Origin of the sequence: Streptococcus sp. oral taxon 071 str. 73H25AP (assembly GCF_000146755.1) — a bacterium.
Lineage (GTDB): Bacteria > Bacillota > Bacilli > Lactobacillales > Streptococcaceae > Streptococcus > Streptococcus oralis_T.
In genome coordinates this window covers 1-57,671 of sequence record NZ_GL397254.1, presented here as the reverse complement: position 1 = coordinate 57,671, position 57,671 = coordinate 1, and the positions used below count along the sequence as shown (strand labels likewise).

Sequence of the window (57,671 nt, the reverse complement as noted above, 5' to 3'; positions counted from 1 at the left end):
AAGTCAAGGCTGTCAAGTCTTGTCCACGATAGTCAATACTTCCTTTGGCAATGCGTCCATTGTCTTCTAACATCCCTGTAAAGGTTTTTGTTAATACAGATTTACCAGAACCAGACTCACCTACCAAGGCAAGAACTTCTCCTTCAATCAGGTCCAGAGAAACTCCTCGGATAGCCGTCAGAACTTTGTCACGAACGTCAAATTCCACGACAATATCGCGAGCAGTCAAAATTACATTACTTTCTTTTGTCATGTCTACTCCTATCTATGTGTACGTGGATCACTAGCATCCGCTAGGTTTTGACCAACAACGAAGAGAGATAGGGATACCAAGATCAAGGTTGTCAACGGAATCCAGAACAAGTAAGCGTTGGTCGTAACGTTTTGTGAGTAATCTGAGATCAAACGTCCCAAACTTGGCACTGTTACAGGCAACCCCAATCCAAAGAAGGAGAGGAAAGCCTCATAAGAGATAAAGCTTGGCAACATCAAGGTCATTGTAGAAACAATAACAGATACCAATTGTGGCATGATATTTTTCACGATGATTTTAAAGGTTGGTGTTCCAAGTGTTTGAGAAGCAAGGTTGTATTCCAAGTCACGGTAACGCATGATTTGAATACGAATTGAATAAGCAATACCAATCCAAGTCGTCACACTCATAGCGAAGATCAAATTCCAGAAACCAGCACCAATTGAGTAAGTCAAGACGATAACAATCAAGAGAGATGGAATGTTTGAAATAATGTTATAAACTTCCATCATGACGCGGTCAACAGATTTTGAAATTCCCCAAATTCCACCAACAATAACCCCAATCACAAGGTTGATAAAAGTAGCAATTACAGAAATGAGGATAGAATTACGCGCACCAAACCAAACTCCATCAAACAAGGATTTACCATTGCTATCAGTACCAAACCAGTGTTCGGCATTGGGCTTAATAAAACGAGCGCTAAAGTCATTAACCTTACTTACATCGTTAAAGTCAAAGTCTGAAAACATCGGATAGATAAAACTCATCAAAATAATAGCTACCAATATTCCCAACATAATGACTGTTGATTTTTTCTTTAAAAACTGTCTAAATACAGAGCCCCAGTATGAATAGGCAGGAGCATCAATCGTTTCAGAGGCAAAATCATCACGTTTTACGAACTGAAATTTTTCTTTATCAATTGTTGACATTATTTGCCTCCTTTCTCTGTCAATTTAATACGTGGGTCAAGCATGGTCATCCAGATATCTCCTACAAAGAGTGAGAAGATAGAAATACATGTAAAGATGAAGACGAGACCAACTACCATTGAGTTATTTGATGCCTTAACAGAGTCAATCAACATTTTACCCATACCTGGGAAGGCGAAGACTGTTTCTGTCAATGTTGCACCACCAATAACCCCGATTACGGCACCTGGAATACCTGAAACCAAAGGAACCATGGCATTTTTAAAGACGTGTTTATTTGAGATTTCTTTTTCAGATAAACCTTTTGCACGAGCAAAACGGACAAAGTCTTGAGATTGCAAGTCAATCATGTAACGACGAATCCAGATTGCTGTACTTGGTGCTCCCAACAAACCTAGAATGACTGCTGGCAAGACATAGGAACGCCAATCTCCAGCCCCCAAGATAGGGAATGAGTCAGGCAGACCAATAGATGATCCAATCAAGCGAACGATATAAACCAAGGCAATCGTTGGAAGTGCAAGCAAGAAGGTTAGAGCACCTGTTGAGAAGCTGTCAATCCAAGTATTCTTGTGGCGAGCCATAGCAGATCCAAGAGGAATCGCAATAGCATAAGAAATAATCAAACCAATCAAACCAGCAACAGCTGAACTTGCAATCATAGATGGATATTGGTAGTTACTTTCTGTAGCTGTATATGGATCGTCCTTACCATAGTTAGCTATTTCACGCGCATCTGCTTGACTTGGAGATTTGTAGGTACGAGAGTAAATATCTACAGACGAAGTCTTTTTACCCGTAGGGAATTGAACTTCTGATGTCTTAGTTTGTCCTTGGCCTTGTGTGATAACTTGAAGCACTGGCGTGTTCGCATAAGTTGGGTAAGAGTCACCCAAGTTAATGTTCACAAAGTTTTGGTGTACAAATGGGAATTGATTGTTGAAATACAAAAGGTATTTATGTTTGGTACCTGAACCAACCAATGACCAACCGATAGCAGGGTCATTTTCAAAACGAAGATAACGTTCCAAGTTCGGATTTTCAGGATCTTGAATCTTGTTTGTATGATCAATATCCAGTAAGTTCGCATAGAATTTGAAAACACGTTCAAAAATCGGAATTTCACGCGTAGCATAGAACTGACCACTCTCTGAAAAGACACCTAACGTCCAACCATTACCGAGTTGGTTGATGTATTTTTCGTAGATTGCCTTATTGGTATCATTGGCATCTACTGTCACAGATGAGTCCATTGTGCTAGCTTTTTCTTGCAACTCCTTGGTATCGTAATACTCAATATAGCCCATACGTTCATAAACGGTATTCTCATAATTATCCCGCTTATCTGGAGTCGTTGCAATCTTGTTGTAGTTGGTATCCTGCTTGAAAATCAGTTTCCGAGGAACCATCGTATAGATAATCGTGTAGGTCAAGGTTGTCACCAAGAAAATAGACAACAATGAACGCAATACACGCATAAAAATATATTTCTTCATATCGTTTCCTTTTAAAATCCCAAAAGAACCTTCTCCTCATGGAGAGAAAGTTCTCTTGAGAGTTATTTATTTAACGTGATTAGCCAATTCTTTTTGAACTTTTTCGTTTGATTCTTTTTTCTCTTTGAGCCATTTCTCACGAGCTTGTTCGTAATCAGCTTTTGTTACAACCTTGTCTTGTAACTGAATATACTTGAAGTATACATCTGAGCCTTTATCTCCAGATTGACTATATGATGCTGAGAATGGTACCACACGAGAAATGAATGGTGCAGCACCAGTTGATGACATAGCTGGCAAGAAGAGTGAGCTATCTGTCAACCAAGCTTGAGCAGCCGCGTATTTTTCATAACGAACATTCAAATCGCTTGTTTCTTTAGCAGCTTCATCAACTAGCTTATCGTATTCTTTCAAACCAACTTGAGCCGCTGCAGCGTTATCTGCGCCTTCGTAACCCATGTATGTTTTTGTTTGTTCAGCATTCGTTGTTTTTAAGATATCAAGGTAAGTTGATGGATCTTCGTAGTCTGGACTCCATGCAACTGCTCCTGAGAGATCCCAATCTTCTGCCGCAGCGCTTGCTGCATAGTAGGTGATATTGTTCAACTCATCTTTAGAAACTTGTTGGATATCAATCACTACATTATCTTCACCAAGTACTTTTTCAACTGATTGTTTAAAGGATTGAATACGAGCGATATAGCTCTTAGCAGTTTGGTCTACTGGAATATCCAAGTGGATAGGGAATTTCGCACCTTCTGCTTCCAATGCAGTTTTGGCTTTCGCAAATTCAGCTTTGGCTTTGTCGGAGTTGAAGAGTCCATCTTGACCATCAGCAAAGTTTACGTTCTTCCACTCATCACCATAAGCAGCCATCTTATCAGTTACCAAGTCACCGAAAGTTTTTTCACCTGCAGAGACAAACCCTGGTTTCACAAAGAGATTGCGAACTGCAAGGGGGCCCCCTTCCTTACCATTGATTTGTGCTGAGTAAGAAGTACGGTCAAAGGCAAAGTTCAAGGCCTGACGGAAGTCTTTGTTAAGAAGGGCTTTCTTAGTAGAAGTCTTCTCTTCATCAGTTGTCTTAGAAGTATATTTGTAACCTTGACGGTCAATATTCACACCCAAACCAGCAATACCTGGCCCTGATGGAGTGTAGAAGATGTTATCCTTATAGCTTTCTGCTACTTTAGAATAGTTTGAACTTGTTGGGTAAAGGCGAGCATAGCTATAGGCTCCACTTGTAAAGTTACGTTCAATGGACTCTTGGTCTGAGCCATCATAGAAAGCAAGGGTAACTTTATCAAGATGAACATTATCTTTGTCCCAGTAGTTTTCATTCTTAGCGAATTCGATAGAAGATTTAGTAGTCAAACCTTTTAGCAAGAACGGTCCATTATAAAGCAATGACGTAGGATCTGTTGCTTTGGCAAAATCTGATCCTTTTGATTTTTCAAAATCTTCGTTCAATGGCCAGAAGATTGAGTAAGCCATCTTAGAGTTCCAGTATGGTTCTGGCTGATTCAAAGTATACTCAAGAGTATAATCATCAACTGCCTTCACACCTACTGAAGAAAAGTCTTTTGTATTACCTGCCAAATAATCAGACAAACCTTTAACAGAAGTTTCTGCTAGGTAAAGTGCTTCTGATTTTTTATCAGCTGCGTGTTTCAAACCATTTACGAAATCTTTAGCCGTAACTTCAGCATATTCTTCTCCATCAGATGTCATCCATTTGACACCTTTACGAATCTTGTAGGTATAAGTCAAACCATCTTTTGAAACTGACCAGTCTTCTGCAACTGCAGGAGTCAGATTCCCATATTTGTCATTTGTGAAGAGACCATCGATACCATTTGAAGTGGCAACCTTAGTACTTTGTTTCCCTGAAATGAGGTAATCCAATGTTTCTGGGTCAGCTGAATAGACATAACCATAATTTTTTGGCGCTGTTGAATCAGATGATTTTGAAGAACCGCAAGCAGCTAGTACACCAGTCGCTAATAAGGCAACCCCTGCTGTAACAAATACTCTACTTTTTTTCATGTATGTAACTCCTCTTAAAAAATTTAGGCTTATTGCCAATTATACCATAGATTTCTCAAAAAGTAAACGAATTTTCAGAATATTTAGGCGTGTAACCACAAAAAACTTTCATTTATCAAATTTCTTTATTCTTTGTTTGCTATCTATCAAGTCATAAGGCAAACTTAATGCCCATAAAGCCTGATTTTCAGGTTTTCTCTCCCCATTTTTCTATCCAATCAGAAAGGGCAATCTTCTAAATTGGATTTTCGATTAAGAAACTATTGACGGGAAATGATTTTCAAGGTATAATAATAAACGTTGAGGCGGTATAGCCAAGTGGTAAGGCACGGCTCTGCAAAAGCTTGATCGTCGGTTCAAATCCGTCTACCGCCTTTCAGTACCTGAATTAACAGGAATAACAAAAAAGCCCGTAAAATCGGGCTTTTTTGTTATTCCAAATAGATAGGGATAACTGTATCTACCATATAGATTTACAAAAAGCAGCGACTCAAGTCACTGCTTTATTCTGTTTCTTCTTCAGTCTCTATTTCAGTGATTTGGACTTTTACCTTGGTAACACGTCCGTTTTTCACCTTGTCATTGGTTAGGATGATTTGTTTGTTTTGGCTGACCAATTCATAACTGAGTTTTTCAGTCGTTGGAATCATTCCCACACCCGTCAAATAATAACCGGCGATGGTATCAACATCATCACTTTCCAGTTCTACATCAAAGTAGTCATTAAAATCATTAAGATTCATGGTACCTTGAACGATATAGGTATCTTCTCCTATTTGATGGACTTCAATTTCAGCCTTGTCAGTCTCATCATCAATCTCACCAACAATTTCTTCTAAGAGGTCCTCCAGAGTTACCAAACCAGCCATTCCACCATATTCATCTAGTAAGATGGCCATTTGATTTTGGGTATTTCGAAGTTCTTTAAGAAGATCGTCCACAAAGATAGTCTCAGGAACAAACAGTGGCGTTTGGAGAATTCGTTTCCAGACAATATTGTCAAAGCCATCCACAAAAGCAGCATTCAACAAGCGCTTGGTGTGAATCAAACCAATCACATTATCCTTATCCCCATCATAAACAGGGATACGTGAGAAATTTTGCTTTAAAATACTCTCGATAATCGTTTGACTGTCATCCTGAATATCCACCATAAAGGCATCTGTCCGAGGAACCATGACTTCTCTCGCCATCAGCTCATCTAGAGAGAAAATCCCTTGTAACATCTCGATTTCGTCTGCATCCAAAGTTTCCTCACTTTTGGTCAACATGTACTCAATTTCATCTCGAGTCATTTTTTCATCCGCATCATCAAAGGTCATTGGCGTTAAACGACTCAAGAGATTAGTTGAAGCAGATAACAACCAGACAAAGGGACTGACAATCTTTCCAAGACCAATAATAATTGGTGCTGTTCGAATTGCCAAAGCATCTTTTAGATTAAGGGCAATCCGTTTAGGATAGAGTTCACCAAAAACAATAGAGATGTAGGTCAAGATTGCCAAAGAGAGAAAACTTGCAATGGCGTAAGCCGTCTCTCCGCTTCCCATCCAAGATGCGATCACTTGTCCAAGGGTATCCGCCAATTTGGCCCCTGACAAGATGGTAATCAAGGTGATACCAACTTGAATCGTTGATAAAAAGTGGTTAGGATTTTCAAGTACCTTTAACAAACGGATGTAACGTTTGTCTCCCTCTTCTGCCTTTTGTTCTACTCGGGAACGGTTTAGTGACACCATTGCCATCTCAGTGGCTGAGAAAAAAGCATTTAACAAGGTCAAGATAAATAATAATACAAACTGTAGCAACAAATGCTGACTGCTCGGGTCTTCCATAGTCCTTCTCCTAAAATAGTATCTTGTGTTTCATTATATCATAAAATTCTTCAGGATTCACATTATTTTTCATTTAAACTACAACTCCCCTGCCTCTAGAAGACAAAGGAACTGTTTTATTGTATCTATTGTTTCTGATCTGTCACCGTTACTTGACCTGTTCGGTAATCAAGCTGGATTCCCTTTTGAACATTGGGGATTAGCACGTTGAACTCCAATTCACCATCCGAAGATTTGGCTTCAATTTGTGAAGCGGATGGAACTAGATCTTCATTTGTCGCATAGTGGAGTGTCACGCGGTAACGGACCCTCTTATTTTGGTCCAAGGCTTTTCTGACCAAACTCTCATAGTAGTTCTGACCTGTCGAATCCTCAGCCTGCGCTTGGTTAGCCCAAGCTGTCTGGACTGCAATGTTCTTGGGATTGCTAGTAGAGGCATCAAAACCATCCAAACCACCTATCAAGGCATAGCCCAGCAGGTGTCCTCTATCAACTGCATGTGTGTAAGCCCCCTTTAGATTCTTGACCTGATGCCATCCTGGTGGCGTCCAAGAGGTGGAGCCGTTGCCTGTTTCTTCACGATTCTTATACTGCCGAGTCGCTTTGGATAAGATGACATTGGCAACAGTCGGGACTGTTTCTTTTCCAACTATCTTTGTTTTATTATCCGCATAGGGTTTGCTAGAAACTTTGGCATCTAGATTGGTTTTATTGCCATTGACAATGAAGGCTCCTGCTCCATTCCACTCGAGATCCCCCTTGATTTGGTTCTTAATTGACTCAGTTAAGACACTTTCAGCCAGCTCCTGACTGGGAGCTTCTGAAGCTTGCTTTTTCTGACTAACCTTAGTTCGAGGGCTATTTGATGCCGACTGCATCTGCTTGATATAATAGCTTCCAGCAGCCAAGAGTAAGAATAGAAGTAACCCTATCAAAGTCTGTCTTGTTTTTTTGTCCATTTTTCTCCTTATTTCTTTAGAAAAAGACTGGTCTCCCAGTCTAATTTCCTGTAAATTTGCTAATCAATTCCTGCCACTTTGCCGGAGACAATATTGCCCATGGATCCTGTCCCTTTCCTAGGATGCCATAGCCAACCATCAAGCCGATTCCTAAAGCAAGGAAACCTAGCAAGAGTACGATAAAAATCAACAGTAGGCGACGGAGTACATAGCGTAAGTTTTTATTCTTCATCATTTGCCTCAATTCGCTGAATCTTCGCTCCTAACTGAGCTAACTTCTCATGGAAGCGGTAATAACCTCTATCAAGGTGGACTAGTTTACCGACAACTGTTTCTCCTTGCGCCACCAAACCTGTCAAAATCAAAGCAGCACTAGCGCGAAGGTCCGTTGATAGAACTTCTGCCCCTTGTAAAGCCTGCCCCCCTACAATACGAGCTGTGTCACGGATAATCTCTGAATGCAAGCCCATACGGCGCATTTCTTCCAAGTGTTGGAAGCGATTCTCAAACACCGTTTCCACCATGGTGGATTCCCCTTTTGCGACTGTCATCAGAGCTGTAAATTGTGCCTGCATATCTGTTGGAAATCCTGGATGTGGCAAGGTTTTTACATGAACAGCCTTGAGATTTTCAAGTCGAGAACGAACACGAATACCTTCAGATTCCTCTGTCACTTCAACACCCATCTCAAGTAGTTTTGAAATCAAGGGACGATTATGCTCCCATACTGCATCACGAACGAGAACATCCCCACCTGTCATAGCTGCAGCCACCATAAAGGTTCCGGCTTCGATACGGTCCTGTACCACATTGTGGGTCGTACCATGGAGTTCCTCAACACCAATCACGGTGATTGTTTCTGTGCCAGCTCCCTTGACCTTGGCTCCCATTTCATTAAGGAAGATAGCGAGATCAACAATTTCTGGCTCACGCGCAGCATTTTCAATCACTGTCACACCATCAGCTAGAGTTGCTGCCATCATGAGGTTTTGTGTTGCGCCGACACTAGGGAAATCCATGTAGATATGAGCGCCATGCAAGTGGTCTGCCTTGGCTTCGATGTAACCAGCTGCCTGAGTGATTTTAGCCCCCATAGCTTCCAAACCTTTGAGGTGGAGGTCGATCGGACGACTCCCGATGGTGCACCCCCCTGGCATAGAAACTTTGGCATGGCCTACACGAGCAAGGATTGGTCCCAAGACAACGATGGATGCTCGCATCTTGCTGACATATTTATAAGGAGCTTCCTCCGTGATATCACCAGTCGCATCGACCTCGACAATATGAGCTTCCTCATCAAAGTCCACCTTGGCATTCAGACCACGAACTACTTGATTCATGGTGAACACATCTGACAAGATAGGAACGTTCTGCAAGACTGTCTTACCCTTGCTTGCTAGAATAGTCGCTGCCAACAAGGGCAAGACTGCATTCTTTGCTCCCTCGATCGTCACACTCCCGACCAGACGATTATCCCCGCCTTGAACCACAATTTTTTCCATAGTTGTTTCCTTTACTTTTGATTTTATAATAGTCCTCTAAGCGCTTCTTGCCACAGTTGGTATAAACTGATAAAGAATGAACTCAAGATGTAGCCCATTACAATACTACAGAAACCTACCAACAAACGAACTTTTTTTGTGTTAGTAGAGGTCACTTTTAAAACCTTTTCCCATCTCACAAGATCTTTCAAAAGGTAAAAACTCAAATAAATAAAGAGTATATGACTACTTAGAGTGAATAATAATTGAACCATTTGACTATTATACCATCTTATCCGCTTGCGCGCTAGTTTTCTATTTTTCTACAAATTAGGGATTGTTTTTAAGGTAATCAATCGCATCCTGCAGGGTCTTAACAGGAACGATTTTCATCTCTGTTTTGATCATTTTAGCAGCTTCTAAAGCTGTTTCATAGTTGCTTTTCGCATTGGGGTCTGCTTTTTTTGCTTCTTCGGTGACTGGATTGTCAGGAGCAAAAAAGACGTTGGCTCCCTGACGAGAGGCTGCAACCACTTTTTTGTCAATTCCACCGATGTCGCCAACATTTCCATCGCGATCAATGGTTCCCGTTCCCGCAACGATGCGACCATTACGAAGTCCTGGATCTGCTATCTGGGTGTAGATAGCTAGACTAAACATGAGACCTGCACTGGGGCCACCGATACCAGCTGTTGAAAAGCGAATGGGAACGTCACTGGTCACTTCCGTACGGTCAATCAAGCCAATCCCAATCCCGTTTTTTCCGTTTTCGAGAGTGATAATTTTACCTTCAGCAGTCTTAACTCTTCCGTCTTCTTCATAGGTTACCTTGACCGTGTCCCCTAATTGTTGAGAGTTGACATAGTCGACCAAGTCTTTTGAACTGTCAAATGTTTTGTCATTAACAGCCGTCACGGTATCTGCGATGTTCAGAATGCCCTTAAAAGTTGAATTGTCCGTCACGGTCAAGACATAAACTCCCAGGTACTTGAGTTCGATATCCTTACCAGCCGTCTTCAATCCTTGATACTTGGCCATGTTTTGAGAAGTTTGCATGTAGAACTGATTGATCCGCATAAACTCCGCATCCGTAGAGCCACCCGTAGTCTCCTTGGCACTTCTAATATCCGTGAAAGGCGTTAACCAAGCATAGACAAGATGCGACAGGGTTGCGTGTCGAATCCCAACTGTCACAAACTGGTAAGCTCCTGCTTCCGTATCCTCTGTTTCATTGACTTTCAAAACTCGACGAATATCTTCCGCTCCACCTGGAACTTCTATGTAGTAAGGTAAAGGTACTACAAAGGCTAAAAAAGTCAATACTAGTGCTAGGATGACATATAAGGGCCATCTAGTTTTTTTCTTCATGTTCTAATTCCTCCACAACACTGTTTGGGACATATTGCTGAATCTCCTGACCAAACTTCAGAAGTTCTCTCATGGCTGACGAGCTGATATAGAGATGCTCTGGACGACTATGTAGGTAGACAGTCTCGATCTCTGGAGCCAGTTGATGATTGTAGTAGTCAAAACTAGCTTCATATTGCAAGTCGGTGCCATTTCGCAAGCCACGGACAAGCGTCTTAGCACCCAATCTTCTTGCAACATCGACGACTAGTTGGTCATGAGAAGCCAGCACCTCTACATTATCTAAATGCGCCACCGCTTTTTCGACTGCCCGTTTGCGGTTTTCAACAGGGAGAAAGCCTTGTTTGTGGGGATTGTAGAAAACCCCGACATAGAGCTTATCAAAAAGTTTGCTGGCACGTTCAATGATATCCAGATGTCCATTTGTCATCGGATCAAATGAACCTGTAAATAATCCAATTTTATCTGACATAGACTGTCACCTTACTAATTCCATAAATTTTTTCCTTCCAGATGCCTAAGCAGGTGATTTCTTCTGGAAGTTCTACAGACTTATCGGTTTCACAGACAACCATGATCTCTTCGGAGAAAAGGTTTCTTTCTGCCATTTTTTCGATATCTGCAACGATTTGTTCCTTGGCATAGGGAGGGTCTAAAAAGACCAGGTCAAAGGGACCTTTCACTTGCTCCAAGGCCCGTTCAGCCTCCATCTTTAAGAGCTGAAATTTGGAAACTTCCTTGGTCATTTGGATATTTTCAGCGATGATAGCTTGTGCCTTTCGATCCCGTTCCACTAAGACAGCATGGGACATCCCACGCGAGACTGCCTCAATAGATAAGCCGCCACTGCCAGCATAGAGATCCAATACACGACCACCATCAAAATAGGGACCTATCATGTTAAAGATAGCTCCACGCACCTTATCCGATGTCGGCCTCGTCGTCTTTCCTTCTAGCGTCTTGAGAGGACGCCCTCCGTAGATTCCTGATACGATTTTCATACCGTTTATTATACCAAATTATAGGCAAAAAAAGAAAGAAAACCGAACCTTGCGGTTCGATTCTCTACAAGATATTTTCGTAAGTATCGCGGACTTCTTGAGGCCAAACACTAGTCTGAACTTCTCCAATGTGTTTCTTGCGAAGTAAGAACATGGCCATCCGAGACTGTCCGATGCCCCCACCGATTGTCAGTGGGAAAAGACCGTTAAGCAGGGCTTTATGCCATTCCAGCTCAAGCCGATCTTCGTCTCCTGTAAGAGCCACCTGGCGACGAAGTGTATCCTCATCTACCCGAATCCCCATTGAGGAAAGTTCAAAGGCACAACCAAGAGATTCGTTCCAAACTAGAATATCGCCATTCAACCCTTTGTAGCCATTTTCAGACTCTGTTGTCCAGTCATCGTAGTCAGGCGCACGTCCGTCATGCGGTTTCCCGTCAGGCAATTCGCCACCAATACCAATCAAGAAGACCGCACCAAACTCTTTACAGATTGCATTTTCACGCTCTTTCGGTGTCAAATCTGGATAGCGTTCCACCAACTCTTCTGTATGGATAAAGGTAATTTGTTTTGGCAAGATGGATTCAATATCGTAGCGCGCTTCTACGGCTAGCTCTGTCAGACGAATAGCCTTGTAAATCTTCTCAACGGTTTCTTTGAGATAAGCGATATTGCGTTGACCATTTGGAATCACTTTTTCCCAGTCCCACTGGTCCACATAAACTGAGTGAGTCGCATCAAGCGAATCTTCATCTGGACGAAGGGCCTTCATATGAACAAATAGACCTTCACCTTCTCCAAAACCAAAGCGAGCCAAGGTGTGGCGCTTCCATTTGGCTAGTGAGTGAACGACTTCATAAGTTTCATCTGGAATCTGCAAGACCTTTACGGATACTGGATGTTCGACACCGGACAGGTTATCCTGCATCCCATCACCAACCTTGCTCAAGATAGGGCCTTGAACTTCAACAACTTCTAACTTATCTTTCAAATACTGGGTAAAGGTGTTTTTGACAAAGGAAATCTCTTCTTGCTGATGGATAAAACTTTTCTTCATAAACGGCTCCTCAAAAATTAGTTAAAAGCATTATACACCTATTTCCAAGAAAAGAAAAGAGTAAATAAGAAAAAGTCAGAGCTCTTTCGAACACTGACTCTGTCATTCATTAATCGTTTCGACCAAAGATTCGTAAGATGCTAAGGAAGAGGTTGATAAAGTCTAGGTAGATGCTGAGTGCCATTGAGATGATCCAACCTGTCGCTACTTGTCCTCGTGACTGCTCATAAACATAGCGAATCTTTTGGTTGTCCCAAGCAATCAAACCTGAGAAAACCAAGACCATGGCAATACTAATCATGTAGTCAAAGAAACTATTGGCTAAAAATAGATTGACAACCATAGCAATGATGAGACCAACAAGCGCCGCCATCAAAGCTCGACCCATGCCACTCAAATCTTTCTTGCTGAAAATTCCGATCACCGCCATGACAAAAAAGAGAAGGGCACTGGATATAAAGGCTGATAAGACGGTCCCAGGTGTATAAAAGGCTACGACAAAACTGAGCGTAAATCCATTTAAAACAGAATAAACTAAAAATACTGGGAGAGCTGCTGGGCTGTTCTTCGTAGCCATGCTACTTGCAACAAAGACTAGAGCAAGTTCTGCAAAAGTTGCAATCATCAACCAAAGACGACCATGCATTAAAAAGTAAATCAACTGGGACTGAAAAACTGTCAACATCAAAGCTGACACGAGAGCTGAAAGACCAATCCCAAGTCCTACAAAGGCATAAACCTTAGCGTAAAATTGATTGAGACCTGAACGTTCTTGAATAATCGTTTGATTCATTCTGATTCTCCTTTTTCTATAAATATGTCTTGATTATAACAAAGATTTTATAAATTAGCTAAAATAAAACATCAATATACCTGCTGCAACTGCCACGTTGAGACTTTCTGCTCGACCTTTCATGCCAATATGAACCAGCTGATCAGCACTCTCAGCCATGACAGAACTAATCCCCTGTCCTTCATTTCCCATGACTAAAGCAAAGTTTTCTATGGGAGAAAGCTCATGATAATCCTTGGAATCTTTAGATAAGGTCGTTGCCAGAATGGGCAAGTTGCTCTTCTTTGCCTCTTCTACAAAGGAAGCAAGAGACATCCGATAGATGGGCAAGTGAAAATGACTTCCTTGCATGGAACGCAGGGTCTTGAGACTGTAGATATCTGCTGACTTATCAGAAACAATAACCCCTGTAAAACCTGCCGCATCCGCAGTTCGAATCATGGTGCCAACATTACCAGGATCTTGGACATCTTCTAAAAACAGAAACTTACCCTGACGGAAATCAGGCAGTCCTACTTCCTCTTTTTGAATCACCGCAACAATCCCTTGAGGGGTTTGCGTATCTGCTAAATCTAGCAAAACTTCTTCAGACACCCAAACCGTTTGCGGAAAAGCGGCTAGCTGATCTCGGTAACTTTCTAAGGCAAAAATCTTCTCAATCGTCACTCCTGCTTGAACAGCTTCTTCAAACAAGTGCCAGCCTTCAATCAAATAGGTAGACTTTCGATATTTTTTTTGATGCAATTTCTTGGCATTTTTTACCACAGAATTGGCTTTTGAGGTTATAATAGTCATAGAAGTATTATAACACAATCAAAGGGGTTTGGTATGCAAAAGGTTAGAATGATTGTCCAAGGTAGGGTGCAGGGTGTTGGTTTTCGCTGGGGCGTTTATACTTTAGCGCTTGAAATTGGTGGCATCACCGGTCGTGTCTGGAATAATGACGATGGCACAGTGGAAATTCTCGCTCAGGCAGACTCTTCTGCCACCATGGCAAAATTTATACAAGAAATCCGAAAAGGTCCGACACCCTTTTCAAAAGTTACCTATCTAGATGTACAAATGAGCAACTTTTCATCCTATCCAGACTTCAAAGTCGCAAATTAGGTCTCTAGAACTATTGTATATTTTACAAAAAAACAGTAGAATAGAAAGGTATAATTTTTAAAGAAGGAATGAAAACATTGAAATCTATTAAACGTTTTGCCCTCTCTGCTATTGGAGTGGCTATGCTACTCGTCTTGACAGGCTGTGTCCAAGTAGACAAAGCAACAGGACAACCTACTGGTTTTATCTGGAACACTATCGGATCGCCTATGGCAGAGGCTATCAAATACTTCGCTACTGATAAAGGTCTAGGCTTTGGTGTGGCTATCATTATCGTAACCATTATCGTACGTTTGATTATTTTGCCACTTGGTATCTACCAATCATGGAAGGCAACGCTTCACTCTGAAAAGATGAATGCTCTCAAACATGTGCTCGAACCACATCAAACACGCCTTAAAGAGGCAACAACTCAGGAAGAAAAACTAGAAGCACAACAGGCTCTCTTTGCTGCACAAAAAGAAAACGGCATCAGCATGTTCGGTGGTGTAGGATGCTTCCCTATCCTCATTCAGATGCCTTTCTTCTCTGCTATCTACTTTGCAGCCCAGTATACTGATGGAGTATCTAGCTCTACCTTCTTGGGTATCAGTCTCGGTTCTCCAAGTATGATCCTTGTCGCCTTCGCTGGTATCCTCTACTATCTCCAATCACTCCTTTCACTTCACGGAGTAGAAGACGAGATGCAAAGAGATCAACTCAAGAAAATGATTTACATGAGCCCACTCATGATTGTCGTCTTCTCCCTCTTCGCACCAGCCAGTGTGACACTTTACTGGGTTGTCGGTGGTTTCATGATGATTCTCCAACAGTTCATCGTTAACTATGTTGTTCGTCCAAAACTTCGTCAAAAAGTACGTGAAGAATTTGCCAAAAATCCACCAAAAGCAAGTTCAGCATCAACTACAGGCGGGCGAAAAGATATCACTCTTAACCAAGTAACTGCAATTACGACTACTAAGAAACATAAAAAACGTAATGCTGGTAAACAACATTCTAGAAAATAAAGTAACGGCTTAGCTGAAAGGCTAGGCCTTTTTTGCATCACAAAAGCCTGATGTTTCCATCAGGCTTCTTTTTTATCCATGTACACGTTTCATATAGTCTTGATAGCTTTCTGTATCCATGAGTTTTTTGGCATTCTTGACACGGTCTGCTGTTGGTGGTTTTACCCCTTCAAGTGAGTATGGAATTCCAAGTTCACGCCACTTGAATTCTCCCATAGTGTGATAAGGTAGAATTTCAAACTTATCAACGTTTTTGAGGGTTTTGACGAATTTACCAAGTTCGATCAAGTCCTCATCTCTATCTGTCAAGCCTGGAACCAGCACATGGCGAATCCACACAGGCTTCCCAATATCTGATAGATATTTTGCACAAGCCAAGATGTTTTTATTGGTTTGGCTGGTAACAATTCTGTGTTGTTCATCGTTGATTTCCTTGATATCCAAGAGAACCAAATCTGTCACCGCCATGAGTTTATTAAACTTTTCGAGATAACGTGGTTTATTACGGAACGGAAGAGCACAGGTATCCAAGGTACAGTGGATCCCTTTTTCCTTGGCCTTGGTAAAGAGGGCAATTAGGAAATCAATCTGCAAGAGGGCTTCTCCACCACTGACAGTGATTCCTCCCTTGTCTCCCCAGAAACCACGGTAGCGAAGGGCTTCTGTCAAGACATCGTCTACTGTCCGTTCGCGTGATTTATTGGTCTCCATAGCCCATGTATCAGGGTTATGGCAGTACTGGCAACGCATGTGACAACCCTGCAAAAAGACAATAAACCGAATCCCAGGGCCATCTACCGCCCCAAAACTCTCTGTCGAATGCACCATTCCTGTCACTTGTCCATAGTCAATTGTTTCTTCAGACATATCGTCACCTTCCTTGAAACCGTTTTATAGTTTTATTATATCATGAGTAAGATGAAAAACAAGGTTTTTTGTCTATTTTTTAGAAAGCAATCTGTTTTTCACTTTCATTTTCATACCCTTTTAGTGATCCGGTTCAAAATCAAAACCATACAAGGTTGCGAAATAGTCCTCAGGGCGCTCTGCACGGCGGATTTGGCGGGCTTTTCCTTCTTCGGTATAGAGGATTTCTGCCGAGCGTAGTTTGGCATTGTACTGATAACCCATGGAGAATCCATGTGCACCTGTATCATGAATTACCAGCAAATCACCGATTTCTGTATGAGGTAGTTCGCGATTCACTGCAAATTTATCATTGTTTTCACAGAGTGAACCGACCACATCTACCACCTCAATAGGTCCATCTGGATGGGTCAGATTGGTGATATGGTGGTAGGCTCCATACATGGCGGGACGCATGAGGTTGACTGCTGATGCATCCACGCCTAGATAGGCACGGTAAGTTTTTTTCTTATGAGTGACTCTTGTGACCAAAGCTCCGTGAGGGGCTAACATAAAGCGGCCCAATTCAGTAAAAATCTTGACCTGACCGAGATCTGCTGGCGTGAGGACCTCTTCATACACCTTACGCACACCTTCACCAATCATCGCAATATCATTTGGCTCCTGGTCTGGACGGTAATTGACACCAATACCACCAGAAAGATTGATAAAGTCTAGCGAAATGCCCAACTTTTCCTTGATTTCAACAGCCAATTCAAAGAGCTGACGTGCCAACTCTGGATAATAGAGATGGGTGACAGTATTGGATGCTAGGAAAGAGTGAATCCCAAAAGTCTTAGCTCCTTTTTCCTTTAAGATGGCAAAAGCTTCAAAGAGTTGATTCTTGGTCATGCCAAACTTGGCTTCCCCGGGATTGTCCATGATATCTGTTCCTAGCTCAAAAACGCCTCCAGGATTGTAACGACAAGAGATAATTTCTGGGATACCTGCTGCACGCTCTAAATGTTCAATATCTTCAAAGGCATCCAAGTTAATGGTCGCACCCAATTCACGCGCATAGGCATATTCCTTGTCAGGCGTGTTGTTAGAAGAGAACATGATTTCAGAGCCGGGGAAATCCAGCTTATAGCTCATCAAGAGCTCCACATAACTAGAACAGTCCACACCACAACCTTCCTCTTTGAGAATTTTCAAGATGGCTGGGGTTGGAGTAGCCTTAACTGCAAAATATTCTTTGAATCCCTTATTCCAAGAAAAGGCCTGGTTGACGGCTCTTGCTTTCTCACGAATCCCCTTCTCATCATACAAGTGAAAGGGAGTCGGGAACTCTGCAACAATCGTTTCTAAATCTTCTCGGCTGATAAATGGTGTTTTCATAAGCATCCTTCTATTCTGTTTGCAAAGAAAGGCTGGGACAATCGTTCCAACCTTTAGTTCTATCTCTTATTTGTCTTCGTCAAAGATATTTCCAATCTCAACATCGATGGATTGGTTCTTAACATCAATATTGGTTACTTTCAAGAGTGACTTGTAATCAAACTGCTTTTCACGTTCTTCTTGGGCATTGTCTGCAAAAACTGCGACACCAGCTAGTTCCGAATCAAACTCACGCAAGAGACTGATCATCCCATTGACAGTTCCCCCACCTTTCAAGAAGTCATCCACGATCAAGACACGACTGCCTGCCTTGAGGCTACGTTTTGAAAGGAACATTTTCTCAATGCGGTCACCGCTTGAACCTGAAACATAGTTGACGCTGACCGTTGAACCTTCGGTAATTTTCAAGTCACGACGCACAATGACAAATGGAACATTGAGGACATTGGCAACTGCATTTGCGAGTGGCACACCTTTTGTTGCTACTGTCATAACGGCATCGATTTTTTGGTCCATAAAGCTCTTGGCAATGATACGACCAATATTTTTCAAAATGGCAGGCGTACTAAGCAGATCAGACAGATAGATATAGCCGCCCGGCAAGATACGGTCACTTTCTGAAAGTTTGTCACGCAAGTCTGCGATCATTTCTTTGGCTTCATGACTAGAGATTGATGGTGTAAAGATAACGCCACCACCTGCTCCAGTCACAGTCTGAATATGGCCGATTTCGATTTCCTCAAAGGCACGCTTGATAATCACGATATCCTCTGAAATCGATGATTTAGCAGATTCGTACTTTTCTGCAAAGGTGTTGAGACTTGTTAGTTTGTATGGATTATTAATCAAATAGTTGGAAATGACAACCATCCGATCACTTCTTCTTAATTTCATTTTTATTTACCATTCCATTTAATTTTGATATTTTATCCATTATACCATATTCACATAAAAAAACGAACATTATTGCGTAAAAAATGCTCGTTTTTCTTAAATTATTAATCTAAATCTGGTTTATAGAAAGAACGATTGTCCATGGCGAAGATTTTATTGGTCATCTCTCCTTTGTCCACCAAAGCTAGAGCTGTTGACATCATCATCATGCTGGCATCTAGATTGTCAATCATATGAATAATCTCTGCCTCCATAATGCGTGGACGGACTGGACTTCCATACTCCAGCAAGCCATGATGACTGAGAATCACATGGCGCAGTAGCACCACTTCTTCTCTGGTATCATCGATGCCGAGTTCCATGACTGTCTTGGTAATTTCGCTATCAATGAGGGAGATATGGCCGATGAGATTGCCTCGCACTGTGTACTCCGTCTGATCAGGACCACTGAGTTCTAAAACCTTGGCCAAGTCGTGCAACATAATCCCAGCATAAAGCAGGCTCTTATTGAGCTGAGGATAGATGTCGCTAATGGCATCTGCCAAACGCACCATGGTTGCTGTATGATAGGCCAAACCCGTTTCAAAGGCATGGTGGTTAGTCTTAGCAGCTGGATAGGAGTAGAATTCCTTATCATACTTGGTGTAGAGACTGCGAACGATACGCTGCCAGACAGGATTTTCAATCTTGAAAATCATTTGCGACATATAGTCACGGATTTCCTTGACATCAACTGGAGATTTGACCTTGAAATCAGCTGGATCATTGGGTTCCCCAGGCTGAGGCAAGCGGAGAGTAATTTGATTGACTTGAGGAGTGTTGTTATAAACTTCTCGGCGCCCTTTCATGTGAACAACCTTACCTGCTGTAAAGGCCTCAACGTTATGAGGTTGGGCATCCCAGAGTTTTCCTTCAATCTCGCCACTATCATCTTGGAAGGTAAAGGCTAGGTAGTTTTTCCCAGCTCGAGTTTGCCTCAGGTCAGCTGATTTGATTAGGTAAAAGCCTTCAAATAGCTCATCTTTTTTCATGTGACTAATCTTCATATTCTTCCTCATCTTCTTGGAAATGGAGTAAATCAAGCGCAGGCTCACCTTCTGACAACTCAATGTGACGGAGCGTCCGCTCGATAGCTGTGGTACGACGGTTTAATAATTCATCAATATTGCCAGAGGCATGTTGAAGATGTTTTTGTGCCTTGACCAAAATTCCCCCGAACTTGCCAAACTCGGTCTTGACGCTGGCAAGGGTCTTGCTGATATGGTCGGCACTCTTTTGGATATTGAGGGTTTTGAAGCCAACTGATAGGGAATTAAGCAAGGCTGATAGGGTACTTGGACCCGCGACAATAATCTGCTCCTCCCGTCTCAAATCATCAAAGAAGATAGGATTGCGAACAATCTCTGAATAAAGACCTTCTGTCGGAACAAACAAGACTCCAAAATTAGTTGTCCGAGGTGGCGCTATATACTTGCTCTTGATATCCTTGGCGAAACGCTTAACACTGGCTAGGAGTGACTTACGGCAACGTTCGATTTCATCCTTATCACCTGCTTCATAGGCTTCTTCTAAGCGGTAATAATCTGCCAGTGGAAACTTGGAGTCAATTGGCAGGTAGACGGTTTCCTGGTCGCCTTGCCCGGGTAACTTGATGGCATACTCTACTCGCTCGCTAGAGTTTTCAACCGTTGCGTATTCTCGTTCGTACTGGGCAGGTGTCATGATGTCTTCAATGATTTGCCCCAGTTGCAATTCTCCCAGAATCCCTCGCGTCTTGGTACCAGAGAGAACCTTGTTGAGGGCACCAACATCGCGGGCAACAGTTTGCATTTCTCCAAGGCCGCGATTGACAGATTCCAGTTGTTTGGAGACTGTTTCGAAGGATGCTTGCAAGCGCGTCTGCAAGGTCTTTTCTAGTTTTTCCTCGACTGTTTGGCGCATTTGTTCCAAGCGTTGCTCATTGGACTCCTGCAGTGCTTGGAGACGTTGGTCGGTCTTATCTCTGGTTTGAAGGAGATTCTCATTCATCTCCTGTCTAACTTGAGTCAGGCCTTGGTGCAACTCCATTCGCACTTCTTGCAAACGATCGCTGACAGCTACTTCCAGATCTTTTTGGTCTAACAGGCTGGCTTGTCTGGCTTGTTCAAAGCGATAATCCAGTTGATCTGAAAGATTGTCTGCTTGATCCTCCAAGCTCTTGGCTAGGTACTTGTCTTGCTTATCCTGCCTTTGCCAAATCAGAAAGAGTCCAGCTAGGTTGGCAATTAATAATAGTAATAATACAGTCTCCATCCTACCTCCTATCCTTGCTATGCAGCACGACGACATAGCCATCTGGGCAAGTTATTGAAACTTCCCTATCTATATATTCGTTAGAAGCGTACACTTTTTTAAAGAAAAAATTCTCCTCTGTCAATTCGTACTTGGCTCCGATAATGGTCAGCTGGCTATCCCGAACTGGCATAAAAGCAAGATAGTCGTAGTCCGAGCGGGGTTGAAGCTGACTGGTCCCTTCTGGACAATAGCTAATCACATTTTGCCCGTCCTCAATCGCTATCTGGCGCATATAGGGGGCCAACTTGGGATTGCTAGGCAGAAAGACATTAGCCAGCATATGGTCAATCCGACCACCCAAAGCACCAAAAATAGTGACCTGAGCCTGGGGATTTTGCTCAAAGATGGTTAAGAGAGCTAATTCCAGATCCGTATCGTCCTTTTCTGGCTGGGCTTGAACAAAATGTTGGGCACGTTTTTGAATCAACTGACGTTCGTCTGCAGTGACAGAATCAAAATCCCCAACTGCTAGAGTGAGAGGAAGGTCTTCTTCCAAGACCCAGAGCGAACCGCGATCCACACCGACAAAGCAATCAAAATCCGTCCGATAATGACCGCGGTCTCCGCCAGCAAAAACGGCGACCCTAGTCCAGTTGTTTTCTGAGAGTTTGTACTCGCTCATTGACATCTCCCTTAAAGACATAGGATCCTGCTACAAAAACTGTAGCACCAGCTTCTTTGGCTTGGGCAATAGTTTGATCATCAATACCACCATCCACTTCGATTTCAAAGTTCAAACCTTTTTCCTGACGAATGGCAACCAACTCACGGACCTTATCCATGGTTTCAGGCAGAAAGGCTTGCCCGCCGAAGCCAGGGTTAACCGTCATGACCAAAACTTGGTCAACTAGGTGAAGTACGTGTTTGACAGCTTCAACCGGCGTACCAGGATTGATAACCACCGAAGGTTTAACACCGAGCGAACGAATCTTTTGAAGAGCACCATGGATATGAGGCGTTGCTTCGACATGAATGCTGATAATATCTGCACCTGCACGCGCAAAGTCTTCTAAATGGTGCTCAGGATTTGCTACCATCAAGTGGCAGTCAAAGACCATCTTGCTATGGGGGCGAAGAGCTTCAACCACACCTGCACCAAAACTGATTTGTGGTACAAAGTGACCATCCATGATATCGATATGGGCGTACTCTGCTCCAGTTGCTTCTAGGCGTTTGATTTCACGTTCAAAGTTGGCATAATCTGCTGCCAGAATTGACGGAGCAATCTTGTATTGAGACATAGGTTTCTCCTTATTTTGGAATTTTTTTGCTGACTTTTTTATAGGTTTCTCTGCGATTTTCAATTTCGCTGAGGAATTGTAGGTAGTTGTCAAAACGGAAGCTGGCAATGATGCCCTCTTCTACTGCTGGATTGACTGCACAAGACGGCTCATGGGTATGGGTACAAGTACGGAACTTACAGTCTCGACTGACAGTGGCAATCTCTGGAAAAGCCTGATTGAGGTCTTCTGCTGTTGACACTTCATAATCCAGTGATGAAAAGCCTGGCGTGTCTGCGATTTTACCTCCATTGAGATTATAAAAACTAACAGCTCGAGTGGTATGGCGCCCGCGACCTAGACTATCAGAGATTTCTCCCGTCTCTAGATTGAGGTCCGGTGCGATTTTATTGAGAAGGGTTGATTTTCCAACACCTGTCTGCCCCATAAAGACTGTAGTCTTGCCTGTTAACAAGGGCAGGAGTTCTTCCTTACTGGTCACAAAGTCATAGCCAATGGCACCGTAAGTCTGCTGGTAAAAATCCAGTTTTCCTCTATCTTCCAGCAAGTCCATTTTAGAAATATAGACGATAGGATGGATACCCTTGTGCTCCAAAAGAACCAAGAAACGATCCAGCAAATTGCTGTTGAAGTCCGGTTCCTTGACGGACATGATCACCACAGCTTGGTCAATATTGACAATAGGTGGACGGACCAGACTATTTTTCCGTTCGTGAATCTTGAGAATATAACCTTCAGAATTTTCCTCCGCAGAAAAATCTACCCAGTCTCCGACGTATGGCGTGTGGCCTTTTTTACGGAAATTCCCACGCGCGCGTGTTTGATAGACCTGACCCTCACTCTCCACGTAGTAGAATCCTGCCAAGGCTTTAATGATTTGTCCCTGCATCTTAGAATCCTTGTCCTTTAAGCGCATCTGAAAGGCTAGCAAATTCTTCCAAGCTTAGTGCTTCCCCACGCACACTTGGTGACAAGCCTGCTTGGTCCAAAGCCTTGGTCAGCTTATCCTTGACTTCTTCGGTCTTGCCAAAGTAGCCTGTTAAGTTGTTCCACAAGGTCTTGCGACGATGGGTGAAACTAGCCTTGGAAATCTTAAAGAAGAACTGTTCATCTTTCACTGCTACAGCTGGCTCTGGACGGCGCACCATTTTTAAAATGGCTGAGTCCACATTTGGCGCTGGCACAAAGACCGTACGAGGCACGATGAAGGCAACCTTGGCTGTCATATAATACTGCACAGCAATCGACAAACTACCATAAGCCTTGGTATTTGGCTGTGCTGAGATGCGATCCGCCACTTCTTTTTGCATCATGACGACAAACTCACTAAAAGGAATGCCACTCTCGATCAAGTGCATGAGAATAGGCGTCGTAATGTAGTATGGCAAGTTGGCTACTACCTTGATTGGTAGTTCAGGATTTTTGAAATTCTGGATATACTGCGCCAAGTCAACCTTAAGAATGTCCTCGTTTACTACAGTAACATTGTCAAAATCACGTAAAGTATCTGCTAAAATTGGCACCAAACGGTGGTCAATCTCAAAAGCCATAACTTCTGCCGCACGCTCAGCCAAAAACTCCGTCAAGGCACCAATTCCTGGGCCAATTTCGATGACATTGACCTGGTCATCAATCTCAGCCGTATCCACGATTTTTTGAAGGATATTGGTATCCGTCAGGAAATTTTGCCCGAAGGATTTTTTAAAGGTAAATCCGTGACGCTCCAGCACTGCCTTGGTCACGCTATAATCTGCAATTCTCATCTATTCTCTTTTCTAATTATTAGCTAAAAATAATATATAGAAGCCACACAATTCCTAGTACCAACAAAATCCAAAATACAAAAAGAACACGATGTTTGTTCCCTTTTGAATCAGCTCCAGTCATATCAAGTGCTTTTTTATTTTCTTGGGGGTCCATTTTCTTCAACTCATCATGATAGGCAACCGAATCTAGAATATTATCTTCTGGCAATAATTCTGAAGCATAATAATCAGGAAAACCCATAGCAAGACCAATTAAGTTCTTTTCTGTCAAAGAAAAATCTAAATCTTTAGGTTGATTTCCCCGAATAGCTCGTATGTTTTTTAACAGTTTATCAGAAACAACAGACACTTGGTCCATAAAAACAACATCTAAAAGATCAAATCCAAGCACATCACCGTCTTTTACGTTTGCAAGAATATAACGAACAAAGGCATCATATAGTTGCAAGGCTTGCGGGGCATTTTCTTCTAAAAAAGACCGATTTTGGAGGGCATTTTGCTGGAATTTTTCAATAGAAAGTAAGATATCTACATTCTGCTCTTGGTAAAACTTTTCTGCTTCCTCTTCATCTTCTTCGAGTTTTTCTGCTGTTTCCCAGAGAGCAATAGGAGCTTTTAAATCTTCTTCATCCCAAAACAATTGCCAAAAATAAGGTATTGTGTAAATTCCCTCTGTTAGAATACGGGCTTCATCTCCGTTTTTTAAGTAAATATAACTTCTATTTGCCATGTTGTTTCCTTTCAATTTTTTAAAAGTAAGATATGGAATTCTACTCATCCCTCTTCCGTAGATAAATCTATATAGACTTTCAACATATCTTCAGAAATTTCAAGTTCTATCTTATGAGGTAGGACACCAGTTCCCATACAGCCAGCATCTCAATCTATTCACTTCTATTGTAACACATTCTCTTTGTATTTTTGGGCTATCTAACTATTATCATAACTTTCCATAGTCTCTTCCACTTCTGCCAAGGTAAACCCAAACAACTCTAAGCGCTTAAGGAGTTGCTTGCCGTTAGAATAGCCGATTCGGAGCTGTTCGCCTAGATACTCTCGGCGTCTACGGCTGTCTGCTCCCGCTAGAAAACCTAGGCGAATCAAGTCACCACGACTGATGTCAAACTCGTTCTCGTTTTCAAATTGCTCTGTCACCTGAGCCAGCGCTGTTTTTAGATCTTCATAGCTGGCGTGTTCAATTCCCAGAGAACGTCCCTTGGACTTGGATTTGGGAACAGCCTCATCTCGCTTGAGAAAGGCATGCTGCACAGTTGGAATGGCCGTCATAATCATGCGCCGAATCCGCTCCCCATTAAAATCTGGATCTGTAAAAACAATGACTCCATGCAGTTCATGCAAACGACGAATGCGCTCTATATCTTGGTCATTTATTGCGGAACCTCTTGTTTCGTAGGTCTCTACATCAAAGTAGCGTTTGAGATTGACCGTATCATCGCGACCTTCGACCACGATGACTTGGGAAATTTTTTCTTTCATCACTTGCTGTCCAACCCGAAGATACGCTCTGCATTTGCAGTTGTTACTGCGGCTAACTCCTCAGTCGTCATCCCACGCAAATCGGCGATAAAATCTACCACATAGCGAGTATAGGCTGTTTTGTTTTCACGACCACGTTTAGGAACAGGAGCCAGGTAAGGTGCATCCGTTTCTACCAAAATCTTATCCAAAGGAAGTTCCCTAGCAACCTCTTGAATATCCGTCGCTTTTTTAAAGGTCACCACTCCTGAGAAAGAAATGGTCATGCCAAGTTCGACAAACTTCTCAGCCCACTCCAAAGAGCCTGAAAATGAATGCATAATCCCACCTCGTGGACCAACGCTCTCGCTCTTGATAATCTCATAAGTATCTTCTAGCGCATCACGGGTATGGACCACAAAAGGTAAATTCAAGTCCTTGGATAACTGAATCTGACGACGAAAAACCCGTTCCTGTACTTCCTTAGATGCTGTCATCCAGTGATAGTCCAATCCAATCTCACCTAAGGCAACAACCTTGGGATGTTTTAACTTTTCAAGCAAGTAAGCTTCTACCTCGTCTGTGTATGTCCCCGCTTCAGTCGGATGCCAGCCAATAGTTGCGTAGAGTTGCTCATACTCATCTGCCAACTCTAGGGCTCGTTCAATGGTTGGTTTGTCAAAACCAACAATATTCATCTGTGTCACACCCATCTCAGCCGCCAAGGCAAGCTCTTCCTCCTCACGTCCTGCAAATTCCTCTACATTTAAATGTGTGTGCGTATCAAAAATCATCTCTTCTAACCTCATTTTCTTCCATCTATTATACCAAAAATAGCATTCCTCGGCTCGTAAAAATATTTTAATACCAATCGTTCTCCCTTGACTACCTTTTTTCAAAGCAGTATAATAACACTTATTGAAATTTTCAGCAAAGGAAAAGAAAATGTTTAGAAAATTAAAATATACCTTTATCGGTCGACCACTCAAGTCTCTCACAGACGGCGAAGGGGGATTGTTGGGAAAATTGCAGGCACTTGCAATGTTATCCAGTGATGCCCTGTCTTCTATTGCCTATGGGCCCGAACAAGTCATTCTCGTATTAGTCAGTCTGTCTCCTCTCGCTATTTGGTGGAGCCTCCCTATTGGTATTTTTGTCCTCTTACTGCTCGCTAGTTTGACCATTTCTTATCGTCAGATCATTCATGCCTATCCTCAAGGTGGAGGGGCTTATATGGTCACTCGGGAAAACCTCTCCCCTGAACTGGGCTTGATTGCAGGAGGCAGTCTCCTTGTTGACTATATGCTGACAGTAGCCGTATCCGTCGCTTCTGGAGCTGATGCTATTACAGCAGCCATACCTGCCCTCCATCCCTACAATCTTCATATCTCTATTTTCCTAGTCTGCCTGCTCATGCTCTTGAATTTAAGAGGATTGAAAGAATCTGCCAGCTCTCTGATGATTCCCGTCTACCTCTTTATCTTCAGTACCGTCTTTCTCTTGCTTTATGGGGTCTTTCAACTGTTTACAGGTTCCCTAAACTATCAGGCAACTTCAACCATTGGACAAACTGTTCCGAGCCTTTCCATCGTTCTCCTACTAAGAGCCTTTACCAGTGGCTCTGCCTCTCTGACAGGGGTTGAAGCTATTTCAAATGCGGTACCATTTTTTAAAACTCCGAAAGAAAAGAATGCTGCTCAGACTTTGACCATCATGTCGCTGATTTTAGGATTTCTTTTTGCAGGCATTACCTTCCTAAACTACTGGATGGGTATCACGCCTCAACACGGAGAAACCATCCTCTCGCAAATGGCCAAGGGCATTCTTGGTGATTCATTCTTTGGTCATGCTAGCTACTATCTCTTCCAGTTCTCGACAGCCTTGATTCTAGCCGTAGCTGCAAATACTGGCTTTTCAGCCTTCCCTATGCTGTCCTACAATATGGCCAAAAACAAGTACATGCCCCATCTCTTTATGGAAAAAGGGGATCGCCTTGGCTACTCCAACGGTATCTTAACTCTGGCTTTTGGAGCTATGATCCTTCTTCTCATTTTTAATGGGAATACTGAGCGCTTGATTCCTCTTTATACTATCGGAGTCTTCGTTCCCTTTGCCCTTTCTCAGACTGGGATGATTCGCCATTGGAAAAAGGAAAAAGGAGCAAACTTCTTAAAATCTGCCTTCGCTAATATCCTTGGGGCCATCATTTGTTATGCCATTGTCCTCATTTTACTCCTCTTCAGACTGGGTGATATCTGGCCATTCTTCCCAATTATCCTAGTTTTAACCTTCCTCTTTTTGTCCATTCACAACCATTACCAAAAAGTGGCAAAACAACTACGACTCTACGAAGGAATTGAAAAACGCACTTATGACGGTAACCTTGTCCTTGTCCTAGTAGGAAATGTCACTCGAGTAAGTATCGGAGCCATCAACTACGCTCAAAGTATCGGTGACGAAGTGTTGGCCATGCACATTTCTACTAAAGAAACGGCAGAAAAAGACCAAGAAATTCTTCAGGAATTTGCCGATTACTTCCCAAATATCACTCTGAAGAATATCAACACTAGCTACCGCGACATCATCACCCCTAGCGTCAAGTATGTCAAACGAATCGCCCAAGAAGCTAAGCAAAAAAACTACACCGTTACAGTCCTTGTCCCACAGTTCATCCCTAACAAGCCTTGGCAAAATATCCTGCACAATCAAATGAGCCTCAAACTAAAATACGCTCTCAGATGGCATGAAGACGTCGTTGTCGCTAGCTACTCTTATCACTTAAAAGAATAAACAAAAGCTCAAAATCATTTGTTTTTGATTTTGAGCTTTTTTATCTGAACTTCTCAAATTTTCTCATAGATCAGAGACTTATTCCATGATACAAAACTCATACGGAAATGTATGAATCCTTCACTATCTATACTTGTTGAGCAAAACAAAAGCCAGTAGACTCGAGTTCCTACTGGCTTCTTTGCTGAATTTGTTTGGATTATGCAGCCAAAACTTTGCGTCCTTTACGACGACGAGCTGCCAATACGCGACGACCGTTTTTAGTTGACATACGGTTACGGAATCCGTGTTTGCGCGCACGACGAATTTTACTTGGTTGATAAGTACGTTTCACGATGAATACCTCCTCATAGATTTTGTATTCGTTTAGCCGGCTATAAAGTGATCAGTTACTAAACATACTTTACTATTCTATCTGATTCTGATACTTTTGTCAATAGCTCTAGGCAAATGTTTCCAGCTTTTTCTAATGAAAGCCCTATCTACGATATTGTTTCAAGAAACGAGTCATCTTTTCTTGGATTTGTGCTAATTCGTCCACACGAGGAAGGTAAACGATACGGAAATGGTCTGGTTCTTGCCAGTTGAAACCTCGACCATGAACCAAAAGAACCTTCTCTTGCTTCAAGAAATTGAGGACAAACTGTTCATCATCATCGATGCGATACATATTGCGATCAATTTTAGGGAAAATATAAAGTCCGGCTTTGGGTTTAACAGCAGATAAACCAGGAATATCTTGAATTGCATTGTAAATAAAGTTTCTTTGCTCGTAGATCCGTCCACCAGGAAGGAGCAATTCGTCCACCGACTGGTGCCCACCTAGCGAGGTTTGTACGACTTGCTGGGCCAAAACGTTAGAGCAAAGGCGCATGTTAGACAGCATATTAAGACCTTCAATATAGCCCTTGACATGTGTCTTAGGTCCTGATAAGACCATCCATCCTATACGGAAACCAGCGATACGGTGAGATTTTGAAAGACCGTTCATGCTGACACAAAAGACATCTGGAGCCAGACTAGCTACCGAGACATGCTCATGACCGTCCATGACCATACGGTCGTAAATTTCATCCGCAAAGATAATTAAGTCGTTTTGACGTGCAATCTCAATAATCTCCAACAAGAGTTCCTTGGGATAAAGGGCTCCTGTCGGATTATTTGGATTGATGAGAATAATAGCCTTGGTATTTGAAGTGATTTTTGACTTGATATCGTCAATATCAGGGTACCATTCTGCAGCCTCATCACAGATATAGTGAACGGCATTTCCTCCAGCTAGGCTGACAGCCGCTGTCCAGAGAGGATAGTCTGGCATAGGCACCAAGACCTCATCTCCATTGTCCAAAAGCCCTTGCATGGACATGACAATCAGCTCACTGACACCATTTCCAAGGTAAATATCATCAATATCCACATTTGGAAATTTCTTCAGTTGGCAATACTGCATGATAGCCTTACGAGCTGAGAAAATCCCTTTAGAATCAGAGTAACCTTCACTATCACGCGCATTCATAATCAAGTCATGAATGACCTCATCTGGCGCTGTAAAACCAAATTCGGCTGGATTCCCTGTGTTCAGGCGCAAAATCTTTTCTCCGTTTGCTCGCATACGCATGGCTTCTTCCAAAACAGGACCACGGATATCATAAGCAACATGCTCTAGCTTGCTAGACTTGTTAAATTCTTTCATCTTTTTTCCTCAATTCATCGAGATAGTAACATTATACCACTAGAAAGTCGCTGCGACAAGCTTCCATAAACAAGGAAACAAAAGAAAAAACATTGACAAAGAGAATCCTCACTAAGTCTATGACCAACAATATGGTTTAAAATATGATTTTTACTTTACTTCTTTAGTGAAAAGGGTTACAATAAAAGTAAGAAAATTTCAGGAGGTTTCATTATGGCACAACGTTACCAAAATGTTATGGTCGCAATTGATGGTTCTAAAGAAGCGGACTTGGCTTTCGTCAAAGGTGTTTACACTGCTCTACGCAATGAATCCAAGCTCACCATTGTCCATGTTATTGACACACGCGCTCTTCAAAGCGTATCTACCTTTGATGCTGAAGTTTACGAAGAACTCCAAGCCGATGCTGAAAGTATGATGAAAGAGTACGAAAAGCGTGCAAAAGATGCCGGTTTAACTGATATCCACATCGTCATCGAGATGGGAAATCCCAAAACTCTCCTCGCTCGGACGATTCCAGACGCAGAAAATGTTGACTTGATTTTAGTTGGTGCCACAGGTCTCAATGCCTTTGAACGCCTCTTAGTCGGGTCTTCATCTGAATACATTCTCCGCCATGCAAAAGTCGATTTGCTGGTCGTGAGAGAAAGTGAAAAAACATTGTAAATAGTAAGAAAAGGAGCCTAGAGCTCCTTTTTATTACTTATTATTTCTGTTTCTTTCTTTATGTCGCTCATAAGCCTTAAGCTGACGTTGTAGCTCCTGTTTAATGGCAGGTTCTGGAGCATATTTTTCTTCCCAGTCATCTGGTTTTAAAATCTTGTGTGTAACTGGGTCAAAATGAGCTTTTCCATCAGGGAAGACCTTCCCCATATTCGCTTCATGGACAATATCAAAAATACGTTCTGGATCTACTCCCATCAAAACAAAACTACCGTATGTGAAATACAGTGTGTCGATCAAAGCATCCACTTGACCGACCAAGTTTTGCTTAGCAGGTGTCTTTTTCGCCACTTTCTCTGCTGCCTTATCAAGTGCTTCATGCATGCTTGCAAGGGACTCTTGGAATTCTTCCTCCGAAGAACTTGCCGCGCGAACAAACTCTACTAATTCTTCAATTTTAAAGTCTGCGCGGTGGGTTGCACCTTCAACATCCCATGCTTGTGGTTCTTCTTGAGTTCGTTCATCCATCATGTGGTGGAAGGTCTTGACTTTATTAAAGTGGTAGTCCCGACTGACAAACACTTTTTCTGAAGCCAAAACACCAAAGTGCTCAAGCGCCTTGTGGATGCCATCTTGTTGATTACTTGCCGTAATATGTTTAGCAACCTCTTTGGCACTGCTACTGCCATTTCCCATAGCGACTGACATACCGACACCTGCTAACATTTCCAGGTCATTATCTGAATCACCGAAGGCCATGACTTGGTTGAGAGCAAAGCCATATTCTTTCCCGACCCGACAAATGCCTTCTAGTTTGGAATTACCTTGGTTAATGATATCTGCGGCAAAAGGATTGCTTCGAGTCAGTTTCAAGTCTTCAAAATCGGCTGCTGCCTTCTCAGATTCCTCTGGCGTCATCAGCATCAAAACTTGATAAATGGGTTGATTAATCAAGTTAAGCAAGTCGTCTTCTTTTTGAGGAACGGCCTTGCTGACCATTCGATTAAAGGAACGACTAACAGTTCTTGTCAGAACAGTTGGGATAAAACGACTAACCAGTTGCGAAAAGGATCCGAGACCAAATGACATAATTTTCGAACCAACAACGGCATGCTCGGTTCCAAGAGCGATTTCTTTACGCTCCTTTTTAGCATAAGCAATCAGTTGACGCAGGCTTGACTTAGCAATCGGACTTGCAAAGAGTACCTTTTCTTTATTAAAAATGTATTGACCATTGTAGGTCACCGCAAAGTCTAGGTCCAAGTCTTCCATCAATTCCTTGACAAAAAACGGCCCTCGTCCTGTCGCTACTCCGACAAGTACTCCTTGCTCTTTGACAATCTTAATCGCGTCCTTAGTGGATTTCAAAACACTCTTGCGATCGTTGACTAGCGTTCCATCGATATCAAAAAAAACAGCCTTGACTTCCATCCTATCCCATTCTCCCCTTTTGTGTTACAATGATTATACCACATTTCAGAAAGAGTGACTAAATCATGCCTAAGAAAATCCTTGTTTTACATACAGGTGGGACTATTTCCATGCAAGCAGACGCCACTGGTGCCGTTGTAACTAGTCAGGACAATCCCATGAACCATGTTTCCAATCCACTTGAAGGGATTGAGGTTCATGCCCTAGACTTTTTTAATCTGCCAAGTCCCCATATCAAACCCAAGCATATGCTTGCGCTCTATCATAAAATCAAAGAGGAAGCAGACAACTACGATGGTGTTGTCATCACACATGGTACAGATACCTTAGAAGAAACAGCTTACTTCCTTGATACCATGAAAATCCCACCCATCCCCATCGTTCTAACAGGAGCTATGCGTAGTTCCAACGAACTCGGTAGCGACGGTGTTTACAACTATCTGAGCGCTTTACGAGTCGCCAGCGATGACAAGTCAGCTGATAAGGGGGTTCTGGTCGTCATGAACGATGAAATCCACGCGGCCAAGTACGTTACCAAAACTCATACGACCAACGTCAGCACCTTTCAAACCCCAACACATGGACCACTTGGCCTCATCATGAAGCAAGAAATCCTCTACTTCAAAACAGCTGAGCCTCGTGTCCGTTTTGATCTCGAACATATTCAGGGTCTAGTTCCCATCATCTCTGCCTATGCCGGTATGACAGACGAGCTGATCAATATGTTAGACCTGGAACAGCTGGATGGCTTAGTCATTCAGGCCTTCGGAGCAGGTAATATCCCCAAAGAAACAGCTCAAAAGTTGGAAAATCTCCTCCAAAAAGGAATCCCAGTTGCCTTGGTCTCACGTTGTTTTAATGGCATTGCTGAACCTGTTTACGCCTACCAAGGTGGGGGGGTTCAGTTGCAAGAGTCTGGTGTTCTCTTTGTCAAAGAACTCAACGCTCAAAAAGCTCGCCTCAAATTATTAATTGCCCTTAATGCTGGACTAAAAGGACAAGCCTTAAAAGACTATATGGAAGGCTAATCCTCTTCGAAAATCTCTTCAAACCACGTCAGCATCGCCTTACCGTATATATGTTACTGACTTCGTCAGTTCTATCTACAACCTCAAAACCATGTTTTGAGCTGACTTCGTCAGTTTCATCTACAACCTCAAAGCAGTGCTTTGAGCAACCTGCGGCTAGCTTCCTAGTTTGCTCTTTGATTTTCATTGAGTATAACTCCTTCTCTAGAAAGCAAATCAGGAAATCTCACGATTCCCTGATTTTTTCTATTTACGTTTTCGTGTAGAGCGGCGTTCTGTCAAACCATGAGGTAAGAGGACTTCACGTTCTTCTAACTCTTCCTTATGCATAATCTTAGTCAACATACGCATGCTGATAGCACCTAAGTCATAAAGAGGTTGGGCAATAGTCGTCAAGTTTGGACGAGTGAATCGTGTAATCTGAGAGTCATCTGTCGTAATGATTTCAAACTCTTCTGGTACAGACACACCGTGGTCAGCCAAACCATTTAGGACACCTGCTGCCAATTCATCGCCTGTTACAACTGCGGCTGTAGCTTGTGATGAAATCAAGCGTTCTGCCAAGGCATAACCATCGTCATAGCTATATTTTGATTCAAAGACCAATCCCTCGCTATAAGAATGTCCAGCTTTTTTCAACGCTTCCTTGTAACCGATCAAACGAACCTTGCCATTGATATCATCGACGAGTGGTCCACTTACAAAAGCAATTTTCTCGTTTTCTTTGAGAAGGTAGCTCACAGCATCAATCGTTGCTTGTTTGTAGTCGATATTCACACTTGGAAGTTGGTGTTCTACATCCACAGTACCGGCAAGAACAACTGGTGTCCGAGAACGAGAAAATTCTGAACGAATCTTTTCAGTCAAGTGATAGCCCATAAAAATGATCCCGTCAACCTGTTTTGAAAAGAGAGTGTTAACCACTGAAACTTCTTTTTCATCGTCTTCATCGCTATTAGCTAGGACGATATTGTACTTATACATCTCTGCGATATCATCAATTCCTTTGGCAAGTGTTGAGAAGTATCCATTGGTAATGTTGGGAATCACAACACCAACTGTCGTGGTTTTCTTGCTGGCCAAGCCACGCGCTACCGCATTTGGACGGTAGTCAAGACGATCGATCACCTCTAGAACTTTTTTACGAGTATTCTCTTTGACGTTCTTATTGCCATTCACTACACGGCTAACAGTTGCCATTGAGACCCCAGCTTCACGGGCAACATCATAAATCGTTACTGTATCATCTGTGTTCATTCTGTTTCCTTTCTATATTGAAAATTTCGCTTTCATGCATCTGCTTACTCCATTTTATCACTTATTGTAAACACTTTCAAGTATTTTTTAGAGAAACTTTGAAAAAATTTCACAACCTATTCCCATTTTGAAAAAGCGAGTACGATTTCTTGATTTTTTGGATGTTTTGCTGTATGATAAGGAAAAATAAAAGGGGGATGAAAACATGGCTTTTACAAATACTCAGAGACGTTCTGCTAGTTTTGGTGTTGTGACCAGCCTGCCTGATGATGTCATTGACTCTTTATGGTATATTATTGATCATTTCCTGAAAAACGTCTTTGAATTAGAAGAAGAACTTGAGTTTCAACTGCTCAACAATAAGGGGACCATCACCTTCCATTTTTCTAGTCAGCACCTTCCGACTAGTATTGATTTTGATTTCAATCATCCTTTCGACCCGCTTTATCCTCCTAGGGTCCTTGTTTTAGACCTAGACGGCAGAGAAACCATCCTCCTTCCAGAAGAAAATGACCTATTTTAAAAACTCTAGCTTCTCGGCGCAAACTGCTGAGGAACTAGAGTTTTCTTTTTCTAATAAATGGATCGACTAACTACTAGACCATTGGGTTTTGTATACTCTAAATCAAGGTAATCCTGATAAGTCCCTGGCACAATGAAACCTTGGGGACTCAATATATCAGTCCCAGCTTTTCCCACGATAGAGTCTGCCAGCAAGACACAATTGGTACTGAGAACAAAGTAGGTCTTAAACTCGGATGAGCTGAATTTATAAAGCATCGCATCCGCTTCCTGTTTCAGTTGGTAGGAGTAGGTATGCTTGACCTCGCCCTCTCTTCTTTTCATCAACTGCGAGCTTGGCTCCCAAGGAATTAACAAATCTTCTATCTCTGCCAAACGAGCTTGGATAGCAGCTTTCTGTTGGTCCGTCAAACTCAGACCATAAGCAAACAAGGTCTTCTGACTCTCCCTCTTACAAAGTTCGATGTATTTTTCCCGATTGGCTTTAAATAAAACACCGTCTCCAACCATACCGAATAAACGCTCCGATTGGGGATCATACGAACCATAGGAAATAACCCTCCCCTGATAACAAATATCCACATGCCCCATGGCGAGGAAAAAAGAGGTTTCAGAAGTATGGACAAAAATTTCTAAATCAACCGTCTGGTCGTTTTTTCTTTCTGAATGAACTTCCCCTTCTTGGATTTCATGATTTGATAACCACTCATTCAGTTTACGCAAGGTGCTGATAGGGATCAGAGCCGTCACAAAGATTGGCAAGGTCATTCGCATTCGCCGTTTCAGCTTGGGATTGCTTTCTATCCTCTCAAAAAAGAAACCGTCCCGAAGACTGCTGGCTCCTAGCATGAGCAAGTAAAATCCAAGCAAGAGCAATTCAAAATTCGCCGCATCGTGAAAAGGAGAGATGCTATAAAGGCCAAATCCTATCATCCATACAGCATCAAAGAGATGATGAAGCCGAGGATGAATGGCATTTTTTCGATAGAGAGACCAGGTCACAAGACTAATGATGCCCGTAAACAGCTGGTAGCTCGCAATGATAAAAACCAGGAGATAGAGGGCAAGGTCTTGCAAGATGATAGAGTCAAACACCAGAGCCGCAACCACCAGCTTAGCCAAGGTTACAAAGATGTTTTCCCGACGTTTTTTATCTTGAAACCAGCGAGTCAACAAGTGCCAAACTGCTGACAAGGAAAAGTAGCCCATCAGCAACTGGTACCCCATTCGCGGAATAACTTGTCCAAAACGAATCAAGAGAAGCCCTAAAACAATAGCAAGTAGTCCCTCCCCGATACTCTTCCATTTGCTATAGGTCTCAGAAAGCTTAGGCATTTCCTTGCTCCAACTGGTCAACCAAGTAACGAATTGGTTGTTTTAGGATTGGATGAATAAAATGGGGAGCTATTTCCGCTAACGGCTCAAGGACAAAGAGGCGTTCTGCTATATAAGGATGAGGTAAGATGAGGTCGTCTGTGTAAATGATCTGGTCCTCCACAAAGAGTAAGTCCAAATCAATCAAGCGAGGCCCCCAATGCACCTCTCGAACCCGTCCCATTTCTGACTCAATGGCTAACAAGGTCTCTAATAAGACTGATGCTGGAAGCCAGGTTTCTACTTCAATCACCTGATTGGCAAAGCTATCTTGTTCCACACCACCCCAAGGCTCCGTCGCTAATACACTGGACTCTTTGAGAATATGGATACCTCGAGTCCGCAGTTTATCAATAGCTTGTTCCAAGTTCGCTTTCTTGTCTCCCATATTACTTCCTAGAGCGATAAAGGCCCGTTGCTTACGACGGTGAATGGTCACCGAGCAGGTATCCAACGGTAAATGAACTGGCGCCCAAGGTTTTTTTAGTTCCAACTCAATCTCTTGGACAAGAGGATAGGTCTCAAAGGTACGTTCAACTAGTTTGTAGGCTACCGTTTCAATCAAGTCCTCAGTGCTTTCCTGAAACCAAGTCGTCCACTGCTGACACAGTTCTCCGTAATGGACAGAGGCTGTTAAATCCAATTCTGTAGCCGCCCTGGTCATATCATAGGATAATCTTGCGGAAATAACAAACTTCTGCCCCAATTCTTTCTCACTTGGAAAGAGACCATGATAAGCAAAAATTTCCAAATCTTTAATCTGCAGTTGATCCATAACTAGTCCTTTCTAGAAAAATCCGCATGAAGCGGATTCTTTTATAGTCCCATTAGACGATAAGCCTGGTCTCGGAGGTCTTTATCCGTCTCAAATACGCCACGGGCTACAGTAGTCAAAGTCGCAGTACCTGGCTTTCTGACACCACGCATGCTCATACACATATGTTCCGCCTCAATGACAACAAAAGCTCCTTTAGCACCCAGATAGTCCATCAAGGCATCGGCCACTTCAATATTCAACCGTTCTTGAATCTGTGGTTTTTTAGAATAAACTTCAACCGTACGGGCTAGCTTGGACAAACCTGCCACTCGTCCATCTGGAATATAGGCAATGTGCGCTCTCCCGTAAAAGGGCAAGAAGTGGTGTTCACACATGGTGTGGAAAAAGATATCTTTTTCCACTACCATATTATCATCAATAATCTCAAAGGATTTTGACAAATGTTCCTCAGCAGTTTGACCAAGGCCTGAAAAAATCTCTTGGTACATACGGGCAACACGAGCAGGTGTTTCCTGTAAGCCCTCGCGGTTAGCATCCTCACCAACGGCCTCGATAATCATTTTTACAGCCGTTTCAATCTTTTGTGTATCCATTCTCGTTCTTCCTCTCCATCAGATAGGCTCTCACTTGGCTCAAGAAATACAAGGAACCCGTGACAATCCTAACTGTTTGTTTCTCTTCTTTTTTATCTGTCAATTTCTGCTCTAGAAAATCCTGCCAACTTTGGTAGTCGAGATTCCTAGACTTAGCTGTCTCTTTCAATACGCTTTCATCCGTCGCCCGACTATCATCAAAATGGGTTAAAGTCAGTTGACTATCCGGCACCGTCTCTAGCAAATCCAACATATCCTCCAAGGCCTTGGTTTTGATACAAGTAAAGAGGATTTCCTTGTGATAATCCGCAAAGCGCTCTTGCAGGGTGTCCAATAAAGCCTTGATGGCATGGGGATTGTGGGCCCCATCCAAAAACAGCAAGGGGTTACTAGACACGACCTCCAAACGCCCTGGCCATCTGGTTTCTTTCAAAGCTTGAGCAACCAAGTCATTACTTGCTAACTCCCGCCCAGTCTCCTGGCAATAAGTGTCTAGGAGGGCAAGCGCCATCCCCGCATTCTCTATCTGGTGCAAACCGAGCAGGCCTGTTTGAAAGCGACCTTGTCTGACAGAACTGGTATAATCAAAGATTTCACCCGCTACCACGCTTTCTTGATGACGAACCTGGTAATCACTTCCATAGGTAAGTCTAGGTGCATTTTTATCTTCTGCAATATTGTCAATCACAGTCAAGGCTTCTGGAACAATATGACCTGTTACCAAGGGAATACCTTGTTTGATAATACCTGCCTTCTGCTCTGCTATGGCTTCCAAGGTGTCACCAAGTAGGGCTACATGGTCCAGTCCAATGGTTGTAATTCCTGTCAAAATTGGTTGACAGACATTGGTACTATCCAAAAGACCACCCATACCGACTTCCATGATGGCTACATCTACTTGTTCTGAGGCAAAGTAATCATAGGCAAGGGCTGTGATAATCTCAAACTCGGTTGGTCCTTGTAATGCAACGCTCCTCTCCCCCTCAAGCAAAGAGCGATAAACTGCCATGAGGGCCTCCAGCCTCGCTTCTGGGATGGATTCCCCATTGATGCTAATCTGGTCTGTATAATGAATGAGATAGGGCGAGCTGAACACACCAACTCTTAGACCTAGCTTTTCCAGCATCTTTTTCAAAAAAGCAATTGTAGACCCCTTGCCATTGGTCCCTCCGATATGGATGACCTTAAGTTTGAGATGGGGATTGCCTCGTAAAGCTAGGAGTTCCACCATTCGTTCCAAACCGAAATGCGGTTGGTCCGTCCGGTAGTGGGCAATCCATTGATTGTTTTGAATTTCGTTCATCTTACTTATATTGTTTTAAATCTAGATTTTCCGCATCTTCTGCCAATCGAATAGCTGACGCAATTTCAACCGCCATCTTGTGACTGGCTACATCGTGCACGCGCACTACTTCGACACCCTGTCTCGCAGCGATACTAGTTACATGAGCCGAAGCTGTGTCCCGATTGCGGAAACCGACTTCCGTTTCAGGATTAACTTCAAAACCATTTTCTTCCAGGATATTGATGACAAATCGCTTGCGCGAAACTCCAAGAAAAATCGGATAGCCTTGCTGGTGTAGTTTATCCAGATCCCGTAGAAGGAGCAGATTTTCCTTCTTGGTGAGACCAAAACCAATCCCTGGATCCAGCAGGATATTTTCTCTTGCTATCCCGGCTTGATTCGCTCTCACTAGTGCTCGTTCAAAGAAAGCCTCCATCAAGTCTTCGATTGGCATTTTTTCAAAGTCAGCTAACTCTTCCTCTGTAAAAGCTTGTCCAAAACCAAAATGAGGAAAGATGAGCGAGCTAGGATGCTGAGGTCGAGCCATGACTGGATTAAACATGATAACCACTTTCGCTCCAGCCTTAGCAACCACATCCGCCATTTTCTCATCTCCCATGAGACCAGTGATATCATTGACCAGATTGGCGCCAGCAGCCAAAGCAGCCTCTGCCACCTGACTTTTCCATGTATCGACAGAAATGAGGACACCACTTTCCTTGCGAATAGCTTTGATAACTGGAACAACACGCTGGATTTCCTCTTCTATCTCAACATAGCTGCTACCCGGGCGAGTCGATTCCCCACCGATATCTAGCATGCTCGCTCCTTCAGCTATCAATTTACGAGCTTGCTGAAGCGCCTGGTCAACAGCAAAAAATTGACCACCATCTGAAAAAGAATCTGGGGTTACATTGATAATGCCACAAATGGCTGTTTTTACGTGGTTGACTTTATTGGACATAACGGTCACTTCCTTAAGGTTCTTTACCATATTATCTCTCTATTTTACCATAAAAAGAAAAAGATGGACACGCTAGTATTCATCTTTTCCAAGTAGGTCAATGGCTTAGAATGATAGGCCTAGATTTCTACTAATCAATACCAATAAGGCCAACAAACAAAATGCAATACCATTGAGAATCATATGAAGCAAAATGGACATCTCCAAACGCTCAGTCTTATAGGCTGTCCAAGTCAAAACTGTTGACATCCCTCCATAAATAATCACAGAAGGCAGATTGGTTGGCGTATGGAGCAAGGCAAAGACGATTGCACCAACAACAAAGCCAAGTTTTTCTTTTCCACGGAAGATCTTTTGGGGAATAATCCCACGACACAAAATTTCTTCACAAATCGGAGCAACCAATACAATCAAGAAGAAGGTAGAAATCAAGGAACTATTCTGAACCAAACCATTAAGTGTTGATTGATTACTCGTCGTTGTTTCATTCATCATGCGAAGCAAAGCTGAGCCCAACAAATTAGTAGCAAAGATTACTAGATAACTCAATACCAAGCGAGCTAGGTCCTTAGCTTTAAAAAAGGATAGATTAAAGGTAGCAAGCTTTGTTTTCCGCGAACCAATAATAAATACCACCAAAACGACAATAGACAAGGCACCAACTAAGAGTCCTGACTGCAAAAGCGGAAATTGTCTAGAAGTCAACCAAGCGGATAACCCTAAAGGAAATTGTGATAGGACAAAAGCTGCTAAAAGGATGAGGATCCACTTCCCCCTGTCCAAAACCTCTCGCCAGATCGTCTTTTCTTTCATGATATACCTCCTTATAGTAAGAAGGGGGATCCCCTTTCTTACTATTATATCATTTAAAGCGCCATACTGATATAGTTAAGGATAAACAAGGCATCCAAAATCCAAATCATCGCGTGCACATCCTTGGCTTGACCTTTGACAACTTTTGTTAACGTATAAGTCAAGAAACCAACTGCAATCCCTTGTGTGATAGAGTAGCTGAATCCCATGAAGATAGACGTAAAGAAGGCAGGGACAGCTTCAGCCATATCATCCCAATGGATGTTTTTCAAGCTACCGAGCATCATAATCCCAACGATAATCAAAATTGGAGCCGTCGCAGCTGATGGAACAATTGCCAAAAGTGGACTAAAGAAACTTGAAATTGCAAAACAAACCGCAACCACCAAGGCTGTCAAACCAGTACGTCCACCCGCACCGATACCCGCTGCAGACTCAACATAGGTTGTCACGTTTGAAGTACCTGCGATGGCACCAATTGAAGTACCAATCAAATCAGAGTAAAGAGCCTTATCCAACTTATCTGATTGGTGATTTTCACCATTTGTCGCTACGATACCGACTTTTTCACCTGTACCAATCAAGGTACCAATTGTGTCAAAAATATCTGTCAACGAGAAGGCCAGAATAGCCATAAGTGTTTCCGGTAGACGAGCAGTGTCTGAGATTAAAGCACCCAATCCTTGTGAGCCAAGTGCTGCACCAAAGATTGTCTTCAAATCTTCAAAGGCTGCACCTACATGGTTATTAGAAAAATCAATGCTTGATACATCAACCAAACCAACAGCGATAGCAAGAACTGTCGTTGTTAAGATAGAAAGAATGATTCCTCCCTTGATGCCCTTAATAACAAAGAAAATCGTAATAGCCAAACCTGCAATAGCTACTAAAACAGCCGGATTATTAAAGCTAACCAGACCTGGAACTGCTGAAGAGTTTGCTGTAATGGCTGCTTGGGCCTTATCAGCACCCTCACCAGCAACTGTATAACTTCCTGGATCAATAGAGAATTTCAAAAGACCAGCATTCTTAATCCCTACATAGGCAAGGAAGACACCGATACCTGCTGAAATAGCCGAACGAAGCGCATTGGGAATAGATTCAATAATCATTTTACGAACATTTGTTAAGGTAATGATTAGCGAAATAATCCCACAGATAAAGACCATCGCTAAGGCTTCTTGCCATGAATAACCAAGTCCAAATACGACTGTAAAGGTAAAGAAGGCGTTGAGTCCCATACCTGGTGCTTGAGCGTAAGGCAGGTTCGCATAGAAGGCCATCATCAGGGTACCAGCTACTGCACCAATAATCGTTGCTAGGAAGACACCTTGAGCAGGCATCCCTGTCTGCGCAAGCATTTGTGGGTTTACAAAGAGAATGTAACTCATTGCAAAGAAAGTTGTTAAACCAGCGAGAACTTCTGTACGAACGTCTGTTCCGTTCTCTTTTAGTTTAAATAGTTTGTCCATCATAAATCTCCTTTTGTTTTTTACGAACAATATGAGTATTATATCATTTATCATTCACTTTTTCAATATGTTTGTTTGAATTATTTAACAAAATGGAATTTTCATTTTTTGTTTTGAGTCTGTTTTTCTTCTTTCTTTTTGATATAATAGTAGACATCTTATCTGGAAACGACTAGGAAGGTTTATATGACTAAAAAAATTATTGCAGTCGATTTGGACGGAACCTTGCTCAATGGTGAAAGCAAGCTCTCCGATTTTACCAAAAAGACAATCAAAAAAATTTCAGAAAAAGGACACCATGTCATCATCACGACAGGTCGTCCTTATCGTATGGCAAAAGAATTTTATCAGGAACTAGAGTTGCACACACCTATGATCAACTTCAACGGTTCCCTTACCCATCTGCCAGGACAGGCTTGGGAGCATGAAAAGTGCCTGACCTTAGATAAAAAATACCTCTTGGATATGGTCAAACGCAAAGAGGATATCCAAGCTGACTTTATTGCAGGAGAATATCGCAAGAAATTTTATATCACCGCTCCTAATGAAGAAATTGCCAATCCCAAACTATTTGGTGTAGAAAATTTCCAACCAGAAAATCAATTCAAACCCGAACGAGTAACCAAGAATCCTAACTGCATTCTCTTGCAAACAAGAGTTGAGGACAAATACGCTCTAGCAGACGAGATGAATCGTTTTTACCAACACCAACTAGCAATCAATACCTGGGGAGGCCCCCTCAACATTCTCGAATGTACACCAAAAGGAGTCAACAAGGCCTTTGCTTTAGAGTATTTGCTCAATGTTATGAACCGAGACAGACAAGATTTGATTGCCTTTGGTGATGAACACAATGACACCGAAATGCTGGCTTTCGCAGGCAAGGGATATGCCATGAAAAATGCCAATCCCGATTTGCTACCATATGCAGATGAGCAACTCTCTCTGACAAACGATGAAGATGGTGTTGCCCATGCCCTACAAGATTTGTTCCTATAATACTCAAAAAGTTAGCTTGTGCTAGCTTTTTTGATTTTCACAATTTTTCAATTAACCGACCTGTTTTCATTTTTTTATATTAAATTACTCCCTTATCTTTTTATACATTCCTACAAAAATGTTTATATATTAACATTTTGTAAGCGAGTTTTCATCGAAAACCAATACATATTTATAAGAAATGGTTGCTTTTTGTTTGAAAACGGTTTATACTTAAAGTTAGGCTTAAAGTTTTCTTAAACATACAGTCAAACATTTTAAAGGAGGAATGACAATAATGAGTATCGGAATCATTATTGCGAGCCACGGCGAATTTGCTGCGGGTATTCATCAGTCAGGATCTATGATCTTTGGTGAACAAGAAAAGGTTCAAGTTGTAACCTTTATGCCAAATGAAGGTCCAGATGATCTTTACGCTAAATTCAACAACGCTGTGGCTGCATTTGACGCAGAAGATGAGGTTCTAGTATTGGCTGACCTTTGGAGTGGATCTCCATTCAACCAAGCTAGCCGCGTGATGGGAGAAAATCCTGAGCGTAAGTTTGCCATCATCACAGGGCTTAACTTGCCGATGTTGATTCAAGCCTACACTGAGCGCCTTATGGACGCTACTGCAGGTGTGGATAAAGTCGCTGCGAATATCATTAAAGAAGCCAAAGATGGCATCAAGGCTCTTCCAGAAGAGCTTAACCCAGTTGAGGAAGGGGCTAGTGCTGCGGCTGCTCCAGTTGCCCAAGCTGCTATTCCAGAAGGAACTGTTATCGGAGACGGTAAATTGAAAATCAATCTTGCCCGTCTTGACACACGTCTTCTTCACGGACAAGTCGCAACTGCTTGGACACCAGATTCAAAAGCAGACCGTATCATCGTTGCTTCAGATAACGTTGCAAACGACGAATTGCGTAAAGAATTGATCAAGCAAGCAGCTCCTAACGGAGTAAAAGCCAACGTTGTACCAATCAAAAAATTGATTGAGGTTGCAAAAGATCCTCGTTTTGGTAACACACATGCTCTTATCTTGTTTGAAACACCTCAAGATGCCCTTCGTGCCATCGAAGGTGGCGTGCCAATCAAGACCCTTAACGTTGGTTCTATGGCCCACTCAACAGGTAAAACAATGATCAATAACGTCTTGTCTATGGACAAAGATGATGTTGCAACATTTGAAAAAATGCGTGACCTCGGTGTTGAATTTGATGTACGTAAAGTACCAAACGACACGAAAAAAGATTTGTTTGACTTGATTAAGAAAGCAAACGTCCAATAATTTTAATCTGTTTTATCATTTTTGAAAACAGGATTAAGTACTTTATTAAAACTAAATAGAAAAGGAATAAAACCATGTCAGATATTTCAATCATTTCTGCTATCTTGGTTGTAGTTGTTGCCTTCCTTGCAGGTCTTGAAGGTATCCTCGACCAATTCCAATTCCATCAACCAATCGTCGCATGTACCCTTATCGGACTTGTAACAGGTAACCTTGAAGCAGGTGTTATGCTTGGTGGATCTCTTCAAATGATCGCCCTTGGTTGGGCTAATATTGGAGCTGCCGTAGCTCCTGACGCTGCTCTTGCATCTGTTGCCGCAGCGATCATCTTGATCAAAGGTGGTAACTTTACTACTGAAGGTATCGCCGTCGCAACAGCCACAGCTATCCCTCTTGCTGTAGCTGGACTTTTCTTGACAATGATTGTTCGTACAATCTCAGTTGCCTTGGTTCACTCAGCTGACGCAGCTGCAAAAGAAGGAAACATTGCGGCTGTTGAACGCGCTCACTACTTTGCCCTTGTTCTTCAAGGTCTTCGTATCGCTATCCCTGCAGCCTTCCTTATCGCTATCCCTGCTTCTGCTGTTCAAGACGCTCTTGGCCTCATGCCAGAATGGTTGAATGGTGGTATGGCTGTCGGTGGTGCTATGGTCGTTGCCGTTGGTTACGCTATGGTTATCAACATGATGGCAACTCGTGAAGTATGGCCATTCTTCGCTATCGGTTTTGCTCTTGCAGCAATCTCTCAATTGACTTTGATTGCCCTTGGTGTCATCGGTGTTGCCCTTGCCTTCATCTACCTTAACCTTTCAAAACAAGGTGGAAACGGTGGCGGCGGAGCTGCGACTTCTAACGACCCAATCGGTGATATCCTAGAAGACTACTAGAAAGGGGAACAATCATGGCTGAAAAAATTCAATTATCAAAATCAGATCGTCAAAAAGTTTGGTGGCGTTCACAATTCCTTCAAGGTTCTTGGAACTACGAGCGTATGCAAAACTTGGGTTGGGCTTACTCACTAATCCCAGCTATCAAAAAATTGTACACTAAAAAAGAAGACCAAGCGGCTGCTCTTGAGCGTCACCTTGAGTTCTTCAACACTCACCCATACGTAGCTGCTCCAATCATGGGGGTTACTCTTGCACTTGAAGAAGAGCGTGCTAACGGTGTTGAAATCGACGACGCGGCTATCCAAGGGGTTAAAATCGGTATGATGGGACCTCTTGCTGGTATCGGTGACCCAGTATTCTGGTTTACAGTTCGTCCTATCCTTGGAGCTCTTGGTGCATCACTTGCTGCATCTGGTAATATTGTTGGTCCTCTTCTCTTCTTCTTTGGATGGAATGCTATCCGTATGGCCTTCCTATGGTATACACAAGAGTTCGGTTACAAAGCTGGATCTGAAATCACTAAAGACATGTCTGGTGGTATCTTGAAAGACATCACTAAAGGAGCATCTATCCTTGGTATGTTCATCCTTGCTGTTCTTGTACAACGTTGGGTATCTATCAACTTTACTGTGAACCTTCCAGGTAAACAATTGGCTGAAGGTGCCTACATCAACTTCCCAGAAGGGCCTGTAACAGGTGGAGAATTGAAGGGAATTCTTGGTCAGGCTCTTAGTGGTTTGAGCTTGGATAGCGTTCAACCACAAACACTTCAAGGTCAGTTGAACTCATTGATTCCAGGATTGATGGGACTTCTCCTTACTTTCCTCTGCATGTGGTTGCTTAAGAAAAAAGTATCACCAATCGCAATCATCCTTGCTCTCTTTGCAGTAGGTATTGCAGCTCGTTTCCTCGGTATCATGTAATCCAAGCCATCGAGAATATAGATAAAAAAGAATCAGGATCAAATCCTGATTCTTTTTGTGTATCAACTTTTTCTTCTAGTCAGATAATGCAGGCTCCCAATCACCACTGCTAGGATGGCTACATAGAGTACTTGAGTGGTTTCTAGAGGCACAAAAGCTCCTCGCAGGATAAAGGTATTGGCAAGCAATCCAACAAGGGCTGCAAGGCTCAAAAACGTGAGCAAGACTAGTTTATATCGATTAAAGGGAATGCTGACCTTAGCAACTAGACACAGACCATTGATTAAAGCAAGGAGGAAGCAAATAAATTTGACCTGACCTGGGACAGTGATAAAGAAGTTAGTCAGGAGAACACTAGCAACCAGAATGCCACCACCAATCGCAGCATTGGTCAAAATATCTCGCATAAAATGTGTGCTAACCTTTTCTTTATTGGACTCAAAAGTTAGGAAGAAGGATGGAATCCCAATCGTAATGGCTGAAATGATTGTAAACTGAATGGGGATAAAGGCAAATTCCAAACCAAATATCACACTCAAAATCGCAAACACGATGGAGAAGAAGGTCTTTGTTAGAAAGAGAGATGCTACCTTTTGGATGTTATTGATGACCCGGCGTCCTTCCATCAAGATATCATAAAATACTGCAAAGTCATCTGTGAGAAAAACAATATTGGATACACTTTTGGCTGCACTGGTGGCTCCATTCATAGCAAAACTGATGTCTGCTTTTTTGAGAGCTAGAACATCGTTGACTCCATCACCACTCATAGCAACTGTTTTACCAGCCTTTTGCAAAATAGTCACCATCTTTTGCTTCTGTTCAGGTGTCACCCGACCAAAGATATCGTGTTCCAAGACCACTCTTTCAAAGTCCTCATCACTCACCTTGGTCATATCAATAGCCCGTGCTTCTTCCTTAAATCCTGCCTTACGAGCCACCCCATATACAGCCACATGATTATCACCACTGATAATCTTCACTTCAACACCTTGAGATTCGAAATAGTCAAAGATTTCCTTGGTATTGTCCTTAATCTCATCTGACAGAACGACATGCCCTAGTAGTTCCATATCGTCTGGGCTTGTAATCTGGTCCTTGCTATGAGCAAGCGATAAGATTCGAAAACCTTGCTGTTTTAGATGTTCATAGTAGGCATCCATCGCTTGGGTAAAGCCGAGAAACTCATAAGCCCCGAAGAAATAGGTTCCACCGTCTTTTACTTGAACAAAGGAATACTTGTTTTTACTTGAAAAGGCACCAACTTCTTGAACGTCCCACTTTTTCTCACAGGTTAAGTAAGTCTTCAGAGCCCGCGACGTCGCATTTTCATCCTCAAAATAAGCCAGATACGAAGACAGTTTCTCTGCTAAATTAGCATCCATTTCTTGGACCTTCATATTACCAGTCGTGATGGTACCTGTCTTATCAAAACAAAGAACATCTACACGCGCCAAGGTCTCCACACAGTATAGTTCCTGCACCAGAACCTTCTTTTTAGCAAGCTTCATGGCCGCTACCGCCAGAGACACACTGACCAGGAGAATCAATCCCTCTGGAATCATGCCGACCAAGGCACCAGAACTTCCCAAGACAATCTCAACATAAGTCCGTCCCAGACTAAAACCTCTGACATAGAGCAGAATGGCAACTGGCACCAGCAAAATGGAGACGATTTTTAAAATCTTATCCATATAGTCCCGTAGTTGAGAAGGATATTTTTTGAATTCCTTGCTGGATTTTGCGAGTTTGTTGATGTAGCTATCGGGACCCACAGCCGTTGCTCTGACGAGACAAGTGCCACTGACGACATTGCTTCCGCTCATCAGCTGGTCACCAACTGTTTTAAAGACTGAATCACTCTCACCAGTCAGCAAGGACTCATCCACTTCAATATTCCCTTCAAGGACTTCCGCATCTACAGGCACCTGATCTCCCAGATTGAGATGCAAATACTCGCCCAGAACGATGTCCTCTGGAGCAATCTCAATCGTTTGGCCATCTCGATTGACCCTGTACTTACTTTTACCAAGTAAACTAAGCTTTTCTAAGGCATTCTTTGAGCGCACTTCTTGGAAGATACCGATGGCTGTATTGATAGCAATCACACCTAAAAAGAGCATATTCTCAAATCGCAAGGTTGTGGCTACCAGAACTGCCAGAGCCAAGTTCATAGCATTAAAAAAGGTAAAGATATTTGAAAAAATGATTTCCTTGGTCGTTTTATAGGGTTTAATATCGCTGATATTTCGTTGACGATCCTTGATGTCTTGACTGCTTAAATACTTCATTTCTACTCCGATATCCTTTTGTACTACTATAATAACACATATCTTTTCCTCTGTCACTTAAAGACTCAAAATAAGAAGAACTCCCTTGACAAGCATCATCTATCATTACTTTAAGAAATTACTTGAAAAAAAGAGGCTAGGATTCTCCTAACCTTTTTTCTTTATGCTTTATTCTGCCAAGGCACCCATTGGATCCCATGGTGCGAGCACGATTGGTTCTGCTTCATAGGCAGCTCGTTCTTCTGCTGTCAGCAATTCTTTGCGAACAACGATTTGGTAAGTGTATTCGTCCATCCAAGCGTCTGAAGCAACAAAGTACCCATCGGTACCGACCTTGTCTCCCCATGAGTTTTCAACCTTCCACTTGGTTGACTTGCCATTTTCGTCCAAGTCCACACCTGTCAAGACCATGGCGTGGGTCATCAAGCTTTCGCTATAGTCCAAACGTCCAGCTTTGTCTTGAGTGAGTTTAATGTCCATGCTTGATTCGAAGTCATAAACATCTGTCGCAAGGATTCCTGCTTTGCGGTTGCTGAGCTGGCCTACATCTGAACCAAACCAAACAGTTTCTCCTGTTTGCATTTGGGCAATCGCCAATTTCTTCAAGCGTTCCATTGGAACGTTGATGTAGCGAACTGCACGGCTACCAACCACATTTCCTAACATCTCAACTGTGTAAGATTTGCCATAAGGTTTATCAGCAGTCGGAGCATTGATAACAGAAACGTAGTCTTCTAGAGGAAGGTCAACATATTTTTTGTAAAATTCTTGTGGTGTAATGCCCTTTTCACTTTGGTAGTTATCATCCTTGTCACGATAAGCAAAGTCAAATTTACGTGGTGGAAGCCCTAGTGACATAGCAAGGAAGTTAAAGATTTCTTGCAAGAGGTCTTCTTTCTTAACTTGAACAGTCGCTTGGTCTGCACCAGAAGTGATCAAGTCACGCAATATTTGAGCATCTTGGCGAAGCAATTTGTTGAGAATAGCATTTAGCTCACGGCTGCTGCTAGATGAAACAGACTCAGGATAAACAGACTTAGGAACGACACCATATTTCTCAAAGAGGGCAACGACCATATCCCACTGTCCACCGTCTTGTTGAGGTGTTTGGAGTAGGAAGCTAACCTTGCGGCTCGTCAATTCTTGGTCTGCAGTCGCAATGACTTGCTCCAAGAACCAGTTAGATTTTTCATACTTGTCCCAGAAGAAAGTGTGGGCTTGTGACAATTCAAAGTTTTCCAATTTGTATTGAGAGATGAGTTTGTGACGGAAAGTGTTGAGAGCTGCAAACATCCAACAACGACCAGACGCTTTCTGGTTAGTAACCTTGTCCTTGGTCAAATCTAATGAGAAAACAGGTGCATTGTCTACATGACTTTGGCGACGTTCTAGGGCTGCAAAAATTCCGTTGTGGCTGGCAGCATTTTCAATCGCTTGGTATTTGATATTTGCTTCATAGTTAGCAAATAGTTTATCAGTAAATGATTCTTGAATCGCGTTCATAGATTCCTCCTTTTATTCTACTGTCTATTATAACTCTTTTCACAAAGGAAGCAACTGAAAACATAAAAAGGCAAGGACATTCTCCTCGCCTTTTCTAAAATAAATCAAATTAAACAATACTCGCAAGGAGAACCTCTAACTCCTCCTTGGTCAGACGACGCCATTCTCCTCGTTCTAAATTCTCGTCCAAAGCTAAAGTTCCCATCGTCAAACGTTGTAGGTCCACTACTTCCTTGCCACAGTAGGATACCATACGCTTGACCTGATGGAACTTCCCTTCTGCAATGGTCACCCGAACCTGGCTCTCATCCTTACCTGAATCCACTGACAAAATCTCCAGTTTGGCCGGCTGGCAGGTAAAGTCCTTGAGCGAAATCCCCTTAGCAAATGTTTCCACGTCTTCTTGGCTCATGATGCCCTTGACTTGCGCCAGATAGGTCTTATCCACATGACGCTTAGGTGAAAGAAGAGCATGGGCCAGCTGACCATCATTGGTCAAGAGTAGGAGACCATGTGTATCGATATCCAAGCGCCCTACTGGGAAAACTTCCTTGGTCCGCGCCAAGTCATCCAGCAAGTCTAGAACCGTTCTATGCTTGGAATCTTCAGTCGCTGAAATGACTCCTTTGGGCTTGTTCATTATGTAGTAGACAAACTCTTCATACTCCAGCACTTGGCCATCAAAGCGAATCTCATCTCTTTCTTCATTAATCTGCAATTTAGCTGACTTTTCTTTTTTACCATTTACCGTCACGCGCCCAGCCTTGAGCAAGTTTTTGACCTCTGTTCGACTCCCCACAGCGCAGGCAACTAAAAATTTATCTAATCTCATAAAACTATTATATCATACTCAAAAGGAGGCTGGCCCAAGTGACCAACCTCCTTTTTTCTAATTTTTCAAGAAACTAACTTCCTCGTCTCCAGAAAATCGCTAAGACAATCATAGCTCCTAAAATAGCTGGGATAATGGCCGTTCCTGCTATAATTGGACCCCAAGTTCCAAAGAGCAGGTGGCCCAGAAAGGCACCAATCCAGCCGAGAAACATTTTCCCAAAGCATCCCATGCTCTCTCCACGATTGGTTAAAGCACCTGCCAAGAATCCCACTAGGAGACCAACAAACATACTTCCAAGCATAACTTCTCCTTAAATTGCCCAGTCTCCATTACGGAAGAGAGGTACACGTGTTCCATCCTCACGGATACCATCGATATCCATTTGACTAGAACCAATCATAAAGTCAACGTGAACATCTGAACGGTTAAGTCCTGCAGCTTCAAGCTCTTCTTCGCTCATCTCTGCACCACCAACAACGCTGGTCGCATAGGCGGCACCGATAGCCAAGTGGTTTGAGGCATTTTCATCGAAAAGGGTATTAAAGAAGGTAATGCCTGACTGAGAAATTGGACTTGGATCTGGTACCAAGGCACATTCGCCCAAGGCACGCGCGCCTGCATTTTCAAAGACAAGGTCTTTCATAACCTGATCACCCTTCTCAGCAGTGATATCTACGATTTGTCCATCCTTAAAGGTCACTTTAATGCCTTCAATGATGTTTCCATTGTAACTAAGCGGTTTTGTAGAGGTAACATAACCATCTGCACGACGGAAGTCAGGCGCTGTGAAGACTTCCTCTGTCGGCATATTTGGCAAGAACCCTTCTCCCTGTGCATTGACAGCACCAGCCGATTCCCAAACGTGGTTCTTTGGCAAACCAAGTGTCAAATCTGTCCCTGGTGCTGTGTAATGAAGGGCTGAAAATTGCTCCTTATTAAGCATATCTGCCTTGCTCTTGAGGATGGCTGCATGTTCTTCCCAAGCCTTAACGGGATTTGCTTCGTAGACACGGCAAGTTTTGAAGATTTGGTCCCAAAGGAGATCAACTGCTTCTTCATCGCTCGCAGCATTTGGAAAGACTTTCTTAGCCCACTCAAGTCCAGCAGCGGCCGCCACTGTCCAGCTAACCTTGTTGGATTGAGTTGCGATACGCATTGGCTTCATGGCAAGTCCCATCGCTTTAGCAGAAGCTGAAAGCTTGTCAGCGTCCACACCGTTCAAGGCACCTGGATCAGAAGAACGAACCCCAAGACGGCTAGCCTTGTTCTCCAAGAGATAGTTCATCTCAACAATCTTGTATTCTGGCACATTATCCAGACGCTCCATCGGCGCGTGGAGGAATTTCTCACGATTGATCACATCATCTGTCCACTGAACGATGACCTCATGCGCACCCAAGGCATAGGCTTCCTTCACGATCAGATGAGCCAACTCGCGTTGCTCCACATCGATAGAGAGAGCCAATGTGTGACCAGGTTGCACGTTAATTCCGTTCGCAACCAACAATTTCGCATATTTTTCTAGATTTTCTTTAAAATTTGGTAAAACCATTCTATTCTTCCTTTTCTATTTTTCTTTTAAAGCAGAAAACAATCCTGCTAAAGCAATGGCACCCGACAGAAGCACTGCCGATAGGATAATTGTTTCATCTGCCAGCTCTAGCTGATAGTCAAAAACCTTTTCAGCTGGTTTGTCTTCCGCAAAGATTCTAAGTTTCATAAAGATGTTCTCCGTTCTAATTCTTAAAACAAATCATCAAACAAACTCAACTGGTTGTCCTCTGGCATATTGCCGATAATCCCCATTTCATCCATCTTCTCAACCAAAGTTGATGAGAGCCCACCGCGTTTGCGTAGTTCTGTCTTAGAGAGGAACTCACCCTCTTCACGCGCTCGCACCAACTGCTTAGCAACGTTCTCTCCCAGACCATCCATTGCTACAAATGGCGGAATGAGGGTATCCCCATCGATGAGGAACTCTGTCGCCTGACTACGGTAGAGATCGAGTTTGCCAAACTTGAAACCACGTTCCCACATCTCATTGACAATCTCAAGAGTTGTGTAGAGATCGATTTCCACATTAGAGGCCTCGTTGTTCTTGCGTTTTTCAGCGATTTCTTGCATTCTGCGCTTAATGGCATCCAAGCCCGCACCCATGGTCTTGATGTCAAAGGCCTTAGCACGGATTGAGAAGTAAGCACAGTAATAATAAATAGGATGGTGAACCTTGAAGTAAGCTACACGCAAGGCCATCATAACGTAGGCGGCCGCGTGGGCTTTAGGGAACATGTACTTGATTTTCCCACAGGATTCGATATACCACTCTGGCACCTTATTGGCCTTCATAGCTTCGATATAGCCATTTCGTTCCTCTTCGGAAATCTTTAGCCACATGCCTTTACGTACCCGTTCCATGATAGTAAAAGCCATCTTAGGTTCAAGACCAGCATGCATGAGATAAACCATGATATCGTCCCGACAACCGATAACGGTTGATAGGTCCGCAATTCCTTGCTTGATCAAATCCTGGGCATTTCCCAACCACACATCGGTACCGTGGGACAGACCAGACAGCTGAAGTAACTCCGCAAAAGTCGTCGGATGCGTCTCATCTACCATCCCACGTACAAAGTTGGTTCCAAATTCTGGAATTCCTAGCATCCCCGTCGGTGTACCGATTTGCTCCGGAGTCACCCCTAGCACATCAGTCCCAGAAAAGAGGGCCATCACGCCTTCATCATCCATAGGAATTTCATTAGGGTCAATCCCAGACAAGTCCTGCAGTTTCCGAATCATGGTCGGATCATCATGACCCAGCACATCGAGTTTGAGGACGTTCTCATCGATATCGTGGAAGTTAAAGTGGGTCGTCTGCCATTCAGCCGTCACGTCATCCGCTGGATACTGAACAGGCGTAAAGTCGTAGACATCCATGTAGTTAGGAATAACAACGATTCCCCCTGGGTGTTGTCCTGTTGTCCGCTTGACACCAGCCGCACCTTGAGCGAGGCGTTCCACTTCTGCATCACGATAAAATTTCCCATAGTCCCGCTCATAGCCCTTTACAAAGCCATAAGCGGTCTTTGCAGCCACCGTACCAACCGTTCCTGCACGGAAGGCATATTCCTCACCAAAGATGTCACGCACATCCAAGTGGGCGCTAGGTTGGTCTTCTCCCGAGAAGTTCAAGTCAATATCGGGAACTTTGTCCCCATCAAAACCGAGGAAGGTCTCAAACGGAATATCCTGCCCATTTTTGCTGAGTTTGTGACCACAGTTTGGACAATCCTTATTGGGCATATCAAAACCTGAACCATAAGAACCATCGGTGATAAACTCGCTGTACTGACACTGACCACAGACATAGTGAGGAGAGAGAGGATTAACCTCCGTAATCCCAATCATGGTCGCAACAAAACTAGAACCAACAGATCCACGAGAACCCACCAAATAGCCCCGTTCATTGGAACGTTGTACCAGCATCTGCGATGCCAAGTAAATAACGGCAAATCCATTCCCCAGAATAGAAGTTAATTCTTTTTCAATCCGCAAATCAACAATATCTGGCAGCGGATTTCCATAGATCTCAAAAGCTTTCTTATAGGTCAGCTCAGCGACCGTTTCTTCAGCCTTGTCGATGAAAGGTGTATACAAGTCACCCTTAACCACCTCAACAGGTTCAAAAATTTCTGCTAAGGCATTGGGATTTTCAATAACCAACTTGCGTGCTAGTTCCTCTCCCAAGAAGGCAAATTCATCCAACATTTCATTGGTTGTTCTAAAATGAGCTTTTGGAAGAGGAGCTGGTTGGGCATGTTCACCATGACCGATGGTCCGGTTAATCATCGCCCCCTGTCCCAAACTACGGACGATAATTTCACGATAAATCTCTTCTTCCGGTTCGATATAGTGAACGTTTCCCGTAGCCAGAACAGGCTTGCCAAGGCGATCTCCAACCTCTATCAAACTCTTGATGATGGTCTGAAGTTCATCCATATCCTTGACTTGCTCTTTAGCAATCAATGGCGCATAGATAGCTGGTGGCATGACCTCGATAAAGTCATAATACTTGGCCACTTCAACCGCCGCATCCACACCTTGAGACACGACCGCATCAAAGACCTCTCCTTCTGAACAGGCTGACCCTAGAATCAAGCCCTCCCGATGGGCATCTAGAACCGTTCTCGGAATCCGTGGTACTCCTTCAAAGTACTTGGTGTTAGACAAAGAAACCAGTTTAAAGATATTTTTTAGACCCACCTGATTCTTGACATAGATAGTCGCATGCTTGATCCGAGCTTTTTTATAAGAATCAGGACTAATCAAATCAATGTTTAGTCTAGCTAGGTTGGTCACACCATGTTTTTCTGCTACCTCTTTGATAAAGATGAAAAGCAAACGACCAGTAGCTTCCGCATCGTAGTTGGCCATGTGATGGTGTTCAAGTGCTACACCAAAACGCTTAGTCAAAGGCCCCAAACCATGACGTTTATACTCAGGATAGAGATTTCTAGCAAACTCCAGCGTATCGATAACTGGCTGGCTAATCTTAGGCAGACCATGACGCTCATAGTTGGCATTCATAAAGCCAACGTCAAAGGTAGCATTGTGGGCGACTAAGACTGTATCCTTGCAAAATTCTTGGAATTCTTGCAAAACTTGTTCCAGTGGTTTGGCATTTTTGACATGATCATCTGTAATACCTGTCAACTCAGTAGTAAAGGCTGACAAGGGATGCCCGGGATTGATAAATTCATCAAATTCGGCAATAACATTCCCCTTATACATCTTAGAAGCCGCAACCTGAATCAGATCATTATAGATGGCTGAAAGTCCCGTCGTTTCCACGTCAAAAACCACATAGGTAGCTTCTGACAAGTCCATCTCCACTTCGTTGTAAACGATAGGGACACGGTCCTCCACAATATTGGCTTCCATTCCATAGATCAGCTGAATTCCAGCTTTCTTAGCTGCCTTGTAGCCATGTGGGAAGGACTGGACATTCCCATGGTCCGTGATGGCAACCGCCTTGTGTCCCCACTTAGCAGCTGTCGCAACGATCTCCTCTACCTCTGGTAGAGCATCCATGGTCGACATGTTGGTATGAGCATGAAACTCAACCCGACGCTCACCTTCTGGCATCAAATCCTTCCGCTCATAGTGAACAACTTCCTGCACATCCTGGACGTTCATGGTCAAATCACGTGTGAAGTTATTCATCTCCACATTCCCACGAACTCGGAGCCAAGAATTCTTCTTAATGATGTCAAACTTCTGAGCCTCTTCTTCATTCTTAACCCATTTTTGCATTGAAAAACTTGAAGTGTAGTCTGTCATTTTAAAGTTGATCAAGACGCGACCAGTTCTGGTCACTTTATGTTCCACATCAAAAACGACCCCTTCAAAGACCAGGCGATTTTCCTCAGTCGTCACGTCGATCATCTGGGTAACTTCAGCCTTATCTAGTTTAGGCTTGACCGCAGCCTTTTTAGCCTGAAAATCAAAGGCTGGCTTCTCTTCTACTGGAGGAGGAGCCATTTGTTCCAGTTGCTCCATAGCCCGGAGCGCTTCCTCATTGGCAGCTTGAACAATCTGTTCATTCTCCGTATGGAAGGCTTCCTCCTGCTCTTGTGTAAGAGCATCATTCTTTTCTATTTGGCATACAAAAGCTGGAAAACCAAATTTTTCAAGTTGCTTTGTTAAATTAGGAAGATGATTTTTCTTAAAGTGTTCCTTATCAATCACCTCTGAACCTTCAATAAAGAGCTGATTCCTCTCTGCACGAACTTGCAAATTCTGATAAAGAGACTTAAATCCTTGACTAGCACATGGACCTTCAGAAAAAGCCTCCTTATAGTAGGCCTGCAAGAGTTCATTTGAAAATTCTTGAGAGAGAGCCTTGATTTCGAAAACAGCTTGATTCCCTGTCTTAGAAAATTCTTCACTAAGCCCTTTCTTTAACTCTAAAAAGATTTCAATCGGTAAAATATTAGAAAATACAAAATGAAATTCCCAAATCTTACTAATTTTATGAACCACAACACGCTCAATTCTAGCATCAACAAGAGCAGGATCCCGTCTCAATTGATCAGAGATTCCTAGTTGATTCATTAAAATTTCAAACTTACTTGACATCCAATTTCCTCACATTATTCTCTTACTATTTTACCATAATTAAAGAAAATATATAGCCACTACCATTCCTTAAACCCTGCTAGTTTTCCTAAATTCGGCTCTATAATATTTGTAGTGGGTAAATCCCCTATAGATATTATGGAGCCTATTTTGTTGTAGAAAAAAGTCCCATATGATCTATAATGAAAAGCGACCAAACCATCATTAGAAAGAATCATATGGAACCATTACATTTTATCACAAGACTACTCGATATCAAAGACTCTAATATCCAAATTATGGATGTTGTTAATAGAGATACACACAAGGAAATCATCACTAAACTGGACTACGACGCCCCATCTTGTCCTGATTGCGAAAATCAAATGAAGAAATATGACTTCCAAAAACCTTCCAAAATTCCTTACCTTGAAACAACTGGTATGCCTAATAGAATTCTCCTTAGGAAGCGACGTTTTAAGTGTTATCAGTGTTCGAAAATAGCGGTCGCCGAAACCTCTCTCGTCAAGAAAAATCACCAAATCGCGACCATCGTCAACCAGAAAATCACTCAAAAATTAATCGAGAAAGTCCCTATGACAGCTATTGCAGAAAGTCTATCTGTCTCTACTTCGACAGTCATTCGTAAATTGAAAGAATTCAAATTCAAGACAGATTTATCTTTTCTTCCAACCCACATGTCTTGGGATGAATACAGCTTCAAGAAATGATTTTCATAACTCCGAACATCAAAAAAGAAAGGACGAAATTCGTCCTTTCTAGATCTTAGCTGACTTCAACCCACTACAGTTGACAAAGAGCCACAAAAAAGAAGATTCTCAGAATCTCCTTAACACATATAAAAAAGATACCCTTAAGTATCCTCGTAATCG

The 57,671-nt window shown here is 42.7% G+C and carries 55 protein-coding genes, 1 tRNA gene and 1 pseudogene (1 of these 57 running past the window's edge); 12 read left to right on the top strand and 45 right to left on the bottom strand.

Going from position 1 to position 57,671, the window contains the following annotated elements:
• The 4 genes from HMPREF9189_RS02595 to HMPREF9189_RS02580 all read right to left on the bottom strand — a co-directional run.
• A protein-coding gene (locus HMPREF9189_RS02595; protein ID WP_000159798.1) for an ABC transporter ATP-binding protein crosses the window boundary here: on the bottom strand, positions 1–253 show its 5' portion. Its footprint begins 815 nt before the window's first position; 253 of the gene's 1,068 nt are visible here — the first part of the coding sequence; its start codon is at positions 251–253; its stop codon lies off the left edge, out of view.
• An 8-nt stretch (positions 254–261) separates the two neighbouring features.
• Complete coding sequence (oppC, locus tag HMPREF9189_RS02590; protein WP_000103693.1) at positions 262–1,188, bottom strand: oligopeptide ABC transporter permease OppC; 927 nt, start codon at positions 1,186–1,188, stop codon at positions 262–264.
• Positions 1,188–2,684 carry an ABC transporter permease gene (locus HMPREF9189_RS02585; RefSeq protein WP_000759886.1) on the bottom strand — a complete coding sequence of 499 codons (1,497 nt, stop codon included), beginning with the start codon at positions 2,682–2,684 and terminating at the stop codon, positions 1,188–1,190. Before HMPREF9189_RS02585 ends, oppC begins: the two co-directional genes overlap by 1 nt.
• Positions 2,685–2,750: 66 nt before the next feature.
• Complete coding sequence (locus HMPREF9189_RS02580) at positions 2,751–4,730, bottom strand: peptide ABC transporter substrate-binding protein (protein ID WP_000749718.1); 1,980 nt, start codon at positions 4,728–4,730, stop codon at positions 2,751–2,753.
• Between the two features lie 304 nt (positions 4,731–5,034).
• Between HMPREF9189_RS02580 and HMPREF9189_RS02575 the strand changes: the two genes are divergently transcribed.
• Positions 5,035–5,105, top strand: a tRNA-Cys gene (locus HMPREF9189_RS02575).
• Positions 5,106–5,233: 128 nt separating this feature from the next.
• On the opposite strand, the gene HMPREF9189_RS02570 is transcribed toward HMPREF9189_RS02575, so the two are convergent.
• The 11 genes from HMPREF9189_RS02570 to HMPREF9189_RS02525 all read right to left on the bottom strand — a co-directional run bounded on the left by HMPREF9189_RS02570 (position 5,234) and on the right by HMPREF9189_RS02525 (position 14,019).
• On the bottom strand, positions 5,234–6,565 hold the full coding sequence (locus HMPREF9189_RS02570; protein ID WP_000390007.1) for a hemolysin family protein: 1,332 nt from the start codon (positions 6,563–6,565) through the stop codon (positions 5,234–5,236).
• Positions 6,566–6,690: 125 nt separating this feature from the next.
• The gene (locus HMPREF9189_RS02565; RefSeq protein WP_000359012.1) at positions 6,691–7,524 is read right to left on the bottom strand and encodes a DNA/RNA non-specific endonuclease; all 834 of its coding nucleotides are present in this window, start codon (positions 7,522–7,524) and stop codon (positions 6,691–6,693) included.
• A 40-nt stretch (positions 7,525–7,564) separates the two neighbouring features.
• Positions 7,565–7,759, bottom strand: coding sequence for a DNA-directed RNA polymerase subunit beta (locus HMPREF9189_RS02560; RefSeq protein WP_000977280.1), 195 nt, complete (start codon positions 7,757–7,759; stop codon positions 7,565–7,567).
• Positions 7,746–9,026, bottom strand: a complete 1,281-nt coding sequence (gene murA, locus HMPREF9189_RS02555) for a UDP-N-acetylglucosamine 1-carboxyvinyltransferase (protein ID WP_000411911.1) — start codon at positions 9,024–9,026, stop codon at positions 7,746–7,748. The genes HMPREF9189_RS02560 and murA overlap by 14 nt, the downstream gene beginning before the upstream one ends.
• Positions 9,027–9,049: 23 nt before the next feature.
• Positions 9,050–9,280: a DUF1146 family protein gene (locus HMPREF9189_RS11890; RefSeq protein ID WP_009755219.1), complete on the bottom strand. Its 231-nt coding sequence runs from the start codon at positions 9,278–9,280 to the stop codon at positions 9,050–9,052.
• Positions 9,281–9,335: 55 nt separating this feature from the next.
• Positions 9,336–10,373, bottom strand: a complete 1,038-nt coding sequence (locus HMPREF9189_RS02550) for a SepM family pheromone-processing serine protease (RefSeq protein WP_000730774.1) — start codon at positions 10,371–10,373, stop codon at positions 9,336–9,338.
• Positions 10,357–10,845, bottom strand: a complete 489-nt coding sequence (gene coaD, locus HMPREF9189_RS02545; RefSeq protein ID WP_001280713.1) for a pantetheine-phosphate adenylyltransferase — start codon at positions 10,843–10,845, stop codon at positions 10,357–10,359. The genes HMPREF9189_RS02550 and coaD overlap by 17 nt, the downstream gene beginning before the upstream one ends.
• The gene (rsmD, locus tag HMPREF9189_RS02540; protein WP_000706936.1) at positions 10,835–11,374 is read right to left on the bottom strand and encodes a 16S rRNA (guanine(966)-N(2))-methyltransferase RsmD; all 540 of its coding nucleotides are present in this window, start codon (positions 11,372–11,374) and stop codon (positions 10,835–10,837) included. Before rsmD ends, coaD begins: the two co-directional genes overlap by 11 nt.
• Positions 11,375–11,438: 64 nt before the next feature.
• Entirely contained in the window at positions 11,439–12,431 is a 993-nt protein-coding gene (gene asnA, locus HMPREF9189_RS02535) for an aspartate--ammonia ligase (protein WP_000747987.1), read from the bottom strand.
• A 109-nt stretch (positions 12,432–12,540) separates the two neighbouring features.
• Positions 12,541–13,224: a Bax inhibitor-1/YccA family protein gene (locus HMPREF9189_RS02530; protein ID WP_001076866.1), complete on the bottom strand. Its 684-nt coding sequence runs from the start codon at positions 13,222–13,224 to the stop codon at positions 12,541–12,543.
• A gap of 54 nt (positions 13,225–13,278) precedes the next feature.
• Positions 13,279–14,019, bottom strand: a complete 741-nt coding sequence (locus HMPREF9189_RS02525; RefSeq protein ID WP_000152697.1) for an RNA methyltransferase — start codon at positions 14,017–14,019, stop codon at positions 13,279–13,281.
• A gap of 33 nt (positions 14,020–14,052) precedes the next feature.
• Between HMPREF9189_RS02525 and HMPREF9189_RS02520 the strand changes: the two genes are divergently transcribed.
• Entirely contained in the window at positions 14,053–14,331 is a 279-nt protein-coding gene (locus HMPREF9189_RS02520; RefSeq protein ID WP_001174622.1) for an acylphosphatase, read from the top strand.
• A gap of 77 nt (positions 14,332–14,408) precedes the next feature.
• Positions 14,409–15,338, top strand: coding sequence for a membrane protein insertase YidC (yidC, locus tag HMPREF9189_RS02515; protein WP_025168487.1), 930 nt, complete (start codon positions 14,409–14,411; stop codon positions 15,336–15,338).
• 72 nt (positions 15,339–15,410) lie between these two features.
• Here the strand turns inward: yidC and pflA are convergent, their stop codons facing one another.
• From pflA to HMPREF9189_RS0101935, 12 genes are all read right to left on the bottom strand, one after another.
• Positions 15,411–16,205: a pyruvate formate-lyase-activating protein gene (gene pflA, locus HMPREF9189_RS02510; RefSeq protein WP_001288279.1), complete on the bottom strand. Its 795-nt coding sequence runs from the start codon at positions 16,203–16,205 to the stop codon at positions 15,411–15,413.
• Positions 16,206–16,325: 120 nt separating this feature from the next.
• Positions 16,326–17,582 carry a diaminopimelate decarboxylase gene (locus tag HMPREF9189_RS02505; protein ID WP_000856547.1) on the bottom strand — a complete coding sequence of 419 codons (1,257 nt, stop codon included), beginning with the start codon at positions 17,580–17,582 and terminating at the stop codon, positions 16,326–16,328.
• Positions 17,583–17,648: 66 nt separating this feature from the next.
• Positions 17,649–18,476 carry a pur operon repressor gene (gene purR / locus HMPREF9189_RS02500; RefSeq protein WP_002874197.1) on the bottom strand — a complete coding sequence of 276 codons (828 nt, stop codon included), beginning with the start codon at positions 18,474–18,476 and terminating at the stop codon, positions 17,649–17,651.
• 104 nt (positions 18,477–18,580) lie between these two features.
• Positions 18,581–19,522, bottom strand: coding sequence for a 3'-5' exoribonuclease YhaM family protein (locus HMPREF9189_RS02495; protein WP_000703200.1), 942 nt, complete (start codon positions 19,520–19,522; stop codon positions 18,581–18,583).
• Positions 19,512–20,768 carry a DNA recombination protein RmuC gene (gene rmuC, locus HMPREF9189_RS02490; protein ID WP_000450904.1) on the bottom strand — a complete coding sequence of 419 codons (1,257 nt, stop codon included), beginning with the start codon at positions 20,766–20,768 and terminating at the stop codon, positions 19,512–19,514. The genes HMPREF9189_RS02495 and rmuC overlap by 11 nt, the downstream gene beginning before the upstream one ends.
• A 1-nt stretch (position 20,769) precedes the next feature.
• Positions 20,770–21,432, bottom strand: a complete 663-nt coding sequence (locus HMPREF9189_RS02485) for a thiamine diphosphokinase (protein ID WP_000006126.1) — start codon at positions 21,430–21,432, stop codon at positions 20,770–20,772.
• Entirely contained in the window at positions 21,395–22,051 is a 657-nt protein-coding gene (rpe, locus tag HMPREF9189_RS02480; protein ID WP_000084993.1) for a ribulose-phosphate 3-epimerase, read from the bottom strand. Before rpe ends, HMPREF9189_RS02485 begins: the two co-directional genes overlap by 38 nt.
• A gap of 10 nt (positions 22,052–22,061) precedes the next feature.
• Complete coding sequence (gene rsgA / locus HMPREF9189_RS02475) at positions 22,062–22,940, bottom strand: ribosome small subunit-dependent GTPase A (protein WP_001162004.1); 879 nt, start codon at positions 22,938–22,940, stop codon at positions 22,062–22,064.
• A gap of 1 nt (position 22,941) precedes the next feature.
• Positions 22,942–23,814, bottom strand: a complete 873-nt coding sequence (rsmA, locus tag HMPREF9189_RS02470; protein WP_001216849.1) for a 16S rRNA (adenine(1518)-N(6)/adenine(1519)-N(6))-dimethyltransferase RsmA — start codon at positions 23,812–23,814, stop codon at positions 22,942–22,944.
• Between the two features lie 19 nt (positions 23,815–23,833).
• Positions 23,834–24,547 (bottom strand): hypothetical protein, encoded by a 714-nt coding sequence (locus tag HMPREF9189_RS02465; RefSeq protein WP_000013637.1) that lies wholly within the window; start codon positions 24,545–24,547, stop codon positions 23,834–23,836.
• Positions 24,548–24,747: 200 nt separating this feature from the next.
• Positions 24,748–25,314, bottom strand: coding sequence for a ribonuclease M5 (gene rnmV, locus HMPREF9189_RS02460; protein ID WP_000660017.1), 567 nt, complete (start codon positions 25,312–25,314; stop codon positions 24,748–24,750).
• Positions 25,314–26,087, bottom strand: a complete 774-nt coding sequence (locus tag HMPREF9189_RS0101935; protein ID WP_025168486.1) for a TatD family hydrolase — start codon at positions 26,085–26,087, stop codon at positions 25,314–25,316. The genes rnmV and HMPREF9189_RS0101935 overlap by 1 nt, the downstream gene beginning before the upstream one ends.
• A gap of 151 nt (positions 26,088–26,238) precedes the next feature.
• Between HMPREF9189_RS0101935 and HMPREF9189_RS02455 the strand changes: the two genes are divergently transcribed.
• Complete coding sequence (locus HMPREF9189_RS02455) at positions 26,239–28,083, top strand: APC family permease (RefSeq protein ID WP_000488824.1); 1,845 nt, start codon at positions 26,239–26,241, stop codon at positions 28,081–28,083.
• Positions 28,084–28,282: 199 nt separating this feature from the next.
• Here HMPREF9189_RS02455 and rpmH read toward each other — a convergent pair whose 3' ends face one another.
• Both rpmH and HMPREF9189_RS02445 read right to left on the bottom strand, forming a co-directional pair.
• Positions 28,283–28,417 carry a 50S ribosomal protein L34 gene (gene rpmH, locus HMPREF9189_RS02450; protein WP_000831902.1) on the bottom strand — a complete coding sequence of 45 codons (135 nt, stop codon included), beginning with the start codon at positions 28,415–28,417 and terminating at the stop codon, positions 28,283–28,285.
• 144 nt (positions 28,418–28,561) lie between these two features.
• Positions 28,562–29,776, bottom strand: a complete 1,215-nt coding sequence (locus HMPREF9189_RS02445; RefSeq protein WP_000657746.1) for a pyridoxal phosphate-dependent aminotransferase — start codon at positions 29,774–29,776, stop codon at positions 28,562–28,564.
• 213 nt (positions 29,777–29,989) lie between these two features.
• Here HMPREF9189_RS02445 and HMPREF9189_RS02440 point away from each other — a divergent pair, with 213 nt between their 5' ends.
• Positions 29,990–30,442, top strand: a complete 453-nt coding sequence (locus HMPREF9189_RS02440) for a universal stress protein (protein WP_000079164.1) — start codon at positions 29,990–29,992, stop codon at positions 30,440–30,442.
• Between the two features lie 33 nt (positions 30,443–30,475).
• Here the strand turns inward: HMPREF9189_RS02440 and HMPREF9189_RS02435 are convergent, their stop codons facing one another.
• Positions 30,476–31,870 carry a Cof-type HAD-IIB family hydrolase gene (locus tag HMPREF9189_RS02435; RefSeq protein WP_000453115.1) on the bottom strand — a complete coding sequence of 465 codons (1,395 nt, stop codon included), beginning with the start codon at positions 31,868–31,870 and terminating at the stop codon, positions 30,476–30,478.
• Positions 31,871–31,935: 65 nt separating this feature from the next.
• On the opposite strand from HMPREF9189_RS02435, the gene HMPREF9189_RS02430 reads away from it, so the two are divergent.
• The gene (locus HMPREF9189_RS02430; protein ID WP_001124801.1) at positions 31,936–32,898 is read left to right on the top strand and encodes an asparaginase; all 963 of its coding nucleotides are present in this window, start codon (positions 31,936–31,938) and stop codon (positions 32,896–32,898) included.
• A gap of 246 nt (positions 32,899–33,144) precedes the next feature.
• On the opposite strand, the gene ccpA is transcribed toward HMPREF9189_RS02430, so the two are convergent.
• Complete coding sequence (gene ccpA / locus HMPREF9189_RS02425) at positions 33,145–34,155, bottom strand: catabolite control protein A (protein WP_001090636.1); 1,011 nt, start codon at positions 34,153–34,155, stop codon at positions 33,145–33,147.
• Between the two features lie 205 nt (positions 34,156–34,360).
• Here ccpA and HMPREF9189_RS02420 point away from each other — a divergent pair, with 205 nt between their 5' ends.
• Positions 34,361–34,678, top strand: a complete 318-nt coding sequence (locus HMPREF9189_RS02420; RefSeq protein WP_000886045.1) for a DUF960 domain-containing protein — start codon at positions 34,361–34,363, stop codon at positions 34,676–34,678.
• 50 nt (positions 34,679–34,728) lie between these two features.
• Here HMPREF9189_RS02420 and HMPREF9189_RS02415 read toward each other — a convergent pair whose 3' ends face one another.
• The 7 genes from HMPREF9189_RS02415 to HMPREF9189_RS02385 form a co-directional block, all read right to left on the bottom strand.
• Entirely contained in the window at positions 34,729–36,012 is a 1,284-nt protein-coding gene (locus HMPREF9189_RS02415) for a hypothetical protein (protein WP_001125359.1), read from the bottom strand.
• Entirely contained in the window at positions 36,005–36,826 is an 822-nt protein-coding gene (folK, locus tag HMPREF9189_RS02410) for a 2-amino-4-hydroxy-6-hydroxymethyldihydropteridine diphosphokinase (RefSeq protein ID WP_000372495.1), read from the bottom strand. Before folK ends, HMPREF9189_RS02415 begins: the two co-directional genes overlap by 8 nt.
• Positions 36,827–36,867: 41 nt before the next feature.
• Complete coding sequence (gene folE / locus HMPREF9189_RS02405) at positions 36,868–37,422, bottom strand: GTP cyclohydrolase I FolE (RefSeq protein ID WP_000380933.1); 555 nt, start codon at positions 37,420–37,422, stop codon at positions 36,868–36,870.
• Entirely contained in the window at positions 37,403–38,725 is a 1,323-nt protein-coding gene (locus HMPREF9189_RS02400) for a folylpolyglutamate synthase/dihydrofolate synthase family protein (protein WP_001002853.1), read from the bottom strand. Before HMPREF9189_RS02400 ends, folE begins: the two co-directional genes overlap by 20 nt.
• 1 nt (position 38,726) lies before the next feature.
• A complete protein-coding gene (gene folP / locus HMPREF9189_RS02395) occupies positions 38,727–39,701 on the bottom strand; it encodes a dihydropteroate synthase (RefSeq protein WP_000240377.1) in 975 nt (324 codons plus the stop codon).
• Between the two features lie 75 nt (positions 39,702–39,776).
• Positions 39,777–40,484 (bottom strand): CPBP family intramembrane glutamic endopeptidase, encoded by a 708-nt coding sequence (locus HMPREF9189_RS02390; protein ID WP_000660808.1) that lies wholly within the window; start codon positions 40,482–40,484, stop codon positions 39,777–39,779.
• Between the two features lie 53 nt (positions 40,485–40,537).
• Complete coding sequence (locus HMPREF9189_RS02385; protein WP_000359305.1) at positions 40,538–41,956, bottom strand: NCS2 family permease; 1,419 nt, start codon at positions 41,954–41,956, stop codon at positions 40,538–40,540.
• A 186-nt stretch (positions 41,957–42,142) separates the two neighbouring features.
• On the opposite strand from HMPREF9189_RS02385, the gene HMPREF9189_RS02380 reads away from it, so the two are divergent.
• From HMPREF9189_RS02380 to HMPREF9189_RS02365, 4 genes are all read left to right on the top strand, one after another.
• Positions 42,143–42,955: a Cof-type HAD-IIB family hydrolase gene (locus tag HMPREF9189_RS02380; RefSeq protein WP_000162332.1), complete on the top strand. Its 813-nt coding sequence runs from the start codon at positions 42,143–42,145 to the stop codon at positions 42,953–42,955.
• A 277-nt stretch (positions 42,956–43,232) separates the two neighbouring features.
• On the top strand, positions 43,233–44,222 hold the full coding sequence (locus HMPREF9189_RS02375) for a PTS sugar transporter subunit IIB (RefSeq protein ID WP_000021989.1): 990 nt from the start codon (positions 43,233–43,235) through the stop codon (positions 44,220–44,222).
• 74 nt (positions 44,223–44,296) lie between these two features.
• The gene (locus tag HMPREF9189_RS02370; protein WP_001280325.1) at positions 44,297–45,109 is read left to right on the top strand and encodes a PTS mannose/fructose/sorbose transporter subunit IIC; all 813 of its coding nucleotides are present in this window, start codon (positions 44,297–44,299) and stop codon (positions 45,107–45,109) included.
• Positions 45,110–45,123: 14 nt separating this feature from the next.
• Positions 45,124–46,035: a PTS system mannose/fructose/sorbose family transporter subunit IID gene (locus HMPREF9189_RS02365; protein WP_000818320.1), complete on the top strand. Its 912-nt coding sequence runs from the start codon at positions 45,124–45,126 to the stop codon at positions 46,033–46,035.
• Positions 46,036–46,097: 62 nt separating this feature from the next.
• Here the strand turns inward: HMPREF9189_RS02365 and HMPREF9189_RS02360 are convergent, their stop codons facing one another.
• The 7 genes from HMPREF9189_RS02360 to HMPREF9189_RS02325 all read right to left on the bottom strand — a co-directional run bounded on the left by HMPREF9189_RS02360 (position 46,098) and on the right by HMPREF9189_RS02325 (position 56,799).
• Positions 46,098–48,326 (bottom strand): HAD-IC family P-type ATPase, encoded by a 2,229-nt coding sequence (locus tag HMPREF9189_RS02360; protein ID WP_000876380.1) that lies wholly within the window; start codon positions 48,324–48,326, stop codon positions 46,098–46,100.
• Between the two features lie 168 nt (positions 48,327–48,494).
• On the bottom strand, positions 48,495–49,829 hold the full coding sequence (gene pepC / locus HMPREF9189_RS02355; RefSeq protein ID WP_000991632.1) for an aminopeptidase C: 1,335 nt from the start codon (positions 49,827–49,829) through the stop codon (positions 48,495–48,497).
• Positions 49,830–49,938: 109 nt separating this feature from the next.
• Positions 49,939–50,661, bottom strand: coding sequence for a pseudouridine synthase (locus tag HMPREF9189_RS02345; protein ID WP_001234908.1), 723 nt, complete (start codon positions 50,659–50,661; stop codon positions 49,939–49,941).
• A gap of 73 nt (positions 50,662–50,734) precedes the next feature.
• Positions 50,735–50,965, bottom strand: a complete 231-nt coding sequence (locus tag HMPREF9189_RS02340; RefSeq protein ID WP_000901565.1) for a GlsB/YeaQ/YmgE family stress response membrane protein — start codon at positions 50,963–50,965, stop codon at positions 50,735–50,737.
• 9 nt (positions 50,966–50,974) lie between these two features.
• Complete coding sequence (locus HMPREF9189_RS02335) at positions 50,975–52,216, bottom strand: aminopeptidase (protein WP_000243952.1); 1,242 nt, start codon at positions 52,214–52,216, stop codon at positions 50,975–50,977.
• A gap of 15 nt (positions 52,217–52,231) precedes the next feature.
• Positions 52,232–52,384 (bottom strand): hypothetical protein, encoded by a 153-nt coding sequence (locus HMPREF9189_RS02330; RefSeq protein ID WP_000776616.1) that lies wholly within the window; start codon positions 52,382–52,384, stop codon positions 52,232–52,234.
• A 23-nt stretch (positions 52,385–52,407) separates the two neighbouring features.
• Positions 52,408–56,799 carry a PolC-type DNA polymerase III gene (locus HMPREF9189_RS02325; protein ID WP_000095438.1) on the bottom strand — a complete coding sequence of 1,464 codons (4,392 nt, stop codon included), beginning with the start codon at positions 56,797–56,799 and terminating at the stop codon, positions 52,408–52,410.
• A 218-nt stretch (positions 56,800–57,017) separates the two neighbouring features.
• Between HMPREF9189_RS02325 and HMPREF9189_RS02320 the strand changes: the two are divergent.
• Positions 57,018–57,506, top strand: a pseudogene (locus HMPREF9189_RS02320) (ISL3 family transposase); the annotation flags it as partial.
• Positions 57,507–57,671: the final 165 nt, after the last annotated feature.

Coding starts and splice junctions, on each gene's coding strand:
- HMPREF9189_RS02550 (WP_000730774.1), bottom strand. CDS start 10,373: ATGAAGAAAAAAACTAGATGGCCCTTATATGTCATCCTAGCACTAGTA.
- HMPREF9189_RS02465 (WP_000013637.1), bottom strand. CDS start 24,547: ATGGCAAATAGAAGTTATATTTACTTAAAAAACGGAGATGAAGCCCGT.
- folK (WP_000372495.1), bottom strand. CDS start 36,826: ATGGATCAACTGCAGATTAAAGATTTGGAAATTTTTGCTTATCATGGT.
- purR (WP_002874197.1), bottom strand. CDS start 18,476: ATGAAATTAAGAAGAAGTGATCGGATGGTTGTCATTTCCAACTATTTG.
- rsgA (WP_001162004.1), bottom strand. CDS start 22,940: ATGCAGGGACAAATCATTAAAGCCTTGGCAGGATTCTACTACGTGGAG.
- HMPREF9189_RS02340 (WP_000901565.1), bottom strand. CDS start 50,965: ATGCTTGGAAGTATGTTTGTTGGTCTCCTAGTGGGATTCTTGGCAGGT.
- pepC (WP_000991632.1), bottom strand. CDS start 49,829: ATGAACGCGATTCAAGAATCATTTACTGATAAACTATTTGCTAACTAT.
- HMPREF9189_RS02525 (WP_000152697.1), bottom strand. CDS start 14,019: ATGACTATTATAACCTCAAAAGCCAATTCTGTGGTAAAAAATGCCAAG.
- HMPREF9189_RS02585 (WP_000759886.1), bottom strand. CDS start 2,684: ATGAAGAAATATATTTTTATGCGTGTATTGCGTTCATTGTTGTCTATT.
- HMPREF9189_RS02580 (WP_000749718.1), bottom strand. CDS start 4,730: ATGAAAAAAAGTAGAGTATTTGTTACAGCAGGGGTTGCCTTATTAGCG.
- folE (WP_000380933.1), bottom strand. CDS start 37,422: ATGGATACACAAAAGATTGAAACGGCTGTAAAAATGATTATCGAGGCC.
- HMPREF9189_RS02375 (WP_000021989.1), top strand. CDS start 43,233: ATGAGTATCGGAATCATTATTGCGAGCCACGGCGAATTTGCTGCGGGT.
- HMPREF9189_RS02380 (WP_000162332.1), top strand. CDS start 42,143: ATGACTAAAAAAATTATTGCAGTCGATTTGGACGGAACCTTGCTCAAT.
- HMPREF9189_RS02530 (WP_001076866.1), bottom strand. CDS start 13,224: ATGAATCAAACGATTATTCAAGAACGTTCAGGTCTCAATCAATTTTAC.
- HMPREF9189_RS02495 (WP_000703200.1), bottom strand. CDS start 19,522: ATGAAGATTAGTCACATGAAAAAAGATGAGCTATTTGAAGGCTTTTAC.
- HMPREF9189_RS02440 (WP_000079164.1), top strand. CDS start 29,990: ATGGCACAACGTTACCAAAATGTTATGGTCGCAATTGATGGTTCTAAA.
- HMPREF9189_RS02335 (WP_000243952.1), bottom strand. CDS start 52,216: ATGGTTTTACCAAATTTTAAAGAAAATCTAGAAAAATATGCGAAATTG.
- HMPREF9189_RS02430 (WP_001124801.1), top strand. CDS start 31,936: ATGCCTAAGAAAATCCTTGTTTTACATACAGGTGGGACTATTTCCATG.
- rpe (WP_000084993.1), bottom strand. CDS start 22,051: ATGTCTCAATACAAGATTGCTCCGTCAATTCTGGCAGCAGATTATGCC.
- HMPREF9189_RS02520 (WP_001174622.1), top strand. CDS start 14,053: ATGCAAAAGGTTAGAATGATTGTCCAAGGTAGGGTGCAGGGTGTTGGT.
- HMPREF9189_RS0101935 (WP_025168486.1), bottom strand. CDS start 26,087: ATGATTTTTGATACGCACACACATTTAAATGTAGAGGAATTTGCAGGA.
- HMPREF9189_RS02435 (WP_000453115.1), bottom strand. CDS start 31,870: ATGGAAGTCAAGGCTGTTTTTTTTGATATCGATGGAACGCTAGTCAAC.
- HMPREF9189_RS02390 (WP_000660808.1), bottom strand. CDS start 40,484: ATGAAAGAAAAGACGATCTGGCGAGAGGTTTTGGACAGGGGGAAGTGG.
- HMPREF9189_RS02565 (WP_000359012.1), bottom strand. CDS start 7,524: ATGGACAAAAAAACAAGACAGACTTTGATAGGGTTACTTCTATTCTTA.
- oppC (WP_000103693.1), bottom strand. CDS start 1,188: ATGTCAACAATTGATAAAGAAAAATTTCAGTTCGTAAAACGTGATGAT.
- HMPREF9189_RS02455 (WP_000488824.1), top strand. CDS start 26,239: ATGTTTAGAAAATTAAAATATACCTTTATCGGTCGACCACTCAAGTCT.
- HMPREF9189_RS02415 (WP_001125359.1), bottom strand. CDS start 36,012: ATGCCTAAGCTTTCTGAGACCTATAGCAAATGGAAGAGTATCGGGGAG.
- HMPREF9189_RS02445 (WP_000657746.1), bottom strand. CDS start 29,776: ATGAAAGAATTTAACAAGTCTAGCAAGCTAGAGCATGTTGCTTATGAT.
- HMPREF9189_RS11890 (WP_009755219.1), bottom strand. CDS start 9,280: ATGGTTCAATTATTATTCACTCTAAGTAGTCATATACTCTTTATTTAT.
- HMPREF9189_RS02325 (WP_000095438.1), bottom strand. CDS start 56,799: ATGTCAAGTAAGTTTGAAATTTTAATGAATCAACTAGGAATCTCTGAT.
- rmuC (WP_000450904.1), bottom strand. CDS start 20,768: ATGGAGACTGTATTATTACTATTATTAATTGCCAACCTAGCTGGACTC.
- HMPREF9189_RS02570 (WP_000390007.1), bottom strand. CDS start 6,565: ATGGAAGACCCGAGCAGTCAGCATTTGTTGCTACAGTTTGTATTATTA.
- murA (WP_000411911.1), bottom strand. CDS start 9,026: ATGGAAAAAATTGTGGTTCAAGGCGGGGATAATCGTCTGGTCGGGAGT.
- rnmV (WP_000660017.1), bottom strand. CDS start 25,314: ATGAAAGAAAAAATTTCCCAAGTCATCGTGGTCGAAGGTCGCGATGAT.
- HMPREF9189_RS02330 (WP_000776616.1), bottom strand. CDS start 52,384: ATGAAACTTAGAATCTTTGCGGAAGACAAACCAGCTGAAAAGGTTTTT.
- rsmA (WP_001216849.1), bottom strand. CDS start 23,814: ATGAGAATTGCAGATTATAGCGTGACCAAGGCAGTGCTGGAGCGTCAC.
- HMPREF9189_RS02345 (WP_001234908.1), bottom strand. CDS start 50,661: ATGAGATTAGATAAATTTTTAGTTGCCTGCGCTGTGGGGAGTCGAACA.
- coaD (WP_001280713.1), bottom strand. CDS start 10,845: ATGTCAGATAAAATTGGATTATTTACAGGTTCATTTGATCCGATGACA.
- HMPREF9189_RS02485 (WP_000006126.1), bottom strand. CDS start 21,432: ATGAGCGAGTACAAACTCTCAGAAAACAACTGGACTAGGGTCGCCGTT.
- HMPREF9189_RS02385 (WP_000359305.1), bottom strand. CDS start 41,956: ATGGACAAACTATTTAAACTAAAAGAGAACGGAACAGACGTTCGTACA.
- ccpA (WP_001090636.1), bottom strand. CDS start 34,155: ATGAACACAGATGATACAGTAACGATTTATGATGTTGCCCGTGAAGCT.
- HMPREF9189_RS02560 (WP_000977280.1), bottom strand. CDS start 7,759: ATGATGAAGAATAAAAACTTACGCTATGTACTCCGTCGCCTACTGTTG.
- pflA (WP_001288279.1), bottom strand. CDS start 16,205: ATGTCTGAAGAAACAATTGACTATGGACAAGTGACAGGAATGGTGCAT.
- HMPREF9189_RS02420 (WP_000886045.1), top strand. CDS start 34,361: ATGGCTTTTACAAATACTCAGAGACGTTCTGCTAGTTTTGGTGTTGTG.
- HMPREF9189_RS02400 (WP_001002853.1), bottom strand. CDS start 38,725: ATGAACGAAATTCAAAACAATCAATGGATTGCCCACTACCGGACGGAC.
- HMPREF9189_RS02370 (WP_001280325.1), top strand. CDS start 44,297: ATGTCAGATATTTCAATCATTTCTGCTATCTTGGTTGTAGTTGTTGCC.
- asnA (WP_000747987.1), bottom strand. CDS start 12,431: ATGAAGAAAAGTTTTATCCATCAGCAAGAAGAGATTTCCTTTGTCAAA.
- folP (WP_000240377.1), bottom strand. CDS start 39,701: ATGGTAAAGAACCTTAAGGAAGTGACCGTTATGTCCAATAAAGTCAAC.
- rsmD (WP_000706936.1), bottom strand. CDS start 11,374: ATGAAAATCGTATCAGGAATCTACGGAGGGCGTCCTCTCAAGACGCTA.
- HMPREF9189_RS02505 (WP_000856547.1), bottom strand. CDS start 17,582: ATGAAAACACCATTTATCAGCCGAGAAGATTTAGAAACGATTGTTGCA.
- HMPREF9189_RS02360 (WP_000876380.1), bottom strand. CDS start 48,326: ATGAAGTATTTAAGCAGTCAAGACATCAAGGATCGTCAACGAAATATC.
- HMPREF9189_RS02365 (WP_000818320.1), top strand. CDS start 45,124: ATGGCTGAAAAAATTCAATTATCAAAATCAGATCGTCAAAAAGTTTGG.